Origin of the sequence: Pseudoalteromonas sp. KS88 (assembly GCF_004766475.1) — a bacterium.
Lineage (GTDB): Bacteria > Pseudomonadota > Gammaproteobacteria > Enterobacterales > Alteromonadaceae > Pseudoalteromonas.
Genome location: NZ_PYHV01000015.1, coordinates 1 through 57671, shown reverse-complemented (window position 1 = coordinate 57671; position 57671 = coordinate 1). Strand labels below are relative to the sequence as shown.

Here is a 57671-nt window from a genome sequence, read left to right as displayed (position 1 = left end):
AATGGCTGACATATATAAAGTATTCCTTATCTATTACTTTGATTTAGAGAAAAGACTATCAAACTTATAATACAGGGATATACACGTGTATGATCATTTCTCCTAATAGAATTTTAGCTGCTAATGATTTTTTTGTAGAAAATATCGTGGTTATTGAGCTAGTCCATTTCATTAAAAATTCATTATTCTTTAACATTATGAAATATATGGATAATTTATCCTATCGTCTTAGCATAATTAAGCGCATAAAATATAACCTTGATCTTACAGTTGATTTTAGCGTATTATAGTTAGTGTTCAAACAATTTGTTATCTAAATAGTTCTAGTTGAGCTATAAGCGAATACATATAGTTATTTTTAAGTTAGTGCGAATAAAGCTGATTTAAATGCAGGTTACTATATTTATTTGTTTAAAAATCAATAGTTTTTTGTTTTGAATAAAATTTGTATGTAATTACTCATTTTTGGGTATTGGTTTACTTGAAAGCATATTGCCTCTTAAAGGCTATTTTTATATTTTGAGTTGAATTATTACCTGTTCAATATTTGGCGCCCATCGTGGTGAACAAATCTCGGTCCTTAAGTCATCACCCTATCTGTTGGTGTATCTGACTTTAGAGGCTCTATGTATGTTGTTAATAAAGAAGCTTCACACAGCTTTTTACAGCGATGCATAAACAACACTTTTTATTTTACTTTATAACCGTTCAATCTAATGATTGGATGAAAGTTATGCTATATCTAAAATTCACTATTTCAGATAGAAATGGGCGTATTTTGCTGAGTGCTAAAAAGTGTATAGGAACATACAAATTGTAAACTCGCAGCTTAGTAATAGTGCTAAGTGATTGTTTTCTTACTTCTCTTTGAGAAGTTACAGTTAAATGGAAAGTTGAAATACATTATGCAAAAGTTAAATTGGCGACGTATTGTACTTAAAGTGGGTAGCGCATTAATTGCTCCTGATCAAGATGGTTGTCGCTCTCGTTATTTATTAACTATCGCACAGTTTATCGTTCGTTGTCGTAGTCGCGGCATTGAAGTTATTTTGGTTTCTTCTGGCTCTGTAGCAGCCGGTGCTCATCTATTCCCTGATCAGCAAGAACGTACAGTGACCATGAAAAAAGCCATGGCAGCTGCTGGTCAAACAGAAATGATGGCAATGTGGGACCGTTTTTTCGATTTCCCTTCAGCACAAATTTTGTTAACCCACGGTGATTTACGTGATCGTGAACGTTATGAAAGCATTCGTGAAACCGTATTCACATTATTAGAGCACGGTGTATTACCAATCATGAATGAAAATGACACGGTAACCACTGATGATTTAAAAGTAGGTGATAACGATAACTTATCGGCAATGGTCGCAGCTGCGGCAGATGCTGATGCGTTGATGATATTTTCGGATGTTGACGGTTTATACAATAAAAACCCGAACTTACATGATGATGCCGTATTACTTCCTGAGATAGAGTCTATAGACGAATCTATTTACGCGATGGCTGGCTGCGCAACCAGCGCAGTGGGTACAGGTGGTATGAAAACCAAGATAGAAGCCGCCGAGAAAGCAACATCACACGGCATTACAACTTACATTATTAACGGCTTTAAAGAGCAAACGTTTAACCAGCTACTTGAAGGGATCAACCCAGGAACTGTCTTTTTACCTTATGAAAAACCGATGCAAGAAGCTGTGCATTGGATGACTCACACAGCGAATGAGCAAGGTGAGGTTGTTGTTGAAGGTTCATTTGATGAATCACTTGAAGGTGAAACAGGTTGTATTCGCGGTGATGAAATTGTTGCCGTGCATGGTGAGTTTGCTATTGGTGATACTATCTTAGTTCGTAGTAACGATGGTACACGCTTAGCTAAAGCAACAGCTAATTACAGTAGCTGTTTATTAAATTTTATAGCCGATAACGAACAAAGCGAGTTTAGCGATAAGATGCAAGATTCGATTGGCCCAGTTATTTCAGAGAAAGATATCGCATTATTGGAGAAGTCATGAGTTTAATTACGGATATTTCACGTCAAGCAGCAAAAGCTGCACACCAGTTAGCTTTACTCGATACCGAGACAAAAAACCGTGTGCTGCTGGAAATGGCTAGCGCTTTAAGAGAGCAAAAAGCATTTATCATTAAAGAAAATGAGAGTGACTTAAGCGCGGCACGTGACAATAATTTAGCTGCATCAATGATTGACCGCTTAACACTGAATGATGAGCGCATTGAAGCGATGGCTGAAGGTATTGAAGTGATTGTTAGTCTTGAAGACCCTGTTGGTCAATTACGTGACATAACAGAACGTCCGAATGGCATTAAAATTCGTAAAATGCGCGTACCGCTTGGTGTCGTGTGTATGATTTATGAAGCACGCCCAAATGTAACAGCTGATGCGGGCGCATTGTGCTTTAAATCAGGAAACGGAGTAATTTTACGTGGTGGTAAAGAAGCGCTTAAAAGTTCACAAGCAATTGCAAGCGTAATGCACCAGGTATTAGAGAATAATGACTTACCGGCCGCACTTATTTCTGTCATCCCAGATCCAGACCGTGGATTATTAATGGAATTGATGCAGCAAAGAGAGAGCATTGATTTGATTATTCCACGCGGTGGTGAAGGCCTCATTAATTTTGTGACAGACAACAGTACTATCCCTGTTATTCAGCACTTTAAAGGTGTGTGTCATTTATATGTAGATAAAGACGCTGACTTAGAAGTTGCGGTTAATTTACTACTCAATGGTAAAACACAACGTACAGGTGTATGTAATGCGTTAGAAGGTTTAGTGGTTCATGAAGCCGTAGCCGATGAATTTTTAAACTTGTGTGCTGTAGTTCTTCGTCAAGAAGGTGTGAAAATAAACGCCGATAGTAAAGCAGCTCAATACTTTGATAATGCAACCGTGCTTGCTGACAGTGAGTTTGGTCAAGAGTACCTTGATTTAGAAATTGCTATTCGTGTTGTGCCTGATTTTGCAGGGGCAATTGATCATATTGCTCAGTTTGGTTCAAACCACACCGAGGTTATCTGTACTAAAAACCAAGATGCAGCTAAATTATTTCAGCGCAGTGTAGATGCATCAGTTGTAATGGTTAACGCATCATCACGCTTTTCTGATGGTTCACAACTAGGTTTAGGTGCTGAAATCGGTATTGCTACATCTAAGTTGCACGCATACGGCCCTATGGGCTTAGAGTCGCTTACAACTGAAAAGTACTTAGTGGATGGCGAAGGTCAAGTGCGCGAATAATCTAAGCTAAACCGCTGTTATGGGCGGTAGAAAATTAAATCGGTGCTGACGAATGTTGGGGCCGATTTTTTTTGCTCTAAATTATTAACCTGAACTCTGGATAATAAATCTATCTCCAGCGGCTACTTTCAACATTAACTGCGTTGAATTTACTTGNNAATAAATATATTTGTGATTTAATTTCAATATATTAGTACATCTCTTAACCAGAGTTCAGGTTAATTTATTAAAAAATTAAAATGATTTAATAAGATTTAAAATTATTGAAGGATGATTTAGTTCAGATGGTGTTTGATTTATTCTTTAGAAGAGGTAGGAAAGTGGTGGAGCTAAGCAGGATCGAACTGCTGACCTCCTGCGTGCAAGGCAGGCGCTCTCCCAGCTGAGCTATAGCCCCACATTCCTAAAGTTGCAAATTTTGCAACCCACTTGAGTTTCCCTTTCAAGCGGGACGAACTTTAATGAGATTTATAGATTTGGTCAAGTGTTTTTTAATTTTTTATGAAAATTCACGTAAGCAAAGTTTTTTTGATAGACTAGGAACTCATAAAAAGCAGATAGAAACTAAAATGAAAAAATATACTTGGATGTTACTCCTGTTTCTATTCGGTTGTGCAAGTCAACAGGAAGATGCGCCGTTTGAAATCAACAGCAAGCAACTGTATAAAAAGTTAGATGGCCAAGGGAATAAAATCTTTGCGTATGTAGTGTCTGTAAAAGCCAGTAGCCGCAAAAGCCGTAACTCTGATCGGCCTTTAACACGCAGCGAATTTAAACGATTTGCAGAGCAAGAATATTTTGAAGAGTCCAATAGCTTAAAACTAGAGTTGGAAAATCAAGCTGTAGCATTGTTAAAAGCTGAATTAGAGCAACAGCAATATTGTCCTGATAAATATGAAATAGATAATGTTGTTTGGCGTGATTTAAGTGTTCAATTAAGAGGGCGTTGTTTATAAATGCTTGCAGATAAAAATAAGCTGGTTGCATACCTTACGCATTTAAATATTGATTACGAGGTAATAGACCACCCACCTTTGCACGGAAGCTTAGATGCGGATGCGTTATTGGTTGAAAGACCCGGTACTCGTTTAAAAAATTTATTCTTGCGTGATAATGAAGGGAAAAACCATTTCTTAGTGATTACGGCTCATGACAAACAGCTTGATTTAAAAGCATTGGCCAAATATCAGGGGTTATCTCGCCTTGGGTTTGCATCAAATGAGCGACTAGCTCGCTATTTAAAAGTCGCCCCCGGGTGTGTGTCTATGCTTGCGCTTATGAATGACAAGCAAAACAATGTCACAGTTTGGTTAGATCAAGACATATGGTTTGGTGATTTATTTCATTGCCACCCATTTGAAAATACGCAAACGTGGATTATGGCTAAAAGTGACTTAGAGCACTTTTTTGTAAGCACAGGGCATCAACCTAAGGTGGCTTTTTTACCTGCAAAGTAGCCACTTATTACCAGTGCAAACCCACCTGAACACACAATTAAAAGAGTGGCCATAAACGCCGTGTGCCCATATTGCTGGTACACCAACCCCGGCACAAAGGAGCCTAATGCGCCTCCGCTATAATAAAATGATACATAGCCACCATTGGTTACACTGGCAGGTGCTACGCTTAATTTATTTACCAAAGGTGCGGCAGTAGAGTGAATCATAAACATCGCCGCACAAAAGCCCGTAAAAGCAATCAAAAATACAAGTAACTCTTCGCTCATCAGTAAAATAATGGTGATGCAATAAAATGCAAATACACCACATAATAAATGCCATGGGGAACGGCTGCGCTTCAACAGCCAAGGTGTCGTTATTGAGAATAAAGCCCCCAACAAATAGCCACTATAGATAAAGCCAATATCGCGAGTATTGGTTATTAAAAAGGTATCTTGCAAAATAAACGGAAGATAATTGAGCAAGGCAGCAAAGCAAAAAAACATACAAAAAACTGCACTATACAGTTTTAATATGGGGGCTGTTGCAAGCTGCTTTAAATAACTTAATGGTGATTGCGGTTCTTCCATAGGTTGGTATGTGCGGTTACTCATTGTCAATGCAAGTAATACCAAACCGGCAGCTATCACGTAGTAAAAGCTTTGCCAGCTCCATAAGTCAGCAAATACTGCGGCTAACACGCGGCCGAAATACCCACCTGCAATTGTACTACCTATGTACAAACTCATCTTTTTTTGCAAGCAGTCCGCTTTATATGACATGCCAACATAGGTTGTCATGGCCGTGAGTGCAGCAGGTAAGATTAATCCCTGTATAAAGCGGATAAGTAAAAGTAGTTCAAATCGTGGTGCGAGGGTGAAAATAATACAGCTGACTGCAAGCCCAAGCATTGCATTACGTAAAATGTTCAGTGGGTTATGCTTGGCGAGTATTAAGCCATAGATAAGCGGGGCAATAGCTAATGGCACCATTGTTGCCGTCATCAGGCTGCCCGCAGTAGCAGGGTTGACTGAAAATTGAGTTGCAAATAACCCTAAAAGTGGCTGGGGCGCATATAAAACAAAAAAGATAAATAATGAGCACAGTAATAAATGAAAAATTCGCATTCATTTAGCCTAACAGCAAAAGCAGATAGCTTACGCTTAGTTGTCATTAAATCAATTGCAATAGTTAATTTAAGCCATTATTTTAGATAAAGAAATACAAATTAGTTGTGCTATATCAGGTTTTGCATTTTTAGCTTTGCTACATTACCAGCATAAAGATGGTAAATCTTAAGTATTAATCCGTAGCGCAATTAATGGGTTGGCAAAGTTGGTTGAATTCTAGCGCAACTCGTATCTTGAGGTGTGGTGGGTATCGGTATAAAATAATTCTAATATCAGTTTTTCATGGAACAAGACAATGGGTTCATTACAAGACCAGTTACTTCAGGCAGGGTTAACAACGTCGCACAAAGCAAAAGTGGCAAAAAGTGAGAAACGAAAGCAACAAAAAAAACAAAAGAAGGGGGCAACTAGTAACCCCAGCGATCTGCAAAAACACATTCAACAAACCAAGCTAGAGCAGCAAAAGAAAGCCGAAGAGTTAAATCAAGCGCGCCAAGGTGATTTAAAGCAGCGTGAACAAGTTGCACGTGTTAAGCAAATATTAGAGCATCATAATCAAGATGAGATCCGCGGTGAGCGCACCTTTAATTTTACTTTTGAGAATAAAGTAAAAGAACTTGATGTTAATGAAAAAACTCAAAAAGCGTTATCAGGCGGGCGTTTAGCAATTTGTGTGCTTGAAGGTCAGTTTTATGTACTGGAAGATGAGCCAGCACGCAAAGTAGCTGAAGTTGATGAAAAATATATCGTATTCCATGTTGAGCCAGACGACAAAGGTAAAGACGATAATGACCCATATGCTGACTTTGAAGTACCTGATGATCTTGTGTGGTAATAGCGCACTAATAAAAGAGAATAAGTAATATTTGGCCTAGGCCGTAAACGACGATAGATAGGTAGGGTAACCAATCTTTTTATTTGTCTCTTTTATATATAATAGATTGTTTTTAACTATTATTGGTACAATGAGTGACGTATACCAAAGAAGTATCAGTGATCTACACCGTGTATGATTTACGTACAAATTAGCAAGTTAGTGTGCATGGTCTACACTTAATTGGTCAGATTTCAAAACCGTTAAAAAGAAGAGAAAATATAATGAGCAAGATAAAAACACTACTTTTAGGGGCAAGCCTTGCTGTGGCTGCAAGTGCTTCATTTTCAACAATGGCTGCGGACGGTGAAGCGCTTTATACCGCTAAAAACTGTCAAACATGTCATGGCGCTGAAGGTAAATCACCTATCATGGCAATGTATCCTAAGCTGAATGGTCAAAACAAAGAATACTTACTCGCACAAATGAAAGACATTAAGTCAGGTGCTCGCGCAAACGGCATGAGCATGGCAATGAAAGCGATGGTTGCAAACGTATCTGAAGAAGAAATGGCGGCAATTGCTGATTACTTATCAAACGTTAAGTAACTGACACGTTAAGCTGATTTTTAGTTAACGCTCAAACAGCCACATCAATTTATTTGATGTGGCTGTTTTGTTTCTAATGGTTGATTGCAACCTTAGACTACTTTAGACTTCTATACATCTATTTCGCATTGTACTCAGTGTGTTTATACAAGGCATAAATATGTTTGAATTACCGCAACTGGATTTAAAAAATAAAGTATCAGAACAGGAGTGGCAGTTACGTGTTGATTTAGCCGCTTGTTACCGTTTAGTTGATCACTTTCGTTGGGGTGATTTAATCTACACGCACTTATCGGCACGGCTACCAGGCACTGATCATTATCTAGTAAATGCGTTTGGCCTCACGTTTGACGAGGTAACGGCATCAAATCTGGTGAAAGTGGATTTATCTGGCAATATCTTAGATGACACTCCGTTTAAAATTAACCCTGCTGGTTTTACAATTCACAGTGCTATTCATGAAGTGCGTGACGACGCTCACTGTGTTATCCACTTACATACAAAAGAAACTATTGCAGTAGCGACGCAAAAACAAGGCTTGCTGCCACTTAGTCAGTATTCGATGTTTTCTTTACCATCGTTGTCTTATCATGGTTATGAAGGGCTTGCAGTGAATGATGATGAAAGAAAACGACTGCAAGATGACCTTGCTAATACTAATCATATGTTATTAGTCAACCACGGCGGGCTTACTGTTGGCCCAACAGTAGGTGATGCATTCATGCGTTTTTATGATTTACAGCGCGCGTGTGAAATTCAACTCGCACTACAATCAAGCGGTGCAGATGTTACGCCAGTACCGCAAGCCATTATCGATAATATTTATAATCAAGCTAACGTTGTTCACAGTGGTAGTACGGGTGGTCAGCTAGCTTGGCCTGCTATGTTACGTAAAGCCTATCGTCTTGATCCAAGTTTTGCTAATTAAGGAATTTTCATGAAAGTTAATCGCGTTGAAGTATTTGATATCCATTGCCCTGAGCGTCCAGCGTGGACGCCTGTATTTGTCCGTATTCACACCGATGAAGGCATTAGCGGTGTTGGTGAGGCGGGTCTTGCGTACGACTTAGGCCACAGTGCCGCTGCTGCCATGATCAAAGAAATGGCTGATGCGTTTTTGATTGGTCATGACCCATTTCAAACAGAAAAGTTATGGTCACGTATGCTACGTGAAAGCTTTTGGGGTTTAGGAGGCGGCCCGGTCGTGTATGCTGCGATGAGCGCCATTGATACTGCGCTTTGGGATATTAAAGGTAAAGCACTTGGTTTACCTGTTTACCAGCTGCTCGGCGGTAAAGTTAACGATAAACTACGTACTTACGCCTCGCAATTACAGTTTGACTGGGATAGTGAATTTAAAGCCTTAGTACAACCACAAGAATATGCAGAAGCCGCTTTAAAAGCGATTGCAGAAGGTTACGATGCCGTTAAGGTTGACCCTATTCAGTATGATAAAGAAGGTAATACTTACTATGACCGCACCAAGATTATTTCACGCGCTGAAATGAAGCTTTATCGTGCGCGCATGCAAGCAATTCGTGAAGCGGTAGGTGATGAAGTTGATATTATTTTTGAATGCCACAGCTTGCCGGGGGCAACATCTGCCATTCAAATCGGTGAAATAGCTGAAGAGTTTGATTGTATGTACTACGAAGAGCCGGTTAACTATTTAAATCACTCATTGCATGCAAAAGTTGCGGATAAAGTCGCTGTACCAATCGCCGGTGGCGAACGTTTATATAATCGTTGGGGTGTGCGCCCATACCTTGAAGATCAAAGCATTGATGTATTACAACCTGATATTGGTTTGTGCGGTGGCTTTACTGAAACGAAAAAAGTATGTGATTACGCTGATATTTTTGATGTAAGAATTCAAGCGCACGTATGTGGCGGCCCAGTTGCTACAGCAGCATCGCTACATCTTGAAACAGCTATCCCTAACTTTTTGATTCATGAGCACCACACTTATGCAATCAAAAAGTGGAACCGCGAATTATGCTTACAAGATCCACAGCCAAAAAATGGCTTCTTTGAAGTGTCAGAAGAGCCTGGCTTAGGTATTGAGCTAAATGATGAGATTGTAATGCGTTCACAACGTGTAGAAGTTAAGTAATCACTGCATTGCGCCTAACATTAAAAAAGCCCGATTAGGGCTTTTTTAATGTTTATCCGTTGTTTATTTTACATGTTACGTCAGGCAATGACTCAGTTGCTTTGCTATCTAAATGGCGTACAAAGCAGGTACCACCTTTAATTAACAATTCAAATTTATCAGGCATGTTTAGTTGTTTGCCCATAATTGGGTTGCCTAAAGAGTCTGTTTTAGAAGTACTATCAACAACGATTACACTCCCTGTCATAAATACATCTTTAGCGACGGCAATGGCATTACTGCGCATGAGCCGTGCTATGCCTTGCGCAATTAATTCGCTTTGCGGCTCTTTTAATAGTGCATGCTGTAATTTGGGCGTGGGCTTATCTGCTGGTGCTGCACAGCCCAATAATAAGGTACTACTCAGTATGCAAATACCAAAGATGCTCTTCATTATAATTTCACTCATTTTCAGCTTTAGGTAACACTTTATTCTGCTCTGCAAATGTGATGGCTCGCGTATCAATAACGTAAGGCGTGTCACTTTGCTGTGAAGGCGCAAAACCTTGCAGGCTGGCCGTTGATGTTGGCGCAGGGCAATTACCTGTTTCACGATAATTAAGCGCTGTTGCTAAGAGTGCTTCATTAGGATCGCCTAACTGACGAGTAAAGTCATCAGCCACAGCACAGCCCGCAACACGCACAGGTAAGCGCTCAGTGTTTAGTGTATTTTGTGGGGCAAAACCATCTGCATACTCACCAAACCCCTTGTTATTTTCACCGGTAAATTGAATGGTAAAATAGGTAACATCGCAGTTATCGGTAGCATAAAACCCATACGGTTTACCACAGGTGCCGGCTCCGATTTGTATTACGTCGATGTCAGCCCCCCTTAAACCGTTAATAATGGCTTCACTGGCTGAACACGTGCTACTTGTCGTGAGTAAGTAAACGCGTTCTAAGTTAAGGGTAGGTAGTTTAGTGCCTGGATTAAGGCTTGGGTTTTCAGCAAAGCCAACAAATTCATCGGTAAATAATACGGGCTCTAAACGCTCATCTGTTACAGGATTAAATACAGGGTGTTTATCGTTAAAAATAGTGCGTTCAAAAATTTTATTATTGGTATTCGCATCACCTGCAATCATGTAAGCCACTTGGCTGGCCATTTGTAAAAAGCCACCACCGTTGTAGCGAATATCAATAATTAAATCAGTGACATTATTGTTTTTTAAAGTATTAAATGCATCATATAAGGGTTTTTCTGCAACTGCATTATGGCTATTAAATTGAAAATAACCGACATTCCCATCAGCCAGTGTTTTTACGTTAGTCACCGGTTGCGTTGCTATTGATTGAGCGGTGAGCGTGACTTCTCGTATTTCTGATGTGGTCACGCTTTTAAACGTAAACGTGGTGACCTTACCTGACTCTTTAGGGAATAAGCCCGCATTAATGATATCGACATCCTCTTGCGTACTGGCATTAACAAAGTCGACACCATCTACTTCTATGATTTCAAAACCACGAGAGATCGCCGCTTGGCTAGCAGGGGAGTTAGGCTCTGTATAACTTATAACTCCTTGGCGAGGTGCTGTTGGGCTAATTATTTTAGTTTTAAACCCATAGCCAAAGGCAATTCCAGACTGACTTTGTGCTTGCCACTGTGCTGTGGGTAAGCTGGAATGGAAGTTGTCTTTATTGGCGCCAGAGTTGGTGATTTCTTCCGTTTTTAATAGTTGAAAGTAATCAGCAACAGATTCTGTAAGTGCAGGATCTCGGTCTACAATTTCATCATACCAAAGGTAGGTTTCATTACTCCATGAGCGTAGCCAATGTTTTTCGTTAAGTGCTTGGCACTGTTGCTCAAAATTACGCGATGACTGAAATTCACCTTGTGCCCAATTAATCACTGTTGGACCTGAGGAGTTGCTGTCAGAGGAGCCAGAGCCACATCCAGATAAAACACTCAGAGATAGGACTGATGCGACAGCTAGTTTATATTGTGACTTTTTCATTAATCGTACTCACACTTAACTACTTTAATAGAATATAGCGCTTTTTATTTGTACAAGATAGTCACATTAAATTTAAAGCTGGTAAAAGCAAAGTGCATTGTCGTAGCTCAAACTTTGCCACAGAATTGGGTTTTTACATAGTGCATGATGGCTTTGCCAAATAGCCTCATAACTGTGTTGTATTTGGCAAACCGGAAAGTTGCTAGCAAACATCACGCGTGATTGGCCAAATTGCTGGAATATAAAATCAAAACACTTTTGTTGCTGTATTTTTGAAAGGGGGAGTAGTTCAAATCCCGAATATTTAATATATACGTTTTGATTATGCGCTAAAACAGCGATCCCCATTTTCCAGTCATCTATTTTTTGAGGTAACCCGGCATGATTAATAACCATTCGTAAATTTGGGAGCTGCGCGCAGTAGTTAGCAACGCGTTCGCTAACAGAGGTGTTTTCTAGTTCAAATTGCGCTTCAAAATGTAACCCTAACTTGGCTAAGTAAGCCAGATTGGTAACCGTGTTTGGGCTCAGTAAGCGCGAGCTTTCCTCTGCTTCTGTGATATCTCTGATACCAACAAGTGATGGATGCAATAAATTTGCAATTGCTTGTTTGAATGTCTCAGGGCAATCATCAATCTTTGCATAACCGATTGCTTTATAATGAGTTTGTGCTAAATGCTTACTGAGCCAAATTAACTCTTCAATTGGGTGGTTATTATTAAACCCAGCTTCTATGTGAACAAGGGCCTCTAAATCAAATGAACAATGTTGCATTAACTCAGCAGCAGTGACAGGGGCTTTTATTTGGCCAAGGTGTGGCCATGGAGGTGGTTTACCTCCTTGTAACCACGTGTATTCACCTTCAATTAAATTGAAAAAATGCACATGAGGGTCAATTATTTTATTATGCATTTCATTTACCTAACTATTGGGCTGTGTAGCCGCCATCAATGTTTTGTAAGCTGCCAGTGATAAAGCTTGCATTGTCACTTGCTAAAAATGCAGTTAAAGCGGCCACTTCTTCTGGCTGCCCTAATCGACCTAGTGGTTGTAATGCACCCTCTTGGGCAACGATATCAGCTTTATTGGCGCCACTACTTTTGCAATAGGCGTCAATAGCATTATGAAATAAAGGCGTTTCAATTGTGCCTGGGCATACAGCATTGGCACGAATGTTAAAGGTTGCGTAATCTAAAGCCGTTGTTTTTGCCATCGATGCTAGGGCGTGCTTTGTCAGGTTATAAGCAAAAGAATTGGTTTTGCCTATACTTGCTTGGTCAGAAGCGATAAAAATTATCGCCCCACTTTTTTGTGCTTTCATGCTCGGTAATACGGCCTTAACAGCAGCATATGCCCCTTTAACATTGAGCGCGAATAATGAGTCAAAAGTTGCTTCGTCGGTGTCTTCTATCGTCGCGCTAAGATGCTTACCTGCATTTGATACGAGTACATCAATACGGCCTTGGCTTTGCGCTATTTTTGCGATTGCCAGCTCTACTTGTTCGCTCTGGCTAACATCACATTCATGCCAACTACCAAATTCACCCTTTTGAATGTCTAAGTTAAAGACCTTGAAGCCATCACTCTCTAAGCGCTGACAGATAGCACGACCAATACCTAAGCTTCCACCGGTTACTATTGCAACTTTTGTCATTATTTGTCCTTAATTAGTGATTGTGACCACAGCCGCCTTCGCTATGAACATGACCATGAGACAGCTCTTCGCTCGTCGCTTCACGCACAGAGATAACGTCTACATCAAACGTTAATGTTTTGCCTGCAAATGGGTGGTTTAAATCACAATCAGCATTAAAACGGCCAACTTTAACAATGGTAACTTGGTGCTTACCTTGGTTTGAATGCACCATCGCAGTCATACCTGGTTTCCATACTTTGGTATCGCCTTGCAAGTGTTTAAGTGGGATACGTTGAATTAAATCATCAACGCGTTCGCCATAAGATTCACTTGGTGCTAATGTCACGGTTAAGTTGTCGCCAGCAGATTTGCCTTCAAGGGCTTTTTCAAGACCTGGTAGCATACCTTCAAGGCCATGAATGTAGCTAAGTGGCGTGTCGTTTTTACTACTTTCAAGTTGCTCACCCGCTTCACTTAAAGTGTAATGAAACTCAACCGCTGAATTTTTACTGATTTGCATGCCAATCTCTTATAGGAAAATATAGATAAAGGCTGATTTTACGCTAATTGTGACAGATCTGAAACTATTGACTATTGCGGCTTATTTAAGGTTTTTTCTAACCCCGAAAGCATGCCTTCGTTATTAACTTTGGGAGCAGGCTTTGTAGCTTGAGGTAAATGAAGTACTAATAAAGCACCGGGCTTTAAAATACTGGATGCACTAAGTTTGTTCCACTGAGCCAAATCTTTGTGAGGTACATCATATAACTGGCTTATTCCCCATATAGTGTCGCCGGGTTTTACTTGATATTCCACGGCTATGGTGGGTATGGCGATTTCAGTGTGCTCAAGGTATGGGCTGATTTTATAATCTATCGTTAAAGTGTCAGGCATGGTGCGTGGCTGGCCGACAGTTAAGGTTTCACCAATGTTAATTAGGTTTGATAGCTTACTATTCATCATTTTTAACTTTTTAACTGGCATGTCAAAGCGACGCGCAATGGCATACAAAGTATCCCCTTGTTTTACAATGTACTCTCCTGCAAAGTTACGTTTAAAAAATTGACTCGTTAGAAGGTTCTGCTGTGCCATAGGGATTAAAAGGGTATGGGGACCATTCGGTGAGCTTTGATTTTTTAAATACCCAGAGTTGAGCTTATGAAGTTGCTTACGACCAATACCAGATAAATTAGCTATCACTGAGAAATCAAACTGCTGCCCAACATCAAATTCTGTTGTGATTGCTTTGTTGGCTAATTTCGGGCGCTTTAGGCCTTGAGTGGGGTTTTGTACTAAGTAGCTCAGAGCAAGGAGCTTTGGTACATATTCAGCGGTTTCTTTAGGTAACTTTAATGACCAATAATCGGTGCTTTTACCACGTTTTTTATTTTCTGCTATAGCACGTTTTACTCTTCCCTCACCAGTATTATAAGCGGCTAAAGCATGTAACCAATTACCGTTAAAACGTTTGTGTAAGTATTTTAAATAAGCCAATGCAGCATCTGTCGATGCTAATACATCTTGACGGCCATCGTACCATTGGTCTGACTTTACTCCAAAATGATGGGCTGTTGCGCCAACTAGTTGCCACACTCCAACAGCATGCTGGGATGAGCGTATTGCAGGCCTAAAGTCACTTTCTACAAAAGGTAATAAAGCGATTTCCATAGGGAGATTTTGTTGCTCTACTTTTCGTACAATATGATATAGGTAAGGTGCGGCTCGTTTATTAACAGTTTCTAAATAATGAGGCTGTTTTGCATACCATTTAATACGCTTTTTTAACGCTGTGTTGAGGTATATCTTAAACTGTAAATTGTGTGCAATATGCTGCCATAAATCTGTGTGGCGCTGATTTTTCGTGGCTTTTGAGGCTGTTTTGGGCGTTGTTTTCTCTGGCGCTTTTATACCTAACGGTATATCGCTAATGTGAGTTTTTAATGCTGTAGTCGGTAGTGTGTTCGAAGGCTTAAAATGATTAAAAATGATTGGGGCTTGAATTGTTTCATCAGCTTCAATTGGGTGCTCGATTGTTTTACATCCGAAAAGCAAAAAAAACATTAGCAATAAAGCACAAAAATATCTGCACATAAAAACCACCCAACTTCAGTCCTTGTTTAAGTTTAGCACAACCCTGTGCGGCTGCTATTTTGACTGTTTAGCGCGTTTAAGTCCAGCTTGCAGAAACATTGGGTAAGCTTTGGCTGAAATATCATCTGTGATGTACTGGTTAGCAAATTGTTTATTAAAGCTTTGTTGGAGTTGAGCTAAGTTTTGTTCTGGGTTGTTCTGTACATGTTCTTGTATGGCAATTAAAAAAGCATGAGACTGCTCAAGGTTTTTTACTGTCAATGGCTTACCGTGGCCTGGTAAAATAATCTGCTCACTAGTGCCTGTCGTTAATTCTTTCAATAGCGCTTGCCAGCTAGTTAAATTTCCGTGCCCTGGGTAAGGTAAGTAGTCGACAATATCTCCACCGATTAAAATTGTTTGCTGCTCTGCAAAAAGCATTAAATCAGCATCAGTATGTGCTTGGTAGGCATTGATTGTTATAGGGTAGTTACCTAAATCCAGTGCGAGTGAGTCAGTAACTGTTAAAGCAGGTGGATGCAGTGCGTACTCTCGCCATCGCAGCAGTCGTTCTTTAGCTAACTCAAGTTTATCGTGCCATGCTGGTTGCTTATCTACAGGTTGCTTGGCTAAGCGCTGAAAGCTTAATTCAATACTTTGCTGGTAGTTATCTAGCTTATTAGTATACGCCTGTTGAAAATCAGTAAAGCTTGTTGCTAATTTTTTATGTGTAATTAATTTAGCATCTGGATAATGATGCTGTAGTACTGCCATTCCAAGTAGATGATCGTCATGAAAGTGGCTTGCGATTAAATAACATAAGGGAACTTCAAGTGTGCGTTTGAGATGTTTTACCGTTGCTTCAACAGCAGAGAAGTTGCCACTGGCATCAAAGATTAATGCACAGCTATCCCCTTTAATGAGAATTTGGTTTGAATCATAAAAACGTAAATTAGCGGGCTGTTGAAAAAAATCGACTTGGTTAGATATTTTTTGCCATTGCGCTTGAGCCTGGCTAGTCGACAATAAAGTGCCTGCAAAAACTAAAAAGTGAGTTAAGCGAAAGCTGATAAAATAGTTTTTCATCATTTATCCCTAGTTGTCATGTGCAGGCTAAGCAGATAAAAAACAAGCGCAAAATACGCTTGTTTATTTATGGTTAGAGTCGTTTAAATATAAACTCAGTTTATCTATAAGCTCATCTTGTTGTTGTTGTGCTGTTGCTTGTTGCTTTTGCACTTCTAACAACTCGTGGCTGATATTCAAGGCTGCCATAAGCAAGGCTTTTTGATCATTTCTTACAGTAGAGCGTTGTTTCATTTGCTCTACTAAATCATTGAGGTGCTTAGCAGCTGCAATCAATGCGTCTTCTTGGCCTTGTGGGCAAGCAAATTGCTGCTCTTTGCCTAGTAGCTCAACAGTGACTCGCTGATTTTGCAGCTCTGACATTAGCTAGCCTGTTGAGCGCTTTGTAGCTTCTCTAGCAGTGAGCTTAATGTGCTGCTTGTATCTTTTTGCTTTTCTTCGCTATCAAGTACTTCAAGCTGTAAGGTTTCGTTTTCGTCTATTAGCTGGCCATTTTTTTCTGTTAGGCTTTTTACTTCAGCTTGTAGTTCATTATTACGAGTGATTAATTGGTCGATCAGTTGTTCGAGTTGAGAAAGAGTTTCGTTGTTCATAAAGGCGCTCATATAACTGTTATTAATAACTTGCAAATGTAAAGCAAAGTTACACTATATGCTAGCACTTACGCAGCTTTTAGCTGTTTTTTATTTGATGTTAAGGGGAAATTCAGCTGCTAAGCTTCTTTGTTCAGAATTGGTTCACTTTAATCGTCAGTATTGTGATGTTTAGGAAGGATATTAATTTCATCATAAACTCGTATCTTAGATAAGCTTGGGTATAATGAGATTGTTCACAGCTCCTATCAATTGGTTTATAGCGAAACTTAAATTATGCTCAGTTACAGACATTCATTTCATGCTGGAAATCCAGCCGATGTTCTTAAACACCTCGTGCTTGCGCAGGTATTAAGTTATCAAACAATTAAAAATAAGCCACTTGATTATATCGACACTCACTCAGGGGCTGGTTTTTTTGAATTAGCTTCTGCTGATGCACAAAAAACACAAGAATTTCAAGATGGCATAGCAAAGCTTTATCAGCACAGCAGTGGTCACGAAGCTTTAAATGACTATATAGCATTGATCAAATCTTTTAATGAACAAGGTGAGCTTGCTTTTTATCCAGGTTCACCAAAAATAGCTGAGCATTACTTACGCCGCCAAGATAAAGGCTGGTTTTTTGAGTTGCACCCTCGGGATCTCGTGTTACTAGAAGAAAACATGCAAGGCAAGCGCTCAATCCGTGTCCGCGGTGAAAATGGTTTTGCGGGACTAATAGGTTTGTTACCTCCTGCATCACGCAGAGCTTGTGTGTTGATTGACCCACCTTATGAAATTAAAGACGACTACGATACAGTCGTTAAAACGTTAGTTAAAGCCCATCAGCGCTTTGCTACGGGTACTTACATGATTTGGTACCCAGTTGTTGACAGAGAACGTATTGATCGTATGGAAGAGGGGCTTATAGCTTCAGGAATGCGTAATATTCAATTATTTGAGCTAGCTACGCAAGCCGATACTGACGAACATGGTATGACAGCATCAGGCATGATTGTAATTAACCCTCCTTGGAAGTTAAAACAAACCATGGATGCTGTGTTACCTGAATTAGTGGATTTGTTAAGCGACGCCAGCGGCTTTTACCGTAGCGAGCAGTTAGTTGAAGAATAACCGTGTGAAGCAGTTTTAAAAAACGCCCAACTTTGTTTGGGCGTTTTTTATGCAAGAGTCTAATTAAAGTGCGTTGCTTGGAAGGTTGCAGTGACTTTACCTGCTGCATTTTTCATTGTGAGTGTTTCACCATCAATAGCAAATTCGCTGGCGGTATCAAGTACTGCTGACATTGTAGTTTCAATATTCATTTGCTCAATACACATTTTTTGAGTGCTTGCTAATGGCTTAAAAGTAATGGTTTTTTCATTGGCTTCGTAGCTACCAGTAAAGTTATTGCATCCTAAAAATCCATGTGTTGTGCCATCGGCTTTAAATTGAATAAAAGGCTCTTTGGTTTTCACCTCAATCGCTTCACCATAAAAGTTTACTGCTTTCCAGTAAGTGTTTGTTAGGGTTACGTCTGGCTTAGCAGCAGCGGTTTTTGACACGATAACTTTATATGGTTGATCTGTTTGCTGTTGCGCAAAAGGGTTATTACTGGTTGTGCTAATGTAAAGCAATTTGCCTTGGTTTTCGATACGTGCACTAACGCTGTAACGATGGCCAGCTTTAATTTCTGACTTATCATACTGCAGCGATACATCATAAGGCGGACCACCATTGAGCTCTAAGGTTTGCTCGCTAATAACATCGGATTTAACGTCCATTTTAGACACATCAGAAAGCTTAACGGTCATTACGGAGCCTGGTGGTAACATGCTGCGGTCTAAATAGGATACTTGGGTATTAAGCGTCGCCATTGTTTTTTGCTCTGCTGTATTGTCGGATGCATTCTCCTGAGTACAACCAGAAAGGGCAATACTTGCCGTTAATAAAACAAGACAGCCTAATGATGATTTTTGTAATGACATAAATTTTCCTTGAATGAGCTAAAGCTTGTAGCACGCACGACTACACAACGAATGCAGCGTAATCCTTTCGCACTTAATCTTAGCTTAATTAACCCCAGCTCTGAATAATAAATATATCTCCAGCGACTACTTTCGACGCTAACTGTGTTGAATTGACTTGCAATAAGCCAGCTATTGACGCGTAAACTCGCCTTGTTATCGCTAAAAGTCTCCGGCTGGAGACTAAGGGGGAATTTGTTATTTAATATCCATGCATTATTACATCTCTTAATCAGATCTCAGATCAATTAGCAAAAATGGGCACATGGCCCATTTTTAAAAAATTAAACTGCAAGGTTAAGCTTATTTTTTTACATACTTGGTCAAAATAACTATACGTTGACCGTCTACACGCCCTTCAATGTGCTCAGGGTTGCTGGTTAAGCCAATGTTACGCACGGCGGTACCACGTTTAGCAACCAAGCTGCTTCCTTTAACATCGAGGTCTTTGATAAGAGTCACCGTATCGCCTGCTTGTAAAACCACGCCATTACTATCAAGGTGTTTAATATCATCTTCTTCAGCAAGAACTTTTTGTGCCCAGCTAAGTGTATCTTCTTCAAGATAGATCATATCTAAAGCGTCTTGTGCCCAGCCATTTTCTACTGCAAGACGAGTAAGCATTCTATAAGCGACAACTTGCACGGCTGGCGTCTGGCTCCACATGCTGTCATTTAGGCAATGCCAATGTGTTGGTGTTAGCTCAGTAGTTAATTCAATTTGGTTTTTACATGTTTGACAAACAAAAATGCATTTATCTGAATGTGCTTCAGCAACTGGTGGTACTTCATAAACTGATAGGTTATCGGTTGCATTACATAACTCACATTGGTTATTGCTACGCTCAATTAAAGTCTGTTCGATACTCATATTTTAGATTCTTTTAGTGTGGGCCTAGATATAAAGCAAGTATACCACTGTCGAGTCCCAGAAAAACATATCCCTGATAAATGTAAGGGTATTTTTATTATAATTCATTAAATCAGAAAGTTCTGGTTGCTTTGATTGAAGGGAATTTCTACTTTTAAACACAGTTTATACATGCAAGCTTCTAAAAAATCACTATACTAATTTAATATATGAATACTCAATTGATGAACCTCAAAAGCAGCCGCATCAGAAGGGCAAGAAATGTCGAATACTAAAATAACAAAAACAATGCCCACTATGGTGACGCAATACATCGCACGCCAGCCAATTTTTAATGCCGAAAAAGGCATCTTTGCTTACGAGCTATTATATCGTGATTCAGTTAATAATGTGTTTCCTGCAGGCACCTCAGATGGCCAAGCCACGGGGCGATTATTTTTTAATGCGCTTATGCTGATAGGATTAGAAAAATTAACAGCAAAACAATACGCGTTCATCAACTTATCGTCAGATGCCTTATTGGAAGACTTTCCTCGTTTATTACAGCCTAGTAGCGCTGTTATTGAAATTGTCGAGCGTGCCAATAACATTGAAAAGGTTACCCACCGCGTTAAATCTTTAAAAGGGGAGGGTTACACGTTTGCTTTAGATGATTATGATGGCGATGAAAAGTGGGAACCTCTTTTGGAGCTTGTTGATTATATAAAACTAGAAGTTGAAGAGCCCATCATTAAAACTAACATGGCGTTAAAAAAGCTTAAACGCCGTTTTCCTGGGTTAAAAATAATTGTTGAACGTATAGAGACTCATGAACAATTTTTGTCGTTAAAAAACGCTGGATGCGACCTCTTTCAAGGCTTCTTTTTTGCACGCCCAGAAATGCTGACGTACCAAAATGTTGAGCCGTCAAAATTGGCGGTTTTTGATTTATTAAGATGCACCTCACGATTGGATCTTAATTTTGATGAAATACAGCAGCGAATTGCAAAGGATGTAGGTCTCACTGCACGGATTCTAAAACTGGTTAATGCTCGCTCAGAGAGTAAGAGCTTAGTTATTACGTCAATTTCACAAGCTGTTATCTACTTGGGGGAAGACGCTATTCGCCAATTTGTGCGGGTACTTGCTTTAAGTGAACTAGGGGTAGATAGACCAACTGAATTAACTAAACTTGGCTTAATCCGTGCGCACTTTATGCAGCTAATGCTGGAACCCGGCGGCAAGGACATGTCAGAGCAAGGCTACTTAGTCGGATTAATTTCAATCCTTGATGCGATACTAAACATAGAGCTCGATGTTATCGCAAAAGAGTTTTGTTTGGGCGATGAGCTATCAGGTGCTTTGCTTAACTATAATGGAATGCTTGGTGCAACATTGCAATTAGTTCGTGCTGTGGAAGAAGATAATTGGCCCATGGCGGAGCAATTGCTTGAAACAATTCGCCCAGCTTCAAATATCGAGGTTGTCTATAATATCATGCTTAGTGCGCGAGAATATGGTGATGAGGTATTAGCGTCTATTATTGAACAGGTATAATGGTTTCATTATGATACGATGCTATTAATTTTTTTTGATGTCGACTTATGCGTAAAATTTTACCACTCACAGTTATAGTTATAGCACTCGCATTATTATTACCAGGTATTACGCAACCTGTTTTAACTCTTGAGGGAAGAATAGACAAGTCGCAATTAGCTCAAGTGGGCATTGAAATGCTAGCAGAGGAAGGTGACGTAAGTACCCGCAATATGCTGATGATGGCATCAAGTATGCTGGGGCTTGACAAACTTGAAGGTGAAATTAGCGCATACCAAAAAACACGCAGTATTTGGGGGACGGTTAATGAACTGGCAGATAATAAAAACTATTTAGTCGCCGTGCTGGTGGCATTTTTCTCTATAGTTATCCCAACCTTAAAGTTATTAATGCAATTGTTATACATGTTTTTACCAGTGAATAAATTTAAACACATGCTCGGTCGAGTTATACAATGTGTTACTAAATGGAGCATGGTAGATGTATTTGTGATTGCTTTAATCGTCGCTTATCTTGCCGGTAATGCTGATGGCCAAATGGGTGAGTTGATTAATATGCGCGCCGAATTGGGTGCTGGTTTTTGGTATTTTACTGGTTATTGTTTATTTGCCATCACCGCGAGCAGTTTAATTAAAGTTACGCCAAGAAATAGTTAAACATTTGTGTTAACTGTGTAGTTATCATAAACTTCCCTAGAACCTAGAACCTAGAACCTAGAACCTAGAACCTAGAACCTAGAACCTAGAACCTAATTTTAAAAGGCATTGTGTTGCAACGTATTAACCAGAGTTTATTGGCCATAGTCTTGTTACTCACTTTAGTGGGTCAAGCTGTTGCGTCTGTAACTATGTCATGCGAAATGCCTCATATGAGCCAAGCTCAGGTGCAAGCTGTTGATACTACCGATATGCATCATGATATGTCATCAGGTATGATGAATATGGATTGCTGCGATGACGACGCAACAAGCAACCAAGAGTGCGCTTGTCCAATGAGCGCATGTAGTACTCATTCTATGTTGAGTATGGAAAGTTTATTTACCGCCGTGCTACTCAATTCCGATAAAGTACAGCTCTACACCCCGCAAGAACAACATTATATAGCCAGTTCGTTATATCGCCCTCCTATGCCTGCGTAATTGCAGGATAGGTGCGTCTAAAATTTACTAAATCATATTAAAAATCACCTATTACTGCCTCTAAATTAATCATTTTTTTAATTTTTCTGGAGAGTAGTGTGAAACACTTTTCTATATTTAAAGTCAGTATTTTAGCTTTGCTGTTAGGTACTGCAACATCAGCACACAGTAACGAGCTAAGCCTTAAACAAGCGCTCGATTATGCGCTTGATAACGAGCCTTGGCTGAAGGCCAATAAATATCAACAAGTTGCTGTGCAAGCACAAAGCTTAGCCGCAGGCACGCTACCTGATCCGGTATTAACCTTAGGGCTGATGAGTTTACCAACGGATGGATATGCTTTTGATCAGGAAGGCATGACCCAGTTAAAAGTGGGTGTAAGCCAAATGTTTAGTCGTGGTAACAGCCTAGAGCTGAAACAGCAAGCTTTAGCTCAATCAGCGCAGCAATATCCTTGGTTGCGTGCCGACAGACTTGCCCAGGTTAAAACCATTATTATTGAATCTTGGCTCAACGCATATCGGGCTCAGCAAAGTATTGCGCTGATTGAGCAAGATAAAGCTTTGTTTACACAATTGATTGATATTACCGAATCAAGTTATGCCAGCTCTGTAGGTAAAACCCGTCAGCAAGATATTATTCGCGCGCAGTTAGAGTTAACCCGCCTTGAAGATAAATTAGTGATGCTAGAGCAGCAGTTTGAAAGTGCCAAAAAACGGATGTCGCAATGGCTACCGATGAGTATGTTAACTCAACCTGTGAGCGCTAAGCGCGGTGAAGTTAAGCCATTAGTTGACTTTGCTGAGCTTAAATTTGAGCAGCTCATGCCGCTGCTGATGAAACATCCTGCCATCGTTGCTATAGAGCAAAGTATTGCTGCTAAACAAACCGAAGTTGCAGTGGCTAAACAAGGCTATAAACCGCAGCTTGGTGTGAATATGGGCTATGGCTATCGTGATGATACGCCGATGGGCGACTCTCGCGCCGATTTGTTTTCTATCGGTATTAGCATCGATTTACCGCTGTTTACCGATAATCGGCAAGACCAACAAGTTAATGCTGCAATTGCCATGGCTGAGTCGGTGAAAACAGAGAAATTGATCGCACTACAAAAGCTCAAAGGGATGTATTTTAAAGAGTTTAGCCAGCTTAAAAGGTTACAGCAGCGTGACGCGCTTTATCAAACTAAGCTATTGCCACAAATGGCAGAACAAGCACAAGCGACATTAAATGCTTATACCCGCGATGATGGTGATTTTTCAGAAGTGATGCGCGCCCGTATTAGCGAGCTGAACGCCAAAATAGACGCGTTGAATATCCAAATAGATCAACAAATTATTATTGCGCGCTTGAATTATTATGCAAGCAGCAAAGATGCTGTTGTGATGGCAGAGCTACTTGCAGGAGAGCATAATGAACATTAATTTAAAACTACTTATAGCAGTATTATTCGGGATAGGTATTGCCTCAATTGGCTTTGTTATTACGGATCACTCAAGAGATTCTGTAACGGTTAAATCAGAACAACGCCCCCTGTATTGGGTTGCACCTATGGATAGTAATTATCGCCGTGATGAACCGGGCCTTTCTCCCATGGGCATGGAGTTAGTGCCTGTTTATGCTGAGAGTGAGAGCAATAACCAAAACGGCCCTGGTACAGTAACAATATCTCCTACAGTGGTTAATAACCTTGGCGTTAGAACCGCAAAAGTACAGCTTAAAGCATTGCAAAGTGAAGTGAGAACAGTGGGCTACGTACAATTTAATCAAGATCAATTAGTACATATTCACCCGCGTGTTGAAGGCTGGATAGAAACTTTGTACGTTAAAGCCGCTGGCGATAAGGTTGAAAAAGGTGAACCGCTGTATACCTTATATTCACCGCAACTGGTAAACGCACAAGAAGAGTTTGTATTGGCTGTGAATCGCAATAATTCCGTACTTATTCGCGCAGCCAAAGCACGCTTAAAGGCATTGAATGTGTCAGACGGTTTTGTTGAGCGTTTACAAGCAAATAAAAAAGTGATGCAAAATATTACCTTTTACGCCCGACAAAGCGGTGTAATGAATGAACTTAATATCCGTGAAGGTTTTTATGTGAAACCCGGTACTTCAATGATGAGCATTGGTCAACTCGATGAAGTGTGGGTCGAGGCTGAAGTATTCGAGCGCCAAGCGCAGCTTATAGAAGTGGGTTTACCGGTTACCATGACACTTGACTATATCGCAGGGCAAAGTTGGCGAGGTCGAGTTGATTATATTTACCCAACGCTAGATGCTAAAAACCGTACATTACGAGTGCGCTTGCGCTTTAACAATCAAGATCATCAACTAAAGCCAAATATGTTTGCGCAGGTGACCATTAATGCTAGCGCTGAACAACAACTTATTGTGCCAAAAGAAGCTGTTATTCGGACCGGCTCGCAAGACCGGGTGGTAGTGGCTCTTGGTGAAGGTCGCTTTAAATCAGTGGCAGTAGAACTTGGTCGCAGCGATAGTGATAACACGGTTATCTTGGCGGGTATTAATGCCGATGATGAAGTCGTCATCTCAGCACAATTTTTGTTGGACTCTGAATCAAGCAAAAGCTCCGATTTTAAACGTATGCAAACACCAGCAGTTATCACCAGCGTATGGGGGAAAGGCGTGGTGAATAGTGTTATGGCAGATCATCGTATGGTGAATATTAGCCATGAACCAATGGATGAATTAGATTGGCCTAGTATGACCATGGACTTTGCCGTTGCCGATAGCGTTGATTTTAAGGCGTTGCAAGCAGGGCAAGCTTTGCATTTTGAGCTAACAAAAAAAGCGGATAACAGTTACCTGATAAGCGCTATTCATATAATGGATTCAACTCATATGATGAATGAAGCTGACAACATGGCTACGGTAACAGGCAGTATCAATACTATTGATAAAGACAAACGAATTGCCAATATCAGTCGTGGCGCAATTAAAAAATGGAATCGAGGTCCTGCCACTATGGACTTTACATTTGCTGAAAGTGTTGATTTAAGTCACCTTGCAGTGCAGCAAAAGCTGACATTTACCTTCAGTGTGCAAGACGGTGAATTTGTCATCCAGCGTATTGATACTGTATCAAGCATGCAATCACACAGTGGTCACTAGGGGGCATTATGATAGCAGCAGTTATTCGTTGGTCCGTTACTAATCGCTTTTTTGTCTTGTTATTAACAGCAATATTGATTGGAGGTGGCTTATTTGCGGTAAAAAATACCCCAGTTGATGCTTTGCCCGATTTATCAGATGTGCAGGTGATTGTAAAAACCTCCTACCCAGGGCAAGCGCCACAAGTAGTGCAAGATCAGGTCACTTTTCCGCTAACCACTGCCATGCTTTCAGTACCTGGGGCGAAAACAGTGCGGGGCTTTTCATTTTTTGGTGACTCCTACGTGTATGTCATTTTTGACGAAAACACTGATCTTTATTGGGCACGAAGCCGAGTACAAGAATATTTAAGCCAAGTGGCTAGCCGTTTACCTGATACCGCAACCGCAGAGCTTGGCCCAGACGCCACCGGTGTTGGTTGGATTTATTTATACGCGCTGGTAGATAAAACTAATCAGCATGACATTAGCCAGTTACGTAGTTTACAAGATTGGTTTTTGAAGTTTGAATTACAAACCGTCCCAGGGGTATCAGAAGTGGCTTCGGTGGGCGGTATGGTTAAACAATACCAAGTTAATGTAGAGCCGGATAAACTGCGGGCTTATGGTATTCCGCTTAGTTTAATTCAAACGGCCATAAAGCAAGGCAACCAAGAAATGGGCGCCTCGGTAGTAGAAATGGCCGAAGCTGAATACATGGTAACTAGCTCGGGTTATATAAAAAGTATGGCTGATTTAGAAGCCATTCCACTGGGTGTTAACGCCAACGGCACACCACTGCAATTACGCGATGTAGCCGACATTCGCCTCGGCCCACAAATGCGCCGTGGTATTGCAGAGTTAAACGGCGAGGGCGAAGTCGCGGGTGGCGTAGTGGTAATGCGCTATGGCGAAAACGCACAAAAAACCATAGAGCTGGTAAAAGCAAAACTCGAGTCTCTAAAAAAAGGCCTGCCAGATGGCGTTGAAATAGTGCCTGTGTATGACCGTTCAAATTTGATCAAAAATGCCGTAGATAACCTTAGTAGCAAGCTAGTCGAAGAGCTAGTTGTAGTAGCTCTGATCTGTGTCGTTTTTTTGTTTCATGTGCGCTCATCTTTGGTGGCTATTATTACTTTACCTTTGGGAATTTTAACTGCGTTTATCATCATGTATTGGCAAGGCATTAACGCTAATATTATGTCGCTCGGCGGTATTGCGATTGCCATTGGCGCGATGACTGATGGCGCAATCGTCATGATTGAAAACATGCATAAGCATATGGAAAAAACCCCATTAACTGACGAAAACCGCTGGCAAGTGGTCACCGATGCGGCCAGTGAAGTCGGTCCCGCACTATTTTTTAGTTTATTGATTATTACCGTAAGTTTTATGCCGGTGTTTATTTTAGAAGCGCAAGAGGGCCGTATGTTTTCCCCGCTTGCGTACACCAAAACCTATGCCATGGCAGCATCTGCGGGTTTAGCAATCACTTTAGTGCCTGTTTTGATGGGCTACTTTATTCGTGGCAAAGTCATTTCAGAGCAGAAAAATCCGGTTAATCGGTTACTGGTTAACACCTATAAACCATTACTGAATCTCGTTTTACGGTTCCCTAAAATGACCTTATTGTTAGCACTGGTAGTCGCCATTATTGGTTTTTACCCAGTGAATAAAATTGGCAGTGAGTTTATTCCGCCGCTGGATGAAGGCGATTTAATGTATATGCCCACCACTTACCCAGGTTTGTCGATTGGTAAAGCGCGTGAGATTTTACAGCAAACCGATAAGCTTATAGCCACAGTACCAGAGGTGCTAACAGTATTTGGTAAAGTCGGGCGCGCAGAAACCGCCACCGATCCTGCACCACTAACCATGATTGAAACCTTTATTCAGCTCAAGCCAAAAGATCAATGGCGCGAAGGCATGACCTTAGCTAAATTGAAAAAAGAGCTCGATGGCTTAGTGAAGTTTCCAGGCCTGACAAATGCGTGGGTTATGCCAATCAAAACCCGTATCGATATGCTGGCAACCGGGATTAAAACGCCGGTAGGCATTAAAGTCGCAGGGCCAAACTTGAACGAAATTCAAAAAATTGGTCAGCAGATAGAAGTCTTACTTAAAGATTTGCCCGGCACGGCTTCCGTTTACTCAGAGCGAGTAGCTGGTGGACGTTATATCAAGGTAGATATCAATCGTGAAAAAGCAGCCCGTTACAGTTTAAACATTGCTGACGTACAGCAAGTGGTTGCTACCGCTATTGGCGGCATGAATGTCACGCAAACGGTTGAAGGGCAGGAGCGTTACTCGGTGAACTTGCGTTATCCGCAGGATTATCGCGATTCGCCAGAAGCCCTCATGTTATTGCCAATTGTAACCCCAACAGGGCAACGAATAGCACTTGCCGATGTGGCCAATGTATTTATTGAAGACGGCCCACCAGGTATTAAAAGTGAAAACGCTCGTTTAAACGGCTGGAGCTTTATTGATATTGATGGCATTGATATTGGCAGTTATGTAGACAGTGCGCGCCAAGTGCTCGACGAGCAATTAGTGTTGCCACCGGGTTACTCAATAACGTGGGCAGGGCAATATGAGTACATGGAGCGCGCTAAAGATAAGCTTGCTTATGTATTACCACTGACCTTAGCGATTATTATTGTGCTGTTGTACCTCAACTTTCGAAGCTTTGTTGAAGTGGCAATAATTATGGCTACTCTACCATTGGCAATGATTGGGGGGATCTGGCTTATGTACATAGAAGGTTTTAACTTCTCAGTTGCCGTGGGTGTGGGCTTTATTGCCCTTGCTGGGGTCGCGGTTGAAATTGGGGTGATCATGTTGGTGTACTTAAACCAAGCTTACAATGAAAAGTGCGCGCAAGCACAACAAGCTGGTAGAGCACTTAGCTTTATTGAGCTTAAACAAGCTATTGTCGAAGGCGCAGGCCTGCGAGTACGCCCAGTGATGATGACAGTCGCCACTATTATCATCGGTTTACTGCCTGTGCTCTACGGCACTGGAACAGGCAGCGAAGTAATGAGCCGTATTGCTGCCCCTATGGTCGGTGGCATGTTTAGCGCGATAGTGTTGACACTATTGGTATTGCCTAGCGTATATTTATTGTGGCGAAAGCAATCACTGAAGTGATTTGAACGGTCTATAACTTTTACTGGTGGTGTGTAACTTGTACCCTTAAAAAGTGCTTTATATATCACGCCACCCGTATTCATAGTTGATTTAAAAGGATTAAATGTTTTGGCACAAAACCCGCATTGAGTTATCCATCACGTGAGTAAAAAAGGAATACACATGCAAGTTAAAACGATACAAGAAGTGTACGATTGGACGATACTTTTTCACACCCAGATGGCAGCAAACTTCCATAGTGTGAAAGGCAGCCTTGATGAACATAATCAAATGTTGGTTGAGTATTATTTGGAGTATGAAAAAAAATTAGCCGAGGATTTGGTTGGTTTTAAAGTGATCACTGAAATTAATACACTCGATACATACTGTTATGAGTATTTCGCTAAAAATCCAGAGTTGCTAACATTTAACGATCTTGATCAAGGTAAACAGGTCGATGAGCACGTTATTCAGGCATATTTAACGGAGCAACACCAAGCGGTGATTGAGTTATATGAGTACTTATTGTCTCGAGCTAAAACTGAAAACGGTAAAGAAAAAATAGCGCAGTTATTAGAGCTTGAGCAGCAAGGCATCAAACAAATGATGCAAAGCTCAAATCGTCATATGGATATGTAAAAAATATACGGGTAGCACTGACTACCCGTGTTATTTCATTCAAACAAAGTCGATTAAAAATCCGACTTTCTTTAAGTATTTTTGCTCTTGTTGTAGGTCAGCTAAGAGCAAGGTTTGTTCGCTTAGCCACCCCACAGGGAATTGCAATAACATACTGTTTCCCTTCACGGTTACCGCCAAATCTTGGTGTTGATCACTTAGGCGCTTTTGATTTAATAATACCGCTAATCTGAGTAAAACTATGAGTTGTAATATCTGAAAATGGGGTAACGAGAGTAGTTGAGGAAATGCTTCTAAGCGAATCTTTTTACGATAAAAGCGTATCAAGCAACTCAGCAATGTTTGTTGTTGTTGTGTGAAGCCAGGCAGCTGACTATTTTCAACGACGTAGGCACTGTGCTTATGTAGGCCCGATGAGTTAATACTTAAGCCTATTTCATGCAATTGCGCAGCCCAAACAAGTAACTGATGGTTATCCAGTGAGTCCAATTGCCACTCTTTTTGCACTTGAATAAAAAGCCAGTCCGCGGTGTTTGCGACTCGCCCAGCGTGTACTTTATCAATAGCATTTCTTTCGCTTAAGTTAGCGATTGTATTGGTACGAATATCTTTGAGTGCTAACTTTTGCTGCATTTCATGAAGTAGCCCTTCACGCAATGAGAAGTCACTGTAATCCATTTCGTCGATACTGAATAACTTAAAAATAGCGATTAAAATAGCCAACCCGCCGCAAATACTGGCTTGGCGCTCAGGGCTTAATCCCGTGATAAGTAAGTTATCAATCGTTTTAGCTGCGATACACTGCGTTTTTAATTCAAGTAGGCGCTCTAGGGTAATGGTTTTTTGTTGTGGATCATTTGCAATAATCATTGCAAGAATCGACTTAATTGTTCCTGAAGTACCGACCACAGCGTCCCAGCCTGCACTCATATAGCTGGCATAAATAACCTCAAGCTCTTGCTCTGCTCTGATTTGCGCTTTATTGAAGCGTTTTCCATTAATGATCCCATCAGCAAAGAACTGCTTACTATAACTAACACACCCCATATTACGGCTGCTGAGCAATGAGTGTTCAAAATGTTTGCCAATTATTAGTTCTGTACTGCCACCACCAATATCGACAACTAAGCGATTTTCATCATGATGGATATAATGAGCCACGCCTTGGTAAATTAAACGTGCCTCTTCCTGCCCTGATATAACATCGATATGATAAGGAAATACCTTACTTGCTTGGGTTAAAAACGCATTAATGTTCTTGGCGCGCCTTAGGGTATATGTTGCGGCTATTTTTACATTACTCGCAGGGAAGTCCTGTAATGTAGTGGCAAACTGTTTCAATACGGCTAAAGCCCGCTCGGTCGCAGCTTGACTAAGTTGGTGCTTATCATCCAATCCATCAGCCAAATATACGCGCTGTTTCTCTTTATGAAGAATCTGCAAAGAGCCATCCACTTCTCTTGCTACCACTAAGTGAAAACTATTTGAGCCTAAATCAACGGCAGCAATTGAAGGGTAATTATTCATTATGGTAATTGTGTTCCCATTTTTTTAAGAGGTCATGGATTGCTATTTGTGAGCGAATCTTTTTGCGATTACCGCGTTTGACATAGAGGTTTTTTTGCTCACTATCAATAATACGTGCTTTTGTGCGGTCTTTAAATTGTAAATCAATAATATCAATAATCAGTTGTTTTAACTTTTCATCATAAATGGGAACCCCCACTTCAACACGGTGATCTAAGTTACGTGTCATCCAATCTGCTGATGAGATATATACTTTTTCTTCGCCTTTAGTACCAAATATCATGACTCGAGGGTGTTCTAAGAAGCGATCGACAATACTGATTACACGAATATTGTCGCTAAAATTTGCAATGCCAGGCACTAAAGAGCACATACCACGTACTATGATTTTAATCTTGACCCCTTTGCGCGCAGCAAAATACAAATTATCAATCAGTTCTTTATCAACAAGGTTATTGACTTTAATCGATATCTTGCCCGATTTACCGTTCTCGACATTTGTTACTTCTTGCAAGATCAATTCATTAAGGACTGTTCGCGCATTAACAGGCGAGATCATTAAGTGCTCAAAAACAAACGGTTTATAGCTGTTTTCTATAAATTTAAATACGCTGTCACTTTCATCACAAATGCCGCTATGCTTGGTAAACAAACTAAAGTCCGTGTAAATTTTAGCTGTTTTTTCGTGAAAATTGCCTGTGCCTATATGTGCATACTTTACAATTTGGCCTTTTTCACGGCGATGGATAATGCATAATTTACTGTGTACTTTTAATGCGGGGATGCCAAAAATAACTTTAATGCCCGCAGCGCTCAATACCTTTGCCCATTTTATGTTATTTTCTTCATCAAAGCGTGCTTTTAGCTCCACCATAACGGTGACTTTTTTGCCATTTTTTGCCGCATTAATTAGCGATGAAATTAATCGAGATTTACTGGCGACCCGATAAATATTTACTTTGATTTGCGTAACTTTTGGGTCAAACGCCGCTTGACGTACATATTCAAGTAAGTGATTAAAAGTATGGTAAGGGTAGTAAAGTAAAATATCCTGCTGAGTAATCGCGTCAAACACACTTGCATGGGTATTAAATGAGCTGCTTTGTAAAACGGGTAAGCTTTTATTCTCTAGGTATTGGCGTCCTACATTAGGGAAGCCAATAAAGTCCCTAAAGTTTCGATAGCGCCCACCTGGTATAAGGGCATCATGATGGGTGACCCCTAAGCGTTTCTTCATCACTTTAAGCATCGACTCAGGCATTACTTGGTCGTATACCAGCCTAACTGGCTCGGCATAAATTCGCTGCTTTAAGCCTTTAGACATTTTATCAAGAATACCTTCTTCTAGCTCGTCGTCTAAGTTGTACTCAGCGTCACGGGTGAGTTTGATTGAGTGGCCTTGTATTTCGTTAAAACTGAAAAAGTTACTAAACACATCATTAATAAAAAACAAAATTATATCATCGAGTAATACAATTGTTTTGTGACGACGCGTTTTCTCCGGAGGTAAAATTACAAACCGAGGGACTCTATCGGTTGGCACTTCGAGCATCGCATAATGGCTTTTATCACTGAGCATTTCGACAAAGATGTAGGTCATTGTATCGTTGATATGATCAGAGTAATCTTTATTCTCATCCAGCATGATGGGAGAAATATGCTGAAGAACTTTGTCATGAAAAAAAGTTTTTAACCAACTGATATGAAAATCACTGAGTGTCTCTGGGCGATCAACATGGATGTTATGATCATTTAAGTCGCAGAGGATTTGCTGGTGAATGGCATTAAATTTTTTGGTTAATTGCAGGACTTTTTGCTGAATCTCAGCAAGTAATATCTCATCTTCATCAAAATTCGTATCAGGCAATTTATTTAGTAGTATTCGGCGTTTTACGTCAGCAACACGAACCCTAAAAAACTCATCTAAATTATTAGAAAAAATCCCCAAAAAGCGCATGCGTTCTATAATGGGGTTGTTTTCGTCAGCAGCTTCTTGCAGCACTCGGTCATTAAATGACAGCCAACTTAACTCTGGTGCAAAATAAGTGATTGTTTGCGACACGTTTGAGCACGCATTCATGATTCATTCCTTAAATAACGTCTCCTTAAAAGGTAGTACAAAAAGATGACATTATCATGACAAACATGTCAATTGCATTACATGTTTGTCATGGGAATTTACGACAGTAAGGGAAAGGTTTACGCTGACTCAATGTCAACGATCAAATCAGCTGTAATAGCCTCTAGCGCATTAACAACTTCATCTTTGTTCATGCCCTGAGGAAGTTCAATTGTTGCCACAGCGCTAAAAATAGGTACTCCCCAATTTGGCGCGCTTTGTTGTTTAGAGTTTAGGTGAGTAATGCTGGCACCTTTGTGTCTAATAACACTGGCAAGCTCTTGCACTATCCCTGGGCGATCATTACCTGTGATAACAAAGTTCAATGTTTCAGCGGGGGTGTTTTCAATTGACTCGACACCGTTTTCAATTTTGACCTCTAGATCTGGCAACTCATCGAGTGCAACTTGTAACTCTTTAAGATGCTCCTCAGGTACTGTTACTTCTAAAATTCCTGCAAAATGTCCAGCTAAATGACTCAAGTTACTTGTTAACCAGTTTCCATGATGACTTAAAATAGCAGACGAAATGTCTTCGACAAGGCCGGGGCGATCGTGCCCTAAAATAGTGATAACTAATTGCTTCATGAGTAAGTTCCTAAAAGTGCCGTTCAGAAAAATGCATCGGCATGAAATAGTTGAATGATTGTTATGTTTATAAAGCCAAGTTGAGTATTGACTCAGTTAGTTATTTTGTCCAACTTTTGTTGGGTTTGGTTCCAATTTGATACAAAGAAAAAGTAGGTTTCTCATACTTTAGTTAGTTAACCTACTGTTTATTATGCGGTATTAGAAAGGTGAAATTTTCTCATATTGGTGGTGTAAGCTAATTTTTTGATAAATATTAGCGTTTAAAGCCATTGGTTATAGCTAGAAAGCAAATTAACGCTATTATGACGTCTGTAACATTACTGTCATCTTGGTGAAATATAATAAGCCAACGTTAAGTTTTAAAGGTGTTTCGATGACTTCCAATCCGAATAAACCGTCTTTCAATACGGATAGAAGCCGTCTGTTTAAAGACCGGTTTGCCCAATTTAGCATTACTGCTGGCGGTATAATGGTATTAATAGCGCTGCTGTTAATATTTTTCTATTTGCTATATGTAGTTCAACCTATTTTTGAATCTGCGAAAGTGGAGACACGCGATAGCTTTGAATTGAATAATATTGAGCAGATTGCAGGCCTAGGTGTAGAAGAGCAAACAGAAGTTGCGTTTTTACTGACTAGAGCGGGCGCAGTTGATTTCTACAGTGTAGAAAAGCAAACATTTGGTAATAAACTCACAAGCCTCCCTGTCACTCTCGACGCTAAAGTATCAAGCTTTGCTAAAAGCGCGCCTTTTCAGGGGCAATACGCATATGGTTTGGAAAATGGTTCAGCGGTCATCGTTGTACCAAAATTTTTAGTTACGTTTCCAAATAACAAACGCAAATTAACGCCTCGTTTAGATTATCCACTGGGTGAAATGTCACTGGTTGTTGATGATCAAGGTGCTGCCATTTCTCAATTTGCTTTTAGCCACTATGAAGAGAAAACGGCCATCGTTGCACAAACCGTTGATAAACGCTTAATGTTTAGCAGCTTTGTTGCTGAAGAAAACATGTTCACGGGCGAAATTGAGTGGCAAGTTGAGCGCACAGAATTAGATGTTGATGGGCGTATTGATCAATTGCTCATGTCACCAGACACAACACGCACTTTTGTCCGCACGGCAAATCAAATTTATATCTATGATACGCGCTTTCCTAGCGACGTTGAACTGATTCAGGTTTTGGCTGCTAACGAAGAAAATGCCAATTTAGTTTCTGCAGAACTGCTAGCCGGTGCAAACTCATTGATGCTTGCTAATGACAACGGCGAAGTATCTCAGTGGTTTGAAGTCAACACGGATGACGGTCGTGAGTATCAAAAGATTCGTGCTTTTGAAACAACAAAACAAAACAAGCTAGATATCTTCACAGAGTTTTATCGCCGTACTTTCTTTACTACCAGTTCAAATGGTGAGCTAGGTTTGTACTACACCACCAGTGAAGCAAAACTTTGGCAAGGTAAAATAAGCGATGGTGCAATTGAAAACTTTGCAATTGCACCACGTTCGAACGCGGCACTTATTTTAGCTGATAACAAGCTAACCGTTGTAGAAATTCATAACGAGCACCCAGAAGTAACCTGGTCAGCTTTATGGCAAGAAGTGTGGTACGAAGGCTATCCAGAGCCAGGTTATATTTGGCAATCAACATCAGCAAGTGATGATTTTGAATCGAAGTTTTCTTTAGTGCCCATCTCATTCGGTACAATTAAGGCGGCAATGTATGCCATGTTATTTGCTGTGCCGATTGCATTGTCAGCGGCTATTTACACAGCATACTTTATGTCGAGTGAGTTACGTAAAGTAGTTAAACCCACCGTCGAAATAATGGAAGCATTGCCTACGGTAATTTTAGGTTTCTTAGCGGGTTTATGGCTGGCGCCATTAATCGAGGAACATTTACCTGCCATTGTCGGTTTATTGGTTATGTTACCTTTGGGTATTATTGCCACAGCTTTTGGTTGGACAAAGTTACCAGCCAGCATTCGTCATCGTATTCCTGAAGGCTCTCACTCAATTTTACTTATTCCTGTTGTGTTACTGATAGGCTGGTTAGCGTTTGCAATGAGTGGTGCGATTGAACTGTGGATGTTCGATGGCAATGTACGTCAATATCTGACCAATGAATTAGGGATGACATTTGACCAACGTAACTCATTAGTTGTTGGCATTGCGATGGGCTTTGCTGTGATACCTACTATCTTCTCTATTGCTGAAGATGCAGTATTTAGTGTACCTAAGCACCTTTCGAATGGCTCTCTTGCCTTAGGAGCTACACAATGGCAAACATTGGTAAGCGTTGTATTGTTAACTGCCAGCCCGGGTATCTTCTCTGCGGTAATGATGGGATTAGGCCGCGCAGTAGGTGAAACCATGATTGTACTTATGGCAACAGGTAACACACCTATTATGGACTGGAGTATCTTCCAAGGTATGCGTACGTTAGCGGCCAATATTGCAGTTGAAATGCCTGAGTCTGAAGTAGGGAGTTCACATTATCGAATCCTGTTCTTGGCGGCATTTGTATTATTCATATTTACTTTTATTTTCAACACAGTGGCTGAGTTTGTTCGTCAGCAGCTGCGTGATAAATACAGCTCAATGTAATTGGAGAAACACGACATGGTAAAGCAGTGGTTTAAGTCAGGTTCTCCTTGGATATGGATGACAGGTGGTGCAGTAAGCATCAGCTTGATATCTGTTCTTGGATTATTAGCGATGATTGCATGGAAAGGGTTAAGCTTTTTCTGGCCTTCACAAGTAATGCAATTTGAGCTAGATGGCTCAGTGACAAAACAAACCGTTATTGGTGAAGTATATGACCGAGAAATGGTGCCAAAATCACGCCTAGAAGCGATGGGCGTAGATTTATCAGGTTTTAACAAAGAAAACTTAGAACGTTTACTCATTAAAACGGGTAACCGTGAATACGTAGATTTAGATTTCCGTTGGGTACTTGAAACGGATATAAAATCAAAGACGACTCCTGCGGATCTTGCAGTATTTGAACGTAGTAAAAATGGTAATTTTTACGGTTATATTGAAACAGTGATAAAAGACGGGCAAGTCATTACTGACAATAAAAAACAAGTATTGGAAGAGCTGGTTGATCGTGCAGTAGATTTAAATGATCAAGCTGCAGATCTACAAGACGGTGACATCGGCCATATAAACTATGAGCTAGAGCGTCTGCGTCTTCAGGAGAAGTCTTACTTATTAGACAATGCACTGACTGATGAGCGAGTGGCTGAGCTTGCTCAGCAACGTGCAGCACTTCGAGCCGATTACTTGGTGCTTGAAAAACAACTTTTTGCACTTCGTAGCCAAGCAAAGCGCGACAAAGTAACCGTTAAAGATATGCGCGGTGAAAGTGTCACTATACCACTTTACCAAGTACTTGATTTTTGGTTACCAAACGACATGGGCTTTTTTGCAAAACTAGGCCACTACTTTGTACAGTTAGGTAAGTTTATTTCAGACGACCCACGTGAAGCCAATACTGAAGGGGGTGTTTTCCCTGCTATATTTGGTACGGTATTCATGGTAATGCTAATGGCGGTGATTGTGACTCCATTTGGTGTTGTTGCTGCAATTTATTTACATGAGTATGCTGCTAAGAATGCAGTGACAAAAATGATTCGTATCGCGGTGATCAACTTAGCGGGTGTACCCTCAATTGTATATGGTGTATTCGGCTTAGGTTTCTTCGTTTATGTATTAGGCGGAAGCTTAGACCAACTATTTTACCCAGAAGCAGCACCTAGCCCAGTGTTTGGTACACCGGGTGTGATGTGGTCAGCATTGACACTCGCGATTCTTACGCTGCCTGTTGTTATTGTTTCGACAGAAGAAGGGTTGTCACGAATTCCAAGTACAGTGCGCCATGGTTCATTGGCACTTGGTGCTACGAAAGCTGAAACTTTGTGGCGTATTATTGTACCAATGGCAAGCCCAGCCATAATGACAGGTTTAATATTAGCCGTTGCTCGCGCAGCGGGTGAAGTTGCGCCATTGATGTTGGTGGGTGTGGTGAAAATGGCACCCACGCTACCGCTTGATGGTAACTTCCCGTATTTTCACTTAGATAGAAAGTTTATGCACTTAGGCTTCCATATATACGATGTAGGCTTCCAAAGCCCGAACGTTGAGGCGGCTCGTCCGCTGGTATATGCCACTGCATTCTTATTAGTATCAGTGATTATCACATTAAATATCACAGCAATCGGCATACGTAATCATTTACGTGAAAAATACAGATCGCTTGAGCATTAATTAGTAAAGGTAAAAAGACATGATTACAGTCGCTCCACAAGTAAACCAGTCAAGCACAGGCTTGAAGTTGGATTTAGAGAATTTAGGTAAAGAGCAAACAGCACTCGAGATCAAGGACTTGGATCTTTACTATGGTGATAAACAAGCATTAAGCTCGGTTAATATGAAGATCCCTAAGGGTCAAGTAACCGCATTTATCGGGCCATCAGGTTGTGGTAAATCAACATTGTTACGCTGTATTAACCGCATGAATGACTTAGTTGATATTTGCCGTATTGAAGGCGAAATATTACTTCACGGTCAAAATATATACGATAAAAATGTTGATGTAGCTGCACTTCGTCGTAATGTTGGTATGGTGTTTCAGCGTCCAAATCCATTCCCAAAATCGATCTACGAAAATGTGGTTTATGGCCTACGCTTACAAGGTATTAAAGAAAAGCGTAAACTAGACGAAGTGGTTGAGCAGTCTTTACGTGGTGCTGCGTTGTGGGATGAAGTGAAAGATCGGTTACATGATAGTGCATTTGGTCTATCAGGTGGTCAGCAACAGCGTTTAGTTATTGCACGTTCAATTGCAATTGAGCCAGAAGTATTGTTACTCGATGAACCGACATCCGCGCTTGATCCAATTTCCACTTTGGTTATTGAAGAGCTGATCAACGATTTAAAAAATAAGTTTACCGTTGTTATTGTTACACACAACATGCAACAAGCAGCGCGTGTATCAGATCAAACTGCATTTATGTACATGGGTGAGTTAATTGAGTATTCCGATACCAATACGCTATTTACCACGCCAAACAAAAAGAAAACTGAAGACTACATTACGGGTCGTTACGGTTAGAAGTTTGTTGTAGGTAATTTGCAGTAATAAACGAATTTGATAAGAAGGTTAATAATGGAACACAATATCAATAAGCACATTTCAGGTCGCTTTAATCAAGAGCTTGAAAATGTTCGTAACCATGTATTGAGCATGGGTGGTTTAGTTGAACAGCAATTAAACAGTGCGCTTGATGCGGTTAGTAATGGCGATGCAGAACTTGCGCGTAAAGTGCGTGAAAACGATTACAAAGTTAACGCAATGGAAGTTAATATTGACGAAGAATGCACCCGCATTATCGCGCGTCGTCAACCTGCTGCCAGTGATTTACGTTTAGTTATTGCAATCGCTAAGACCATTGCAGATTTAGAGCGAATTGGTGATGAAGCTGAGCGAATTGCAAAAGTTGCACTAGATTCATTTACCAAAGATCAGCAAGATTTATTAGTGAATATTGAGAATATGGGTCGCCAAGTTTCTAAAATGTTGCATGATGTTTTGGATGCATTTGCCCGTATGGACGTCCAAAGAGCCTTTGAAGTACATAAAGAAGATGCCAAAGTTGACCGCGAATATGAAGCTATCACACGTCAAATAATGACATATATGATGGAAGATCCTCGCTCAATTCCAAAAATTATGGATTTGGTGTGGTCTGTTCGCTCATTAGAGCGCATTGGTGATAGATGCCAAAACATTGCAGAATATATAATCTATTTTGTTAATGGAAAAGATATTCGTCATACATCTCAAGAAGATATTGAAAAGTCACTATAGCTTTATCTTCTCATTATCATGTTAAAAAGCGACCTTGTGTCGCTTTTTATTCTTTTACTTTAGTAAATATTGCACGCAGAATGGCGCTAAATAATAAAAAGCGTTCACAATCGTTGTGAATGCTGTAAAATTCGTGCTGCAAAGCATACTAATTTGATTTAAGGGTCAGTTATGCCTACAAACGCATTTTTAGGGGTATTCGCAAAATCTCCTATCAAGCCAATGGAAGATCACATCAAAAAGGTACATCAAGCAAGTAAAGCGTTGATCCCTTTTTTCCACCACGTTTTTAAAGAAGAGTGGGCTCAAGCAGAAGAAATTCGCTTAGACATTCGTAATTTAGAGCGTGAAGCCGACGACATGAAAAGAAATATACGTTTACAACTACCGCGTGGTTTATTTATGCCGGTAGAGCGTACAGATCTGCTTGAGCTCGTCACCCAGCAGGATAAAATTGCTAATAAAGCTAAAGACATTGCTGGTCGTGTAATTGGTCGTGAAATGACCATACCAAAAGAAATTCAAACTGATTTCTTAGCCTATGTAACTCGTTGTGTTGATGCGACTAAACAAGCATCAAAAGCAATCAATGAATTAGATGAGCTATTAGAAACAGGCTTCAAAGGTCGCGAAGTGACCTTGGTTGAAAAAATGCTCGTTGAATTGGATGCAATAGAACAAGACACGGATGATATGCAAATCAAAATACGTCGCCAGTTGCGCGTCGTAGAAGATAAACTTAATCCAGTCGATGTGATGTTTTTATATAAGATCATCGAATGGGTCGGCGAACTTGCTGATATAGCAGAACGCGTAGGTTCACGTCTTGAGCTGATGTTAGCTCGTTAATTTACACTCAGTTCAATAACGAAAGATTAAGGTTACACAATGGATATCATTGCATCTTATGGCACGGTATTAATTTTAATTGCCGCTGCTGTCGGTTTTTTTATGGCTTATGGTATTGGTGCGAATGACGTCGCCAATGCGATGGGGACATCAGTTGGTTCAAAAGCACTCACAATCAAACAAGCAATTTTAATTGCTATGGTGTTTGAATTTGCAGGTGCTTATCTGGCCGGTGGCGAGGTAACATCAACAATTCGTAAAGGTATTATCGATTCAACACCATTTATGGATATCCCTGAATTGATGGTGCTGGGTATGATTTCAGCGCTTTTTGCAGCAGGTAGTTGGTTACTCATTGCCTCGTTCTTAGGTTGGCCTGTTTCAACAACTCACTCAATCATCGGTGCTATCATTGGTTTCGCCCTTGTAGCAGTAGGTAGTGAAGCTATTCAATGGGGTAAAGTTGCGGGTATCGTAGGCAGTTGGATTGTAACACCTGCTATTTCAGGCTTTATTGCATACTTAATATTTATGAGTGCGCAAAAGTTGATTTTCGATACCGAATCTCCACTTAAAAATGCTAAACGCTTTGTACCAATCTATATGGGCTTAGCTGGTTTTATTATGTCTTTGGTTACTATCAAAAAAGGCCTAAAGCATATAGGTGTGAATCTAGGCGCTGTTGAAGGTTATGCCTTAGCTATCGCCATTGCAGTAGTCGTAGGTTTACTAGGAAAAGTTGCTATTTCTCGCTTGAAGATAGACCCGCAAGCGGATAAAAAAATGCAGTTCAACAATGTTGAAAAAGTGTTTGCAATCTTAATGGTACTAACTGCATGTTGTATGGCATTTGCCCATGGTTCAAACGATGTTGCTAACGCAATTGGTCCATTGGCTGCAGTTGTAAATATAGTTGAAAACAATGGTGAAATTGCTAAGAAAGCTGCACTAGCATGGTGGATATTACCGCTGGGTGGTATTGGTATTGTTGCTGGTCTTGCTATTTTAGGTAAGAAAGTAATCAAAACAATTGGTGAAGGGATTACACATTTAACACCTAGCCGCGGTTTTGCTGCTGAGCTTGCAGCTGCTTCAACTGTTGTAATTGCATCTGGCACAGGTTTACCTATCTCAACCACACAAACCCTTGTTGGTGCGGTGTTAGGTGTAGGTATGGCGCGTGGTATTGCCGCACTTAATATGGGTGTAGTAAGAAACATTGTGGTTTCTTGGGTAATTACATTGCCAGTTGGTGCAGGTCTTGCTATTGTTATTTTCTACATATTAAGAACTGCGTTCGGAGTCTAATTCCCGTAGCTTTTAAGTAGCACAGACTTTTAGCTTGAAAAGATCTCAATGCCCTCGGTATTGGGGTCTTTTTATTTGTAGGTAACAAAAGTAATGACTAATCTACCCAGTATCAAACAGCTACAGTATCTATTGGCTGTGCATCAGCATCAACACTTTGGCCGCGCAGCAAGTGCCTGTTTTATTGGTCAATCGACATTAAGTAGCGCAATTCAAACGCTTGAGGAAACCCTCGGCTGCCAGCTTATTGAGAGAGAAAACCGCAGCTTAATGTTTACTGCTGTTGGTGAAGAAGTGGTTGAGCGCGCTCGAAAAATTATCGACGATACCATGAGTGTTAAAGAGTTAACTAAAAGCCACCTTAATCCACTGAGTGGTAAGTTGACCCTCGGTGTTATACCAACAATCGCAAGTTTTATCGCGGCGCCTCTTTATCATTTTTGTCAGCAGCAATTTAGCGATCTCGAACTGGTGCTTGTAGAAGATACCAGCGACAGCCTGCTTGATAAGTTAGAGCATGGGCATATAGATTTAGCGCTATTAGCATTACCTTATGAAACCGATAAATTTCATACTCAGGTACTGGCACAAGATCATTTTAGTTTAGTGCATCATGCAGAATATAAGCCCGCAGCAGGTATAGAAGACTTTAATTTATTGCCTGATGCAAGTGTCTTCTTACTAGAACGGGAGCACTGTATGACAGGCCATGCGCTGAGTGCTTGCCACTTAAATCGTTCAAGCTGCATTAATCCGTTTGAAGCAGCCAGCTTGCATACTTTGCTTAGTATGGTCGAATATCAGCTTGGCGTGACCTTCTTGCCGCAAATGGCTATCAATGCCGGAATTTTAGCAAACAAGAACATGCTCGCGACCCCCTCAAAGGGTGATGCTTATCGTGATATAGGTATCTTATGGCGTAAAACTACCGGGCGAATTCGTGATTTTAGGCTTTTTAGCCAAGCGCTGAAGGACTTTTTAACCAAGCTGTGCCAAGTTTAATTTTTTAAACTCAACAAAGCGCAATTTAATTGCGCTTTTTTTTTAATTTTTCAAACTATTCACCTCACTCCCTCGACTAAGATAATAAGTAAATAAACTAAAAACTGAGAACCGTGTTTTTTCAATCGCAAGAGACTTTAATTCAAAAAGCGCAGCAGGGTAATAAGCGAGCCTGGATCAAGCTCGTTAAGCAGTATGAGAGCCACGTTTATAATCATTGCTTACGTATGCTTAGCAATCCCGATGATGCAATGGATTTGATGCAGGAAGTGTTTATTTCTGTGTATAAAAGTTTGCCTAACTTTCGCGGTGACGCCAGTTTCAATACCTGGGTATTTCAAATAGTGCATCGTCGCGGGGTTGAATTTTATCGCCGCCGGCGTATCTATCAGCCGCTCGATGATATGCCTGAGCAAACGTGCAAGCACGGTGAGCTTGAACACAATCAAATCGTGCAGTTAGAGCATAATCAGCTCAAAGTGATGATGAATAATCTACCTTGGGAGCAACGTTTGGTGGTGGAGTTAAAGTTTTTTCAGCATTGTACGTTTGATGAAATTGCATTGCAGTTAGACATATCAACCAATACAGCTAAATCACGTTTATACAGTGCATTAGGTAAATTAAAAGTACATTTGGAGGCCGTTGATGGCTAATTTAGACGCGCTTTTTGAACAATGGTTAGAAGGCAAGCCAATGACAGATGAGGCGCTCGAGCAATTAAAAGCGAGCCCGCAATACAGTGCCATGCTAGCACAAGCACAGCGCTGGCAAGCGCAAAGCCGTGACTATAAACAGCAACCTGTGCCTGATTGGAACCGATCATCTACTTTAGGGGTAAAAGCAAAGCGCAACAACCAAAGCAATAGTGCTACATGGGCCGTAGCAGCCTCGATTATAGTGTGCGCTTTGGTGTTTTTAGTGCCACATAAAAATGATCAAGATGAGTTGTCGGTGCAACTGGCAAAGCAAACAACACTGTTGCAATCCCAGCAAAAGCAAATAGACCAACTACAAAATATTATTTCGGCACAAAATGAGCTGCAACAACAGTATATGTATCAATTAACTAAAGAAGCCATAGCGACCGGGCGGGTCGAGCGGCAAGAAGACATCAATAGTTTAATTAGTTATATAAAAACTCAACGAGCTCAAGATCACGCTTATCTGCGAATGCAGTTAAATGATATAGCCGAACAAGTTCAAGCGCAGCCGATGGCTGCTATCGCAAAAAATTAGGAGTAAATCATGAAAAAAATGATGATGTGTAGTGTTATCGCTATTGTAACTGGGTGTGCAAGTGTTCAATCGCTAGCGCAAGCACCTGAACAATTAAGTGCAATTGCCCGTGAAGTTAGCATAATGGAAAACATACTTAGTACGGCGTTAAAGCAAGATACGGATAAAAAAGTGCGCGCGATAAACGCAAACTACTTCGCTAAACAAGGCATAGTGTTCGAATTAGATATTAGAGGGGCAAATCGCTGGCACGCTATTTTTAGCGGAGCACCCGATGCTCCATTGCCTCCTATGCCTGACATTGATTTTTCAGATGTGAACATTGAATTTATCAGTGATCATGTCGAAATCATCAGTGAACAGGCAGTAGAGTCTTCACGAGAAGCGTATCAACATGCAATGGAAGTAATGCGTGATGGGGCAGAGAAAGTGCGCGACATCGCTGAGAAAGAGCGAGATGTGAGCCGCGAGTTACGTGACTTAGAACGAGAGAAACGAGATTTAGAATTCGCGACACGTCATGACAACAGCGCTGAGGAAAAAGAGTTAGCAGCGCGTAAAAAAAGCGTAGAAAAAGAGATTAAAGCACTTGAAAAACAACAAACTAAGCTGACTAAGGAACAGAAAAAAGCACGCCAAGAAATTAGTGCTAAACAAGCACAACGCGAGAAACAAAAAGCCGCAGAGCAAAAGCAGTTACTCGAAAAAATTAACCAAAGTATTAGTTTAACGCTTTGTGACTATGGTAGTGGGCTGCGCAGCTTACCAAATAATGAGCATGTTAGTTTTGTGTTAGGGGGCTTGGGGCAAAACAGTAAAAGTTTAATTAAGGTATTTAATAAAAGCGATATCAAAAAATGTGTGATTGGTGAAACTAAGGCCAGTGAGTTGGCACTTAAAGCCGTTAGTTACCAATTTTAGTAAGGATTTAGAATGAAAGGCAGTCATTTACAATGGCTGCTTTTCATTATGACCTTCAAATTCAAATTGTTTATTGAGGTGGGTAATATCAGGCAGAAACAACAAGTAGACCCAGACAACTAAATTAAAATACGGCACTAGGCCTAAGCAGGCAAACGTAGTTTTAGGGTAACCTTTTCTAGTGGCATATTTATAGCATTGGTACGCTATACCCAAGTTCACTATTAGTATTAACACGATCAATTGCACCATAACCTAGCTCCTTAATCGACAAAACCACCAAAAACAGCATGTTATTTTATAATGGTATGTTCTTGTCAATCTGTGATGTCTTGTTTATTTTTGTCTATCTGTTTATAAGCAAGACATTTAACAACGTCGAGTAAAAGTATAGAAGAGTTACGGCTAGATGAAAGTATAAAATTGGTTAAAAATGTATAAATTTGTAATGCTCAAGCTAGGTTATTGTTCGTAAAAAGTTTTATTTTTAGATATTTTTTCGAGCTCATCGGCTATTTTTTCTACAGGCTGAGGCCGTGCTATAAAGTAACCTTGTCCATAATCAACACCTATTTCTTTTAATGCTAAGAAAATATCTTTATTTTCAACATACTCAGCCACAGAGCGTTTATCTAAAGAACGGCTGATATCATTAATGGCTTTTACTAATGCTAAATCAATCGGGTCGTTAAGCATATCTCTTACAAATGAACCATCAATTTTGACATGCTGAGCGGGTAATTGCTTGAGGTAATTGAACGTGCTGAAGCCTGTGCCAAAATCGTCAATTGAAAAGTGACAACCAAGGCGGTTGAGCTTTTCAATCATCGCACGAGTTGCCGTTAAGTTATTAATACTAGCAGACTCAGTGATTTCAAAGATCACCCGTGTCGGCGGCAAATTATAGTCTTTCAGTGTTGACTCAATATGTGGTAACAGGCGTTCATCTAAGAATGATTGCGCAGATAAGTTAATAGCTACTTGGCTGAGCTCTGGGTGCTTGGCAATCGCAGCTATCGCATTACGAATAACGCACTGGTCCATCAGGTATGTATCATTGAGAAGTTCAAGCGATGGAATAAACTGATTTGGGTAAACCAGTTCATCGCCTAACTTTAAGCGTAAGAGAGCTTCAAAGTACGCTACTTCGCCTCTTTTAAAGTCCCAAATAGGCTGATAATGCAACTCTATCTGATCTTGCTGTAAGGCTTGGCGTATACTGTGTCCCCACTCAAGACCCGCTTGCAAGGTGTTGTGATTGGCATCATCTTTTGAATAGCAGTGAACTAAATTTCTACCCAAACTTTTTGCAACATAGAGTGCAATATCTGCTTGTTTTAAACATTCACTCGGGTCGTTATTTGAAGCTGTAATTTGCGTTAAACCGATTGAACAACTGATGGAGTAAATTTGTTCTTCCGATTTAAATTGATGCCCATCAATCGCCATACAAATGCTTTCAGCAACTAAGTGCGCATCTAATAGATTCATATTTTTTAAAATCACAGCAAATTCATCACCACCAATACGACAGATTAAATGTTCATCACTGATATTAGCTGTGAAAAGTTGTGCGACCTCTTTGAGTACGATGTCACCTTGCTGATGGCCTTTGCTGTCATTAATTATTTTAAAATGATCTAAATCTATATAAATAAGTGCATGTTCACTTTGAGCAAATGTATATTCAGGCTGACAAATAAGGTTAAGCTGTTGATCAAAGTAATAACGGTTGTGTAGGCCTGTTAATGTATCATGAAGAGCTAAATGGCGTAGCTGTAGTTCCGCTTGTTTTCGTTCATGGATGTTATCTATTGTGGCAGTTATACTGGCAGCATTACTACTATTTTTAATAAGTTGTAGACGGCATTCAACCCAAATAGCACGCCCTTCTTTATGCTGGATCTGAATTTCTACTTTTTGCTGCTCTTTGCCGCCATTTAGAATATTACTAATGGTGCCGAGTAATTTTACTTTACACTCTTCTTCACAAAAGTCAGTTAATGACTTAGTTAAGGTGTGTTTAATACCAAAGCCAGATAGAGATTCCCATGCGGGATTAATAAACCGAATAAGACCTTGTTGGTCAAACTCAAGCACAACCGTATTCAAATGTAACAAGATGCGCTGATGGGCCGAAAAAAGCTCTTTGTAGCGGCTTTGGCTTTGACTTAATTGCTCTACTTTTTGGGCAAACTCAGCATAACTCACCATAAAATCTTCGCGGCGCGCGGCATGGTCGCATACCTTGCTCAAAAACGTAGGCTGGTATGGCGTACGAATAAAATCAGTCACTCCCGACAGCAGTAGTTGCTCAGCGTAATCTGCATCGCGCGTATCTATTATTGTTACTATGGCTTGTTTGGGATTATGTTGTAGCATTTCTTCAACAAGTTGGCTTGCCGCCACGGCATTTGCTGAGGTGGCATCTAACAATACAATAGAAAAAGTTTGTTGCAGATAAATTGCCAAAGCTTGTTTATTTGTTTTTGTGCGGGTGCAGGCAAAATTAAGCGCCAATGTTTCTTCAATTTCACCCGCTTTTTTATCATCAAGCTCAATAAGTAAAAGATTTAAACGGCTACTTTTTTCTAAATGCGTTGATAATACATTGGCAAGTACCTGAGGCAGCATGTCTTGACGTTCAAACGGTAATACCGCATCAATGCCATAACTGCGCGCTGTTGTTTCAGCGATTCTTTCACAATAAATAGGGGGTGTTAGTACAATAGGTGTGTTTTTTGGCGTTTTTAATAATCCTGAGCGAATCATGCGAGAGAAGCGCCAGCCGTCAATTTTACCGACATCTAAGCCAGTTATAATAATATCAACAGTCTGATTTTTTAGCAGCTCTAATGCTTGCTGGGTATCATCGACCTCAATGAAAGTAAACACATTAAGTTTGCTTAGAGTCGACCTAATAGTCTGCCGTTCAGCCACACTGGCGTTTAATATCAGCAACTGGAGCTGCTTAGCCATGACGTCACTACCTCTTATTTAACCTATGTTAATACAGTAGATTAGGATAATGCCATTTGTCCTTAACCACAAGAAAACATTCCTGGGTTTTTAAACTTAGTTGAGCAATGCGTTTGATAGGGTTAAACTTGGCGCGAATTTTTTGATCTGGATGTAGATGTTATGCGCGTAGCAGACTTTAGTTTTGACCTACCTGATGAGCTTATTGCTCGCTTTCCAAAAGAAAACAGAACAAGTAGCCGTTTACTAACTTTAGATGGCCCAACTGGGGCATTAGAGCACAAAGTATTTAGTGATATTTTAGAGTTAGTAAATGAAAACGATTTACTGGTATTTAACAATACTAAAGTTATTCCTGCTCGCATGTATGGGCAAAAAGAATCAGGCGGTAAAGTTGAAGTACTTGTTGAGCGGGTATTAGACGAGCACAGAGTGCTGGCTCATGTGCGTGCAAGTAAATCGCCTAAAGAAGGCTCCGTTATTACCTTAGAAGGTAAGGCAAAAGCAACCATGGTAGGTCGCCATGCAGAACTGTTTGAGCTTGAATTTACTGGCAGTGAAAATGTACTTGAGATTTTAAACGATATTGGTCACATGCCATTACCGCCTTACATTGACCGCCCTGATACAGAAGATGACCGTATGCGTTATCAAACTGTCTATGGTGAAAAACCAGGTGCAGTAGCAGCGCCAACAGCGGGTCTTCACTTTGACGATAAGCTTATGGCAGCGTTAAAAGATAAAGGGGTTAACATGGCCTTTGTCACATTACACGTAGGGGCGGGGACTTTTCAGCCAGTGCGCGTTGATTCGGTTGATGACCACATAATGCACTCAGAATACATTGAAGTGCCTGATGATGTTGTTACTGCGGTTGCTAAAACCAAAGCAAACGGTGGACGCGTTATCGCGGTAGGTACCACGTCTGTTCGTTCGCTTGAGTCGGCGGCTAAAATTCATGGCGGTAAGCTTGATACTTATTTTGGTGACACCGATATTTTTATTTATCCGGGATATCAATTTAACGTAGTCGATGCCATGGTAACTAACTTTCATCTTTCTGAATCGACTTTGATTATGCTCGTGAGTGCTTTTTCAGGGCAAGACAATATTATGTCTGCTTATCAAACCGCGATAGAACAAAAGTACCGTTTTTTTAGTTACGGTGATGCGATGTTTTTAACCCGTAAATAAGGGTTAATTAAATGTGTTTAAAGCCCAGCCGCGTGTTGGGCTTTTTGATTTGAGTAATCGCTCTTTTAATTCTCACTTTTAGCCCAATTAATAGTATTGCGCTAACAAAAAGGTTAGAATCGAACGGTTAAATTATAGCTTGTTGGACTGTTTTTCTGACATTGAGGATGATATGAAATTTGAATTAGACCGTACTGACGGTAAAGCGCGCCGCGGCCGCTTGATTTTTGACCGAGGTGTTGTAGAAACACCTGCATTTATGCCCGTTGGTACCTACGGTACTGTTAAAGGCATGACCCCAGATGAAGTAAAAGATACTGGCGCACAAATTTGCTTAGGGAACACCTTTCACCTAATGCTTCGCCCTGGCACTGAGATCATCAAACAACATGGTGATTTACATGATTTTATGAACTGGGATCGTCCTATCCTAACTGATTCAGGCGGCTTCCAAGTTTTTAGCCTCGGCGCAATGCGTAAAATCTCTGAAGAAGGTGTTTTGTTTAGTTCACCAGTAAACGGTGAAAAAATCATGCTTTCGCCAGAAAAAGCAATGCAAGTACAGCGTGATTTAGGTTCAGATATTGTAATGATATTTGACGAATGTACACCGTACCCGGCCACTGAAAAAGAAGCAAAAGATTCAATGGAATTATCACTTCGTTGGGCTAAGCGCTCGAAGGAAGGGCATGGTGATAACCCGTCTGCTTTATTTGGTATTATTCAAGGGGGTATGTACCCTGAGCTTCGCGCGCAGTCACAAAAAGGCCTTGAAGAAATAGGCTTTGATGGCTATGCATTAGGTGGTTTATCAGTGGGTGAGCCAAAAAATGAAATGATCAACATTCTTGATCATTGCGCTTATAAAATGCCTGAAAACAAACCGCGTTACTTAATGGGCGTAGGTAAACCAGAAGACTTAGTTGAAGCAGTACGCCGTGGTATTGATATGTTTGACTGTGTTATGCCAACGCGAAATGCGCGTAATGGTCACTTATTTGTGACTGGCGGTATTGTTAAAATCCGTAACGCTGTACATAAAACAGATACCGGTCCGTTGGATCCAGAGTGTGATTGCCACACATGTAAAAACTATTCGCGTGCATATCTACATCACCTTGATAAGTGTAACGAAATTTTAGGTGCGCGACTAAACACTATTCATAACTTACGTTACTATCAGCGTGTTATGGAAGGCTTACGCAATGCGATCAGCGAAGGTAAGCTTGATGAGTTTGTAAACGATTTTTATGCGCGCCGCGGCCAAGAAGTGCCAGAGCTTGCTAATACCGAAAACTAAGAAATCAAATTTTATAAAAATTAAAGAGGAAGTGTTATGAGTTTATTTATTTCAAACGCCCACGCAAGTGCGGCAGGTGCAGCGCCAGCGGGCGGTGGTTATGAAATGCTGATCATGTTAGCTATTTTTGGTTTAGTGTTTTACTTTTTGATTTACCGTCCACAAGCAAAGCGCGTTAAAGAGCATAAAAGCTTAATGAATGCGATGGCAAAGGGTGACGAAGTACTTACCCAAGGTGGTTTAGTGGGTAAAATTGCTAAAATCGCAGAAGATAAAGATTTCATCGTTATTTCATTAAACGATCAAGCTGAAGTGACTGTGCAAAAATCAGCAGTTTCTGCAGTACTGCCTAAAGGCACAATGAAGTCGCTATAAATATAATAATAAGGACAGACTCGTGTTAAACAAGTTTCCATTATGGAAGTATTTACTTGTTATCGCTGTGTTAGCAATGGGCCTTTTATATGCTTCACCAAACCTGTATGGCCGCGATCCGGCGATACAGGTTTCTGGCGCAAAAGGTGCAGATGTTGAACTCAGTACATTAGATACAGTAAATGGCATCCTCAAAGAAAATAATGTAACGGTGAAATCTACAAAACTTGAAAATGGACAAATTTTAGTTCGCTTCAAAAACGTAGAAGAACAATTAAAAGCGCAGGATATACTGCGTAATTCACTAAGCGAAGATTACATTTCAGCCATTAATATGGCCCCGGCGCAACCTCATTGGTTAAAAACCCTTGGTGGTAACCCAATGAAGTTGGGCTTGGATTTAAGTGGCGGTGTTCACTTTACGATGGAAATCGACATGGTGACAGCGGTTGATAACGCGCTGGAACAAATGGAGCAAGACTATAAGAGTGACCTACGTGGTGAAAAGCTTCGTTATCGCTCCATCCGTCGAGTAGCAAACAGTGAACGTATGCGCGTAGAAATGCGTAGCGAAGAAGATAAAGATGCAGCTGAGCGCTTTTTACAAACTCGTTATCCACTTCATACCTTCATCAATGATAGCTCAAACGATAACGCGTTTTATGCCAACCTGAGTGATTTAAAGCTAAAAGAAATTCGTGATTATGCTATCAAGCAAAACGAAACTATTATTCGTAACCGTATCAACCAAATAGGTGTTGCAGAGCCGAATGTTCAACGCCAAGGTGCTGAGCGTATTATCGTACAGTTACCTGGTGTTCAAGATACCGCGCGTGCGAAAGAAATTCTTGGTGCAACAGCAACGCTGGAGTTTCGTGAAGTAGACGAGAACGCAGACGTATCAGCGGCAGCGCAAGGGCGTATTCCGCCAGGCACAGAAATGATCATGAGCCGTGATGGTTACCCTGTGGTGCTTAAAAAGCGCATTATTCTTGAAGGTAGCCACATTACAGGTGCGCAATCAGGTGCTGATGAATACCAACGACCGCAAGTAAGTATTACCCTTGATAGCAAAGGTGGCGCTAAAATGAATGCGTTTACCAAGCGTGCAATTGGTAAGCGTATGGCAACGGTATTTATTGAATATAAGCCATCTGGTAAACAAGATGCCAACGGTAAAGCACTCCCACCAATTAAGGTTGAAGAAGTGATTAACGTGGCGACGATTCAGGCTCGTCTTGACCGTTCATTCCGTATTACCGGTATTGATAACCCTGCTGAAGCGCATAACTTAAGCTTACTACTTCGTGCTGGTGCACTTGTAGCACCGATTCAAATCGTTGAAGAACGCACAGTAGGACCAAGCTTAGGTCAGGAAAATATTGAAGCGGGTATGACTGCCGTTGCACTAGGCTTCTTGTTTGTTCTTGTATTTATGCTGATCTATTACAAAGGCTTTGGCTTGGTTGCGAATATTGCACTAGCGGCAAATCTTGTATTGATCATTGGTGTTATGTCATTGATCCCCGGTGCAACGTTAACACTGCCAGGTATTGCAGGTATTGTACTAACAGTTGGTATGGCCGTAGATGCTAATGTACTTATATTCGAGCGTATTCGTGAAGAACTGGCTGATGGCCGTAGCCCTCAACAAGCTGTTCACCATGGTTATGACAGTGCATTTAGTACAATCTTTGATGCGAATATCACGACCTTGATTGCAGCGATAATCTTATTTGCTGTGGGTACCGGTCCAATTGCAGGCTTTGCCGTAACATTAGCGATTGGTATTTTGACTTCAATGTTTACAGCGATTGTTGGTACACGTGCCGTTATCAACTTATTTATCGGCGGTAAACGTGTCGATAAGCTGTCAATTTAAGGAGCGATAATGCAAATTTTAAAACTAGGCGGTAGAACATTAAAGTTCATGTCGTTACGCAAAGTTGCAATGGGTATCTCAACGCTGCTTATTTTGGCTTCACTTGCATCCATCTTTGTCAAAGGTTTAAACTTTGGCCTTGATTTTACTGGTGGTACAGCGGTAGAGGTTGGCTTTTCTCAGCCTGCGGATTTAAAAAATGTACGTTCAGTATTGGCCGAAAATGGCTTTGCTGATGCATCGGTACAATTGTTTGGCTCCAGCCAAGAAATCTTAGTGCGTTTAGCCCCTCGTGGTGACGACGTAAAAGCTGAGGTTATTGGTAACCAAGTAATCGCCGCGTTAAAAACGGCCGATGATAGCGTTGAAATGCGCCGTATCGAGTTTGTTGGCCCAAGTGTCGGTGAAGATTTAAAAGAGCAGGGTGGTCTTGCCATGTTAACTGCGCTTATTTGTATCTTGATCTATGTTGCGTTTCGCTTTGAATGGCGTTTTGCATTAGGGGCAGTAGCTGCACTTATGCACGACGTGATTATTACGCTAGGCTTATTCTCAGTGCTTGGGTTGGAGTTTGATTTAACCATCCTTGCCGCGATACTAGCAGTAATAGGTTACTCACTTAACGATACTATTGTTGTATCTGACCGTATTCGTGAGAACTTTCGTAAAGTCCGTATCGACGACACAATTGAAATCATTGATATCTCTCTTACACAAACACTTAACCGTACTTTAGTGACATCAATTACCACAATCCTGGTATTGATTTCATTGTTCGTATGGGGTGGTCAAACAATTCATGGCTTTGCCACAGCATTATTGTTTGGTGTGTTTATTGGTACTTATTCTTCTGTTTATGTTGCCAGCGCTGTTGCAATTGCAATGGGTGTAAGCAAAGAAGATTTGATTCCAGAAGTGATTGAAAAAGAAGGGGCGGACCTAGACCCAATGCCATAGGTTTAGATTTGCACTTATATAAAAGCCGCTTACTTAAGCGGCTTTTATTGTTATTACGGGTTATGTAGATTTATGTTTAAGTTGTTCGTATTCGTCTGCTCGGTTTTTATATTAACGGCTTGTGATAAGCCCCAATCAGAGCCACAAGTAAAAACTGAAGCTAACAAGCTAACTCCTTCAGAGGCTTTTCTTGCCCAAGCTGCACAGCTTCTTAATGCGATTAATATGGGTCAAAGCCTTGCTAGTTTAACAAGTGAATCTGCTGCGCTTGTTCAAGTTTCGAATGCGCTAATAGATCAGTTTATGCAGCAGTATCCTCAGTGCACAAATTACTTAACCGCGCTAAATGCTGCATTGACAGAGTTAACTTCTCCCGCACTTGAAAAAATAACACGTAAGCAGCTGTCTAATTTAACACTCCCCAAATTTAATGAACCTATCTGCTACCATGCAAAAGCAGTATTAGTTCACGCTGTGACTATTCAAGTGCTTAGTATTAAAGCAGATAAAAATGAGCAGATATCGCTGGTACCTGAACATGAGATAATCTCAGCTTTAGCGCATTATGATCAGGTTAAAAAGAGCCTTAACCAAAAGCAGTAAAGTTGACATAAAATTGTCATACATTATTGCTACTTTATGTGCCTCTAATAATTAGTATTGGCTTGGTGATAGGTGAGTGAGCAGCAGCGTTCTTTAGAAAATATATTGCATAACAGTGATATAACAACTTTGTTTCAACCTATTTTCGATATTTCTGACAAACAGATATTAGGCTATGAAGCATTGAGTCGCGGTCCCACAGGCAGCTTACTTCAGATGCCAAGCGAACTGTTTAGTGCCGCTGTTAATTACGATAAAATATCTGAGTTGGAATTACTGTGCCGCTCAACAGCCATAGAAAGTTTTGTAAAACTAGGCTTAAAGGGCAAACTGTTTTTGAATGTAAGCCCCAAAACGCTGCTTGATCCCTGTCATCCAAAAGGTGAAACGCTTCACCTGATTGAAAAATTTGGACTTGCTGCAAGTCGCGTGGTGATTGAGGTAACTGAGCAAGAAAAAGTGGATGATGGCTTTTTATTGCTTAAAACCATTGCGCATTATCGTAAATTAGGCTTTTCAATTGCTATTGACGACCTTGGTGCTGGTTACTCTGGTTTAAAACAATGGTCAGAGCTGTGCCCAGACTTTGTAAAAATAGACCGCTACTTTATAGATCATTGCGATCAAAGTGTCGTAAAGAAAGAGTTTTTAAAATCGATTATCGAACTTGCCAAAGTAACTAAAACAGAGGTCATTGCTGAGGGCATAGAGCGAATAGAAGAACTGTATTTATTAGAAAGCCTAGGCATAGTCAATGCTCAAGGTTTTTTACTCGAACGACCAAACACAAAGCCAAGCACTGAATTTAAAAGCCCACAGCTGGAGCAGCTTAACTTTTCACCTTCAAGCAACCAACTTGAACAATCAATGGCTATAGGTTGGTTGGCCGTTGAACAAGCAGCAATTTTGAGTGAAACACGTTGTAAAGATGCCCATAAAATATTTGAACAAGACAAAGCAATAATCAGTATCGCCGTTTTAAACGAGCAACAACAGCCTGTAGGCTTATTACATAAAGACCAACTTACCGAAGTCTTTGCTGCACCCTATGGCCATGCATTATACGGCAAACAACCTGTTACAGCGTTAATGCATAAGCAGCCACTCATCGTTGATGAAAATCAATTGTTAGATACAGTTAGCCAGCAAATTACTGAGCATGATTTTGATATTCGTCGCCACATAATCATTACGCGCGCTGAGCAATACCTAGGCTTAGCACCGTTACGCGACATTTTAAAACATATTACAGAAGAAAAAATACGACACGCGCAACACGCAAACCCTCTCACCATGTTGCCAGGTAATGTTGCCATTAATGAAGCAATAGAGCACCGTTTACGCACTAAAAATAGCTTTTCACTTGCTTATATAGATTTAAACCACTTTAAACAGTTTAACGATCTCTATGGTTATGCCAGTGGTGATAGCGTCATTAAGTTATTAGCGAATGTCACGGTTCAAGCGTGTGTAAACATACCTAGCTTTGTAGGTCACATCGGTGGAGATGACTTTATGGTGGTGTTTGACAGTGATGACGCTGTTATGATTTGTAATTATATCATTAAGCAATTTGAGCTTGAATCCAGAGCATTTTTTACGCCAGAACATATTGCCAGTGGAGGGTATTGGGCCTGTAACCGTGAAGGCGAGAAAAAATTTGTACCGTTACTGACATTATCTATTGGCCTTGTAGAACCTGATTTAGCGTTGTGTAATAACAGTCACCAGGTTGCGGCTCTTGCTACTGACGCTAAAAAAGAGGCTAAGCGTTATCGCGAAAGTCACTTATTTGTATGCAAACGGCGTAGCCCAGCTCCTGCAATGGTAAGATTAACACCCGATAAAAAAGTACTATAAAATAGAACGCTTGAGTATTTATTCAACTGCGTGTAGGTTAAAGAAAACCCACAGAAAATAATAACAATGACACAATCATTTTTTTATTTACTCATAAATAGCTTTATTTTTTATTGTTCAACATTATCCGCTCAGACTATTAATGTCGCGCAAGAACCCCGTGCTCAATACAAGCGCGACGAATATTTAAGTACACTGCTGGTCAAAGCGCTTGAAGCTGCAAACTATTCAGCTTCATTGAATCATATTATTGTTCACCCTCACCAACAACGAACACTAATCACCCTGCAAAATAATGATGTCGATTTATACTGGAGCATGACAAGTCCAGAACGAGAAACGCTAGCAATCGCCATTAAAATCCCATTGTATCGAGGCTATATAGGCAAGCGCGCCTTAGTTACTCAACGCGCATTGTTGCCCCAGTTTAAAAATATTACAACACTTGAACAGCTTAAGCCTTTAACAGCAGTGCAAGGGCATGATTGGCCAGATACAAAAGTGTTGTCGCATAACGGATTAAACGTTAGGCCATTAGCTAATTATGAAGCTATGTTTGGTTTAACTGCCACTGGGCGTATTGATTACTTTCCCCGATCGTTTATTGAAGTGGGGTCGGAGCTTACTGAAGTAAGTAATAGTGAATTGGCAATAGTGCCAAATATATATCTTCACTATCCTGCGGCTTTTTATTATTTTGTATCTAAAGATAAACCTGAACTGGCTCAAGCAATAGAGCAAGGGTTAACGAAAATGCAGAAGACGGGGGAGTTTTTAGCGCTATTTAATAAATACTTTCGTGATGACTTAAACGCACTACCCTTTGATGAAGCAAAAGCGATGGAGATTAAGTTAGTTAATCCTCATTTTACGCAATAAAAAAGGAGCCTAAGCTCCTCTTTTATTTGGTGCTGAATCTTAGCGTAGTAATGATTCAGTTAAAACTGGACGAATCTCACGAATAATCGCTTGTGTCAGTTTTGGTGCACCACAAATAAGGTTACCGCTTTGGTTATAGTTATTACCGCCAGCGAAATCTACAACCATACCGCCAGCTTCTTTAACCATAAGTTCACCTGCAGCGCTGTGCCAAGGTTTTAAACCAATCTCAAAGAAACCATCAACGCGACCAGCCGCAACATATGCCATATCTAACGCAGTACAACCCGCACGACGAATATCAGCAGTGTGAACAAACAATGCTTTAAATGCTTCAGTGTATGCATCCATGTGGTGTTTGTTTTTATACGGGAAACCTGTAGCAAGAACGGTACCTGCAAGAACAGTTGTTTTGCTAACGCGAAGACGTTTGCTGTTAAGCTGTGCGCCTTGACCACGTGAAGCGGTGAAAAGCTCGCCACGGATAGGGTCGTAAATTACAGCTTGGTCTAAACGACCTTTAACTTTAAGCGCGATAGAGATCGCAAAATGAGGAAGCCCTTTGATGAAGTTTGTTGTGCCATCAATAGGATCTACAATCCATTGGTAATCTGCATCCTTGCCTTTGTGCTCACCTAATTCTTCACCCACGATAGAGTGAGTTGGGTAAGACTGTAAAATAGTGTCACGGATTACGGCTTCAGCTTCTTTATCAATATTTGTAACTAAGTCGTTAGTGCCTTTTTGTTGCACTTCAACTTTTGATAAATCTTCACTTGCGCGAAGTAAAAGTTTGCCTGCGTTACGCGCAGCGCGAACCGCAATGTTTAACATTGGATGCATGGTTTTACCTTTGGGTTGTAAAAGAACGTTTATATATTTTAAGCTGGCGTATTCTAGCGACTTTTGACACAAAGTAAACACCAAACCCCAAATAGTTCTGAGTGTTTTTTATACACGTTTGTTTGGGAAGGATTTTATAAGTATGGTTTTTCCGTCAGCCGTCAGCCGTCAGCCGTCAGCCGTCAGCCGTCAGGTTCA

53 protein-coding genes and 1 tRNA gene (1 of these 54 running past the window's edge) are annotated in these 57671 nt (G+C 40.6%); 34 read left to right on the top strand and 20 right to left on the bottom strand.

Going from position 1 to position 57671, the window contains the following annotated elements; translation table 11 throughout:
• Positions 1-12: the start of a sodium:proton antiporter gene (locus tag C7Y70_RS09845; RefSeq protein ID WP_099296880.1), read on the bottom strand. 1827 nt of this gene lie to the left of the window's left edge; the window shows 12 of its 1839 coding nt (coding positions 1-12); its start codon is at positions 10-12; its stop codon lies off the left edge, out of view.
• 893 nt (positions 13-905) lie between these two features.
• Between C7Y70_RS09845 and proB the strand changes: the two genes are divergently transcribed.
• Positions 906-2012 (top strand): glutamate 5-kinase, encoded by a 1107-nt coding sequence (gene proB, locus C7Y70_RS09840; RefSeq protein ID WP_135474746.1) that lies wholly within the window; start codon positions 906-908, stop codon positions 2010-2012.
• Positions 2009-3256 carry a glutamate-5-semialdehyde dehydrogenase gene (locus tag C7Y70_RS09835; RefSeq protein ID WP_099296877.1) on the top strand — a complete coding sequence of 416 codons (1248 nt, stop codon included), beginning with the start codon at positions 2009-2011 and terminating at the stop codon, positions 3254-3256. Before proB ends, C7Y70_RS09835 begins: the two co-directional genes overlap by 4 nt.
• 321 nt (positions 3257-3577) lie before the next feature.
• Here C7Y70_RS09835 and C7Y70_RS09830 read toward each other — a convergent pair.
• Positions 3578-3653 (bottom strand) — tRNA-Ala (locus C7Y70_RS09830).
• Between the two features lie 172 nt (positions 3654-3825).
• Here C7Y70_RS09830 and C7Y70_RS09825 point away from each other — a divergent pair.
• Together C7Y70_RS09825 and C7Y70_RS09820 are read left to right on the top strand one after the other, a co-directional pair.
• Positions 3826-4212, top strand: a complete 387-nt coding sequence (locus C7Y70_RS09825) for a hypothetical protein (RefSeq protein ID WP_099296885.1) — start codon at positions 3826-3828, stop codon at positions 4210-4212.
• Positions 4213-4713, top strand: coding sequence for a prolyl-tRNA synthetase associated domain-containing protein (locus C7Y70_RS09820; protein ID WP_135474744.1), 501 nt, complete (start codon positions 4213-4215; stop codon positions 4711-4713).
• Here the strand turns inward: C7Y70_RS09820 and C7Y70_RS09815 are convergent.
• Positions 4680-5822, bottom strand: coding sequence for an MFS transporter (locus C7Y70_RS09815; protein ID WP_099296875.1), 1143 nt, complete (start codon positions 5820-5822; stop codon positions 4680-4682). The genes C7Y70_RS09820 and C7Y70_RS09815 overlap by 34 nt on opposite strands.
• A 298-nt stretch (positions 5823-6120) precedes the next feature.
• Between C7Y70_RS09815 and C7Y70_RS09810 the strand changes: the two genes are divergently transcribed.
• The 4 genes from C7Y70_RS09810 (at position 6121) to C7Y70_RS09795 (ending at position 9360) form a co-directional block, all read left to right on the top strand.
• Positions 6121-6660 carry a DUF2058 domain-containing protein gene (locus tag C7Y70_RS09810; RefSeq protein ID WP_099296874.1) on the top strand — a complete coding sequence of 180 codons (540 nt, stop codon included), beginning with the start codon at positions 6121-6123 and terminating at the stop codon, positions 6658-6660.
• A 263-nt stretch (positions 6661-6923) separates the two neighbouring features.
• A complete protein-coding gene (locus C7Y70_RS09805) occupies positions 6924-7247 on the top strand; it encodes a c-type cytochrome (protein WP_099296873.1) in 324 nt (107 codons plus the stop codon).
• Between the two features lie 160 nt (positions 7248-7407).
• The gene (locus C7Y70_RS09800) at positions 7408-8175 is read left to right on the top strand and encodes a class II aldolase/adducin family protein (protein WP_099296872.1); all 768 of its coding nucleotides are present in this window, start codon (positions 7408-7410) and stop codon (positions 8173-8175) included.
• Between the two features lie 9 nt (positions 8176-8184).
• A complete protein-coding gene (locus tag C7Y70_RS09795; RefSeq protein ID WP_135474743.1) occupies positions 8185-9360 on the top strand; it encodes a mandelate racemase/muconate lactonizing enzyme family protein in 1176 nt (391 codons plus the stop codon).
• A 52-nt stretch (positions 9361-9412) separates the two neighbouring features.
• Here C7Y70_RS09795 and C7Y70_RS09790 read toward each other — a convergent pair whose 3' ends face one another.
• The 9 genes from C7Y70_RS09790 to zapB form a co-directional block, all read right to left on the bottom strand.
• Complete coding sequence (locus C7Y70_RS09790; protein ID WP_245321466.1) at positions 9413-9808, bottom strand: hypothetical protein; 396 nt, start codon at positions 9806-9808, stop codon at positions 9413-9415.
• Positions 9801-11354 (bottom strand): S41 family peptidase, encoded by a 1554-nt coding sequence (locus C7Y70_RS09785; protein WP_135474741.1) that lies wholly within the window; start codon positions 11352-11354, stop codon positions 9801-9803. The genes C7Y70_RS09790 and C7Y70_RS09785 overlap by 8 nt, the downstream gene beginning before the upstream one ends.
• 72 nt (positions 11355-11426) lie before the next feature.
• Entirely contained in the window at positions 11427-12266 is an 840-nt protein-coding gene (locus C7Y70_RS09780; RefSeq protein WP_099296869.1) for an amidohydrolase family protein, read from the bottom strand.
• 13 nt (positions 12267-12279) lie between these two features.
• Positions 12280-13008: an SDR family oxidoreductase gene (locus C7Y70_RS09775; RefSeq protein ID WP_135474739.1), complete on the bottom strand. Its 729-nt coding sequence runs from the start codon at positions 13006-13008 to the stop codon at positions 12280-12282.
• Between the two features lie 13 nt (positions 13009-13021).
• Positions 13022-13510: a peptidylprolyl isomerase gene (locus C7Y70_RS09770; protein WP_099296867.1), complete on the bottom strand. Its 489-nt coding sequence runs from the start codon at positions 13508-13510 to the stop codon at positions 13022-13024.
• A 71-nt stretch (positions 13511-13581) separates the two neighbouring features.
• Positions 13582-15081 (bottom strand): transglycosylase SLT domain-containing protein, encoded by a 1500-nt coding sequence (locus tag C7Y70_RS09765; protein WP_135474737.1) that lies wholly within the window; start codon positions 15079-15081, stop codon positions 13582-13584.
• 54 nt (positions 15082-15135) lie between these two features.
• Entirely contained in the window at positions 15136-16146 is a 1011-nt protein-coding gene (locus C7Y70_RS09760) for an MBL fold metallo-hydrolase (RefSeq protein WP_135474777.1), read from the bottom strand.
• Between the two features lie 63 nt (positions 16147-16209).
• Entirely contained in the window at positions 16210-16509 is a 300-nt protein-coding gene (locus tag C7Y70_RS09755; RefSeq protein WP_099296864.1) for a cell division protein ZapA, read from the bottom strand.
• The gene (gene zapB / locus C7Y70_RS09750; protein WP_099296883.1) at positions 16509-16739 is read right to left on the bottom strand and encodes a cell division protein ZapB; all 231 of its coding nucleotides are present in this window, start codon (positions 16737-16739) and stop codon (positions 16509-16511) included. Before zapB ends, C7Y70_RS09755 begins: the two co-directional genes overlap by 1 nt.
• 276 nt (positions 16740-17015) lie before the next feature.
• Here zapB and rlmJ point away from each other — a divergent pair, with 276 nt between their 5' ends.
• A complete protein-coding gene (rlmJ, locus tag C7Y70_RS09745) occupies positions 17016-17855 on the top strand; it encodes a 23S rRNA (adenine(2030)-N(6))-methyltransferase RlmJ (protein ID WP_099296863.1) in 840 nt (279 codons plus the stop codon).
• A 59-nt stretch (positions 17856-17914) separates the two neighbouring features.
• Here the strand turns inward: rlmJ and C7Y70_RS09740 are convergent, their stop codons facing one another.
• Both C7Y70_RS09740 and C7Y70_RS09735 read right to left on the bottom strand, forming a co-directional pair.
• On the bottom strand, positions 17915-18709 hold the full coding sequence (locus C7Y70_RS09740; protein WP_135474735.1) for an META domain-containing protein: 795 nt from the start codon (positions 18707-18709) through the stop codon (positions 17915-17917).
• A 342-nt stretch (positions 18710-19051) separates the two neighbouring features.
• Entirely contained in the window at positions 19052-19618 is a 567-nt protein-coding gene (locus tag C7Y70_RS09735) for an alkylphosphonate utilization protein (protein WP_099296861.1), read from the bottom strand.
• A 261-nt stretch (positions 19619-19879) separates the two neighbouring features.
• On the opposite strand from C7Y70_RS09735, the gene C7Y70_RS09730 reads away from it, so the two are divergent.
• The 7 genes from C7Y70_RS09730 (at position 19880) to C7Y70_RS09700 (ending at position 29170) form a co-directional block, all read left to right on the top strand.
• Positions 19880-21154 carry an HDOD domain-containing protein gene (locus tag C7Y70_RS09730; RefSeq protein WP_135474733.1) on the top strand — a complete coding sequence of 425 codons (1275 nt, stop codon included), beginning with the start codon at positions 19880-19882 and terminating at the stop codon, positions 21152-21154.
• Between the two features lie 47 nt (positions 21155-21201).
• On the top strand, positions 21202-21810 hold the full coding sequence (locus C7Y70_RS09725; RefSeq protein WP_135474731.1) for a paraquat-inducible protein A: 609 nt from the start codon (positions 21202-21204) through the stop codon (positions 21808-21810).
• Positions 21811-21920: 110 nt separating this feature from the next.
• Positions 21921-22292, top strand: a complete 372-nt coding sequence (locus C7Y70_RS09720) for a hypothetical protein (RefSeq protein ID WP_237114046.1) — start codon at positions 21921-21923, stop codon at positions 22290-22292.
• Positions 22293-22390: 98 nt separating this feature from the next.
• Positions 22391-23716: a TolC family protein gene (locus tag C7Y70_RS09715; protein WP_135474729.1), complete on the top strand. Its 1326-nt coding sequence runs from the start codon at positions 22391-22393 to the stop codon at positions 23714-23716.
• A complete protein-coding gene (locus tag C7Y70_RS09710) occupies positions 23706-25424 on the top strand; it encodes an efflux RND transporter periplasmic adaptor subunit (protein ID WP_135474727.1) in 1719 nt (572 codons plus the stop codon). Before C7Y70_RS09715 ends, C7Y70_RS09710 begins: the two co-directional genes overlap by 11 nt.
• Before the next feature lie 8 nt (positions 25425-25432).
• A complete protein-coding gene (locus C7Y70_RS09705) occupies positions 25433-28552 on the top strand; it encodes an efflux RND transporter permease subunit (protein ID WP_135474725.1) in 3120 nt (1039 codons plus the stop codon).
• Between the two features lie 162 nt (positions 28553-28714).
• A complete protein-coding gene (locus C7Y70_RS09700; RefSeq protein ID WP_099296854.1) occupies positions 28715-29170 on the top strand; it encodes a hypothetical protein in 456 nt (151 codons plus the stop codon).
• A gap of 39 nt (positions 29171-29209) precedes the next feature.
• On the opposite strand, the gene C7Y70_RS09695 is transcribed toward C7Y70_RS09700, so the two are convergent.
• The 3 genes from C7Y70_RS09695 to C7Y70_RS09685 form a co-directional block, all read right to left on the bottom strand.
• Complete coding sequence (locus C7Y70_RS09695; RefSeq protein WP_135474723.1) at positions 29210-30697, bottom strand: exopolyphosphatase; 1488 nt, start codon at positions 30695-30697, stop codon at positions 29210-29212.
• On the bottom strand, positions 30690-32777 hold the full coding sequence (gene ppk1, locus C7Y70_RS09690) for a polyphosphate kinase 1 (protein WP_135474721.1): 2088 nt from the start codon (positions 32775-32777) through the stop codon (positions 30690-30692). The genes C7Y70_RS09695 and ppk1 overlap by 8 nt, the downstream gene beginning before the upstream one ends.
• A gap of 119 nt (positions 32778-32896) precedes the next feature.
• Positions 32897-33403, bottom strand: a complete 507-nt coding sequence (locus C7Y70_RS09685) for an ACT domain-containing protein (RefSeq protein WP_099296851.1) — start codon at positions 33401-33403, stop codon at positions 32897-32899.
• 376 nt (positions 33404-33779) lie between these two features.
• Between C7Y70_RS09685 and C7Y70_RS09680 the strand changes: the two genes are divergently transcribed.
• The 10 genes from C7Y70_RS09680 to C7Y70_RS09635 all read left to right on the top strand — a co-directional run bounded on the left by C7Y70_RS09680 (position 33780) and on the right by C7Y70_RS09635 (position 44601).
• Entirely contained in the window at positions 33780-36014 is a 2235-nt protein-coding gene (locus C7Y70_RS09680; RefSeq protein ID WP_135474719.1) for an ABC transporter permease subunit, read from the top strand.
• A gap of 15 nt (positions 36015-36029) precedes the next feature.
• Complete coding sequence (gene pstA / locus C7Y70_RS09675) at positions 36030-37679, top strand: phosphate ABC transporter permease PstA (RefSeq protein WP_135474717.1); 1650 nt, start codon at positions 36030-36032, stop codon at positions 37677-37679.
• Between the two features lie 19 nt (positions 37680-37698).
• On the top strand, positions 37699-38526 hold the full coding sequence (gene pstB, locus C7Y70_RS09670) for a phosphate ABC transporter ATP-binding protein PstB (RefSeq protein ID WP_099296848.1): 828 nt from the start codon (positions 37699-37701) through the stop codon (positions 38524-38526).
• A 54-nt stretch (positions 38527-38580) separates the two neighbouring features.
• Positions 38581-39282, top strand: coding sequence for a phosphate signaling complex protein PhoU (gene phoU / locus C7Y70_RS09665; RefSeq protein ID WP_058560458.1), 702 nt, complete (start codon positions 38581-38583; stop codon positions 39280-39282).
• A gap of 171 nt (positions 39283-39453) precedes the next feature.
• A complete protein-coding gene (locus C7Y70_RS09660; RefSeq protein WP_099296847.1) occupies positions 39454-40131 on the top strand; it encodes a TIGR00153 family protein in 678 nt (225 codons plus the stop codon).
• 39 nt (positions 40132-40170) lie between these two features.
• Positions 40171-41439 (top strand): inorganic phosphate transporter, encoded by a 1269-nt coding sequence (locus tag C7Y70_RS09655; protein ID WP_099296846.1) that lies wholly within the window; start codon positions 40171-40173, stop codon positions 41437-41439.
• A gap of 93 nt (positions 41440-41532) precedes the next feature.
• Positions 41533-42441: a hydrogen peroxide-inducible genes activator gene (locus C7Y70_RS09650; protein ID WP_135474715.1), complete on the top strand. Its 909-nt coding sequence runs from the start codon at positions 41533-41535 to the stop codon at positions 42439-42441.
• A gap of 113 nt (positions 42442-42554) precedes the next feature.
• Positions 42555-43097, top strand: a complete 543-nt coding sequence (locus tag C7Y70_RS09645; protein WP_135474713.1) for an RNA polymerase sigma factor — start codon at positions 42555-42557, stop codon at positions 43095-43097.
• Positions 43090-43680, top strand: coding sequence for a hypothetical protein (locus C7Y70_RS09640; protein ID WP_135474711.1), 591 nt, complete (start codon positions 43090-43092; stop codon positions 43678-43680). Before C7Y70_RS09645 ends, C7Y70_RS09640 begins: the two co-directional genes overlap by 8 nt.
• Positions 43681-43689: 9 nt before the next feature.
• Positions 43690-44601 carry a hypothetical protein gene (locus C7Y70_RS09635; RefSeq protein WP_135474709.1) on the top strand — a complete coding sequence of 304 codons (912 nt, stop codon included), beginning with the start codon at positions 43690-43692 and terminating at the stop codon, positions 44599-44601.
• A gap of 27 nt (positions 44602-44628) precedes the next feature.
• On the opposite strand, the gene C7Y70_RS09630 is transcribed toward C7Y70_RS09635, so the two are convergent.
• The gene (locus C7Y70_RS09630) at positions 44629-44853 is read right to left on the bottom strand and encodes a hypothetical protein (RefSeq protein ID WP_099296841.1); all 225 of its coding nucleotides are present in this window, start codon (positions 44851-44853) and stop codon (positions 44629-44631) included.
• Positions 44854-45063: 210 nt separating this feature from the next.
• Positions 45064-47580, bottom strand: coding sequence for an EAL domain-containing protein (locus C7Y70_RS09625; RefSeq protein WP_099296840.1), 2517 nt, complete (start codon positions 47578-47580; stop codon positions 45064-45066).
• 162 nt (positions 47581-47742) lie between these two features.
• On the opposite strand from C7Y70_RS09625, the gene queA reads away from it, so the two are divergent.
• From queA to C7Y70_RS09585, 8 genes are all read left to right on the top strand, one after another.
• Positions 47743-48774, top strand: coding sequence for a tRNA preQ1(34) S-adenosylmethionine ribosyltransferase-isomerase QueA (queA, locus tag C7Y70_RS09620; protein WP_135474707.1), 1032 nt, complete (start codon positions 47743-47745; stop codon positions 48772-48774).
• A 172-nt stretch (positions 48775-48946) separates the two neighbouring features.
• A complete protein-coding gene (tgt, locus tag C7Y70_RS09615) occupies positions 48947-50074 on the top strand; it encodes a tRNA guanosine(34) transglycosylase Tgt (protein WP_099296838.1) in 1128 nt (375 codons plus the stop codon).
• Between the two features lie 36 nt (positions 50075-50110).
• Positions 50111-50449 (top strand): preprotein translocase subunit YajC, encoded by a 339-nt coding sequence (gene yajC, locus C7Y70_RS09610; protein WP_099296837.1) that lies wholly within the window; start codon positions 50111-50113, stop codon positions 50447-50449.
• A gap of 22 nt (positions 50450-50471) precedes the next feature.
• A complete protein-coding gene (gene secD / locus C7Y70_RS09605; RefSeq protein ID WP_099296836.1) occupies positions 50472-52331 on the top strand; it encodes a protein translocase subunit SecD in 1860 nt (619 codons plus the stop codon).
• A gap of 9 nt (positions 52332-52340) precedes the next feature.
• Positions 52341-53288, top strand: coding sequence for a protein translocase subunit SecF (gene secF, locus C7Y70_RS09600; protein WP_099296835.1), 948 nt, complete (start codon positions 52341-52343; stop codon positions 53286-53288).
• Positions 53289-53360: 72 nt separating this feature from the next.
• The gene (locus tag C7Y70_RS09595; RefSeq protein ID WP_135474705.1) at positions 53361-53891 is read left to right on the top strand and encodes a hypothetical protein; all 531 of its coding nucleotides are present in this window, start codon (positions 53361-53363) and stop codon (positions 53889-53891) included.
• Between the two features lie 72 nt (positions 53892-53963).
• Positions 53964-55751: a bifunctional diguanylate cyclase/phosphodiesterase gene (locus tag C7Y70_RS09590; RefSeq protein ID WP_135474703.1), complete on the top strand. Its 1788-nt coding sequence runs from the start codon at positions 53964-53966 to the stop codon at positions 55749-55751.
• 66 nt (positions 55752-55817) lie between these two features.
• Positions 55818-56630 (top strand): transporter substrate-binding domain-containing protein, encoded by an 813-nt coding sequence (locus tag C7Y70_RS09585; RefSeq protein ID WP_135474701.1) that lies wholly within the window; start codon positions 55818-55820, stop codon positions 56628-56630.
• A 39-nt stretch (positions 56631-56669) separates the two neighbouring features.
• Here the strand turns inward: C7Y70_RS09585 and suhB are convergent, their stop codons facing one another.
• Positions 56670-57473: an inositol-1-monophosphatase gene (gene suhB, locus C7Y70_RS09580; protein WP_099296831.1), complete on the bottom strand. Its 804-nt coding sequence runs from the start codon at positions 57471-57473 to the stop codon at positions 56670-56672.
• Positions 57474-57671 lie beyond the last annotated feature (198 nt).

Coding starts and splice junctions, on each gene's coding strand:
- proB (WP_135474746.1), top strand. CDS start 906: ATGCAAAAGTTAAATTGGCGACGTATTGTACTTAAAGTGGGTAGCGCA.
- C7Y70_RS09835 (WP_099296877.1), top strand. CDS start 2,009: ATGAGTTTAATTACGGATATTTCACGTCAAGCAGCAAAAGCTGCACAC.
- C7Y70_RS09825 (WP_099296885.1), top strand. CDS start 3,826: ATGAAAAAATATACTTGGATGTTACTCCTGTTTCTATTCGGTTGTGCA.
- C7Y70_RS09820 (WP_135474744.1), top strand. CDS start 4,213: ATGCTTGCAGATAAAAATAAGCTGGTTGCATACCTTACGCATTTAAAT.
- C7Y70_RS09815 (WP_099296875.1), bottom strand. CDS start 5,822: ATGCGAATTTTTCATTTATTACTGTGCTCATTATTTATCTTTTTTGTT.
- C7Y70_RS09810 (WP_099296874.1), top strand. CDS start 6,121: ATGGGTTCATTACAAGACCAGTTACTTCAGGCAGGGTTAACAACGTCG.
- C7Y70_RS09805 (WP_099296873.1), top strand. CDS start 6,924: ATGAGCAAGATAAAAACACTACTTTTAGGGGCAAGCCTTGCTGTGGCT.
- C7Y70_RS09800 (WP_099296872.1), top strand. CDS start 7,408: ATGTTTGAATTACCGCAACTGGATTTAAAAAATAAAGTATCAGAACAG.
- C7Y70_RS09795 (WP_135474743.1), top strand. CDS start 8,185: ATGAAAGTTAATCGCGTTGAAGTATTTGATATCCATTGCCCTGAGCGT.
- C7Y70_RS09790 (WP_245321466.1), bottom strand. CDS start 9,808: ATGAGTGAAATTATAATGAAGAGCATCTTTGGTATTTGCATACTGAGT.
- C7Y70_RS09785 (WP_135474741.1), bottom strand. CDS start 11,354: ATGAAAAAGTCACAATATAAACTAGCTGTCGCATCAGTCCTATCTCTG.
- C7Y70_RS09780 (WP_099296869.1), bottom strand. CDS start 12,266: ATGCATAATAAAATAATTGACCCTCATGTGCATTTTTTCAATTTAATT.
- C7Y70_RS09775 (WP_135474739.1), bottom strand. CDS start 13,008: ATGACAAAAGTTGCAATAGTAACCGGTGGAAGCTTAGGTATTGGTCGT.
- C7Y70_RS09770 (WP_099296867.1), bottom strand. CDS start 13,510: ATGCAAATCAGTAAAAATTCAGCGGTTGAGTTTCATTACACTTTAAGT.
- C7Y70_RS09765 (WP_135474737.1), bottom strand. CDS start 15,081: ATGTGCAGATATTTTTGTGCTTTATTGCTAATGTTTTTTTTGCTTTTC.
- C7Y70_RS09760 (WP_135474777.1), bottom strand. CDS start 16,146: ATGAAAAACTATTTTATCAGCTTTCGCTTAACTCACTTTTTAGTTTTT.
- C7Y70_RS09755 (WP_099296864.1), bottom strand. CDS start 16,509: ATGTCAGAGCTGCAAAATCAGCGAGTCACTGTTGAGCTACTAGGCAAA.
- zapB (WP_099296883.1), bottom strand. CDS start 16,739: ATGAACAACGAAACTCTTTCTCAACTCGAACAACTGATCGACCAATTA.
- rlmJ (WP_099296863.1), top strand. CDS start 17,016: ATGCTCAGTTACAGACATTCATTTCATGCTGGAAATCCAGCCGATGTT.
- C7Y70_RS09740 (WP_135474735.1), bottom strand. CDS start 18,709: ATGTCATTACAAAAATCATCATTAGGCTGTCTTGTTTTATTAACGGCA.
- C7Y70_RS09735 (WP_099296861.1), bottom strand. CDS start 19,618: ATGAGTATCGAACAGACTTTAATTGAGCGTAGCAATAACCAATGTGAG.
- C7Y70_RS09730 (WP_135474733.1), top strand. CDS start 19,880: ATGTCGAATACTAAAATAACAAAAACAATGCCCACTATGGTGACGCAA.
- C7Y70_RS09725 (WP_135474731.1), top strand. CDS start 21,202: ATGCGTAAAATTTTACCACTCACAGTTATAGTTATAGCACTCGCATTA.
- C7Y70_RS09710 (WP_135474727.1), top strand. CDS start 23,706: ATGAACATTAATTTAAAACTACTTATAGCAGTATTATTCGGGATAGGT.
- C7Y70_RS09705 (WP_135474725.1), top strand. CDS start 25,433: ATGATAGCAGCAGTTATTCGTTGGTCCGTTACTAATCGCTTTTTTGTC.
- C7Y70_RS09700 (WP_099296854.1), top strand. CDS start 28,715: ATGCAAGTTAAAACGATACAAGAAGTGTACGATTGGACGATACTTTTT.
- C7Y70_RS09695 (WP_135474723.1), bottom strand. CDS start 30,697: ATGAATAATTACCCTTCAATTGCTGCCGTTGATTTAGGCTCAAATAGT.
- ppk1 (WP_135474721.1), bottom strand. CDS start 32,777: ATGAATGCGTGCTCAAACGTGTCGCAAACAATCACTTATTTTGCACCA.
- C7Y70_RS09685 (WP_099296851.1), bottom strand. CDS start 33,403: ATGAAGCAATTAGTTATCACTATTTTAGGGCACGATCGCCCCGGCCTT.
- C7Y70_RS09680 (WP_135474719.1), top strand. CDS start 33,780: ATGACTTCCAATCCGAATAAACCGTCTTTCAATACGGATAGAAGCCGT.
- pstA (WP_135474717.1), top strand. CDS start 36,030: ATGGTAAAGCAGTGGTTTAAGTCAGGTTCTCCTTGGATATGGATGACA.
- pstB (WP_099296848.1), top strand. CDS start 37,699: ATGATTACAGTCGCTCCACAAGTAAACCAGTCAAGCACAGGCTTGAAG.
- phoU (WP_058560458.1), top strand. CDS start 38,581: ATGGAACACAATATCAATAAGCACATTTCAGGTCGCTTTAATCAAGAG.
- C7Y70_RS09660 (WP_099296847.1), top strand. CDS start 39,454: ATGCCTACAAACGCATTTTTAGGGGTATTCGCAAAATCTCCTATCAAG.
- C7Y70_RS09655 (WP_099296846.1), top strand. CDS start 40,171: ATGGATATCATTGCATCTTATGGCACGGTATTAATTTTAATTGCCGCT.
- C7Y70_RS09650 (WP_135474715.1), top strand. CDS start 41,533: ATGACTAATCTACCCAGTATCAAACAGCTACAGTATCTATTGGCTGTG.
- C7Y70_RS09640 (WP_135474711.1), top strand. CDS start 43,090: ATGGCTAATTTAGACGCGCTTTTTGAACAATGGTTAGAAGGCAAGCCA.
- C7Y70_RS09635 (WP_135474709.1), top strand. CDS start 43,690: ATGAAAAAAATGATGATGTGTAGTGTTATCGCTATTGTAACTGGGTGT.
- C7Y70_RS09630 (WP_099296841.1), bottom strand. CDS start 44,853: ATGGTGCAATTGATCGTGTTAATACTAATAGTGAACTTGGGTATAGCG.
- C7Y70_RS09625 (WP_099296840.1), bottom strand. CDS start 47,580: ATGGCTAAGCAGCTCCAGTTGCTGATATTAAACGCCAGTGTGGCTGAA.
- queA (WP_135474707.1), top strand. CDS start 47,743: ATGCGCGTAGCAGACTTTAGTTTTGACCTACCTGATGAGCTTATTGCT.
- tgt (WP_099296838.1), top strand. CDS start 48,947: ATGAAATTTGAATTAGACCGTACTGACGGTAAAGCGCGCCGCGGCCGC.
- yajC (WP_099296837.1), top strand. CDS start 50,111: ATGAGTTTATTTATTTCAAACGCCCACGCAAGTGCGGCAGGTGCAGCG.
- secF (WP_099296835.1), top strand. CDS start 52,341: ATGCAAATTTTAAAACTAGGCGGTAGAACATTAAAGTTCATGTCGTTA.
- C7Y70_RS09595 (WP_135474705.1), top strand. CDS start 53,361: ATGTTTAAGTTGTTCGTATTCGTCTGCTCGGTTTTTATATTAACGGCT.
- C7Y70_RS09585 (WP_135474701.1), top strand. CDS start 55,818: ATGACACAATCATTTTTTTATTTACTCATAAATAGCTTTATTTTTTAT.
- suhB (WP_099296831.1), bottom strand. CDS start 57,473: ATGCATCCAATGTTAAACATTGCGGTTCGCGCTGCGCGTAACGCAGGC.